At 41.9% G+C, this 57671-nt stretch carries 55 protein-coding genes and 1 pseudogene (2 of these 56 cut by a window edge); 34 read left to right on the plus strand and 22 right to left on the minus strand.

The window, feature by feature from the left end; genetic code table 11:
• The 4 genes from P4S58_RS21980 to P4S58_RS21995 form a co-directional block, all read left to right on the plus strand.
• Positions 1-653, plus strand: the 3' portion of a protein-coding gene (locus P4S58_RS21980; RefSeq protein ID WP_042481527.1) for an ABC transporter ATP-binding protein. Its footprint begins 478 nt before the window's first position; 653 of the gene's 1131 nt are visible here — the last part of the coding sequence; its start codon lies beyond the left edge, outside the window; its stop codon occupies positions 651-653.
• 38 nt (positions 654-691) lie between these two features.
• Positions 692-2662, plus strand: coding sequence for an alpha-amylase family glycosyl hydrolase (locus P4S58_RS21985; protein ID WP_337165750.1), 1971 nt, complete (start codon positions 692-694; stop codon positions 2660-2662).
• 232 nt (positions 2663-2894) lie between these two features.
• Positions 2895-3524 carry a type B chloramphenicol O-acetyltransferase gene (gene catB, locus P4S58_RS21990; RefSeq protein ID WP_112403422.1) on the plus strand — a complete coding sequence of 210 codons (630 nt, stop codon included), beginning with the start codon at positions 2895-2897 and terminating at the stop codon, positions 3522-3524.
• Positions 3525-3764: 240 nt separating this feature from the next.
• Positions 3765-5147, plus strand: a complete 1383-nt coding sequence (locus P4S58_RS21995; protein ID WP_337165752.1) for a class II fumarate hydratase — start codon at positions 3765-3767, stop codon at positions 5145-5147.
• A 100-nt stretch (positions 5148-5247) separates the two neighbouring features.
• Here the strand turns inward: P4S58_RS21995 and P4S58_RS22000 are convergent.
• A pseudogene (locus P4S58_RS22000) lies at positions 5248-5480 on the minus strand (DUF2789 family protein).
• 273 nt (positions 5481-5753) lie between these two features.
• Between P4S58_RS22000 and P4S58_RS22005 the strand changes: the two are divergent.
• The 9 genes from P4S58_RS22005 (at position 5754) to P4S58_RS22045 (ending at position 13251) form a co-directional block, all read left to right on the plus strand.
• A complete protein-coding gene (locus P4S58_RS22005; RefSeq protein WP_102940029.1) occupies positions 5754-6419 on the plus strand; it encodes an amino acid ABC transporter permease in 666 nt (221 codons plus the stop codon).
• Positions 6420-6421: 2 nt separating this feature from the next.
• Positions 6422-7093: an amino acid ABC transporter permease gene (locus tag P4S58_RS22010; protein ID WP_102939651.1), complete on the plus strand. Its 672-nt coding sequence runs from the start codon at positions 6422-6424 to the stop codon at positions 7091-7093.
• 9 nt (positions 7094-7102) lie between these two features.
• The gene (locus tag P4S58_RS22015) at positions 7103-7837 is read left to right on the plus strand and encodes an amino acid ABC transporter ATP-binding protein (RefSeq protein WP_102962161.1); all 735 of its coding nucleotides are present in this window, start codon (positions 7103-7105) and stop codon (positions 7835-7837) included.
• On the plus strand, positions 7837-8751 hold the full coding sequence (locus tag P4S58_RS22020) for a N(4)-(beta-N-acetylglucosaminyl)-L-asparaginase (protein WP_337165754.1): 915 nt from the start codon (positions 7837-7839) through the stop codon (positions 8749-8751). The genes P4S58_RS22015 and P4S58_RS22020 overlap by 1 nt, the downstream gene beginning before the upstream one ends.
• Positions 8752-8766: 15 nt before the next feature.
• Positions 8767-9561 (plus strand): transporter substrate-binding domain-containing protein, encoded by a 795-nt coding sequence (locus P4S58_RS22025; RefSeq protein ID WP_102962159.1) that lies wholly within the window; start codon positions 8767-8769, stop codon positions 9559-9561.
• A gap of 93 nt (positions 9562-9654) precedes the next feature.
• Positions 9655-10398: a copper homeostasis protein CutC gene (locus tag P4S58_RS22030; RefSeq protein ID WP_337165758.1), complete on the plus strand. Its 744-nt coding sequence runs from the start codon at positions 9655-9657 to the stop codon at positions 10396-10398.
• Positions 10388-11371, plus strand: a complete 984-nt coding sequence (locus P4S58_RS22035; protein WP_337165759.1) for a LacI family DNA-binding transcriptional regulator — start codon at positions 10388-10390, stop codon at positions 11369-11371. Before P4S58_RS22030 ends, P4S58_RS22035 begins: the two co-directional genes overlap by 11 nt.
• A 316-nt stretch (positions 11372-11687) precedes the next feature.
• The gene (locus tag P4S58_RS22040; protein WP_237292108.1) at positions 11688-12479 is read left to right on the plus strand and encodes a DUF3800 domain-containing protein; all 792 of its coding nucleotides are present in this window, start codon (positions 11688-11690) and stop codon (positions 12477-12479) included.
• A 145-nt stretch (positions 12480-12624) separates the two neighbouring features.
• Positions 12625-13251 carry a LysE family translocator gene (locus P4S58_RS22045; protein WP_237292107.1) on the plus strand — a complete coding sequence of 209 codons (627 nt, stop codon included), beginning with the start codon at positions 12625-12627 and terminating at the stop codon, positions 13249-13251.
• 121 nt (positions 13252-13372) lie between these two features.
• Here the strand turns inward: P4S58_RS22045 and P4S58_RS22050 are convergent, their stop codons facing one another.
• Entirely contained in the window at positions 13373-14422 is a 1050-nt protein-coding gene (locus tag P4S58_RS22050) for a glycoside hydrolase family 43 protein (protein WP_102962156.1), read from the minus strand.
• A gap of 98 nt (positions 14423-14520) precedes the next feature.
• Positions 14521-15840 carry a xylose isomerase gene (xylA, locus tag P4S58_RS22055; protein WP_042481506.1) on the minus strand — a complete coding sequence of 440 codons (1320 nt, stop codon included), beginning with the start codon at positions 15838-15840 and terminating at the stop codon, positions 14521-14523.
• Positions 15841-16160: 320 nt separating this feature from the next.
• On the opposite strand from xylA, the gene P4S58_RS22060 reads away from it, so the two are divergent.
• A complete protein-coding gene (locus P4S58_RS22060) occupies positions 16161-17558 on the plus strand; it encodes a glycoside-pentoside-hexuronide (GPH):cation symporter (protein ID WP_337165868.1) in 1398 nt (465 codons plus the stop codon).
• 94 nt (positions 17559-17652) lie between these two features.
• Here the strand turns inward: P4S58_RS22060 and P4S58_RS22065 are convergent, their stop codons facing one another.
• The 3 genes from P4S58_RS22065 to P4S58_RS22075 all read right to left on the minus strand — a co-directional run bounded on the left by P4S58_RS22065 (position 17653) and on the right by P4S58_RS22075 (position 22658).
• Positions 17653-19368: a S8 family serine peptidase gene (locus P4S58_RS22065; RefSeq protein ID WP_337165762.1), complete on the minus strand. Its 1716-nt coding sequence runs from the start codon at positions 19366-19368 to the stop codon at positions 17653-17655.
• 158 nt (positions 19369-19526) lie between these two features.
• Positions 19527-21701, minus strand: coding sequence for an esterase-like activity of phytase family protein (locus P4S58_RS22070; RefSeq protein WP_337165764.1), 2175 nt, complete (start codon positions 21699-21701; stop codon positions 19527-19529).
• 201 nt (positions 21702-21902) lie between these two features.
• Entirely contained in the window at positions 21903-22658 is a 756-nt protein-coding gene (locus P4S58_RS22075) for an SDR family NAD(P)-dependent oxidoreductase (RefSeq protein ID WP_337165765.1), read from the minus strand.
• 130 nt (positions 22659-22788) lie between these two features.
• Between P4S58_RS22075 and P4S58_RS22080 the strand changes: the two genes are divergently transcribed.
• Together P4S58_RS22080 and P4S58_RS22085 are read left to right on the plus strand one after the other, a co-directional pair.
• Entirely contained in the window at positions 22789-23709 is a 921-nt protein-coding gene (locus P4S58_RS22080) for a LysR family transcriptional regulator (RefSeq protein WP_337165767.1), read from the plus strand.
• Between the two features lie 89 nt (positions 23710-23798).
• Positions 23799-24923, plus strand: coding sequence for a M14 family metallopeptidase (locus tag P4S58_RS22085; protein WP_337165768.1), 1125 nt, complete (start codon positions 23799-23801; stop codon positions 24921-24923).
• Positions 24924-25012: 89 nt separating this feature from the next.
• Here the strand turns inward: P4S58_RS22085 and P4S58_RS22090 are convergent, their stop codons facing one another.
• Both P4S58_RS22090 and P4S58_RS22095 read right to left on the minus strand, forming a co-directional pair.
• The gene (locus P4S58_RS22090) at positions 25013-25936 is read right to left on the minus strand and encodes a diguanylate cyclase (protein WP_112403436.1); all 924 of its coding nucleotides are present in this window, start codon (positions 25934-25936) and stop codon (positions 25013-25015) included.
• Between the two features lie 117 nt (positions 25937-26053).
• A complete protein-coding gene (locus P4S58_RS22095) occupies positions 26054-26770 on the minus strand; it encodes a glutamine amidotransferase (RefSeq protein ID WP_337165769.1) in 717 nt (238 codons plus the stop codon).
• A 200-nt stretch (positions 26771-26970) separates the two neighbouring features.
• On the opposite strand from P4S58_RS22095, the gene P4S58_RS22100 reads away from it, so the two are divergent.
• Both P4S58_RS22100 and yghU read left to right on the plus strand, forming a co-directional pair.
• Complete coding sequence (locus P4S58_RS22100; protein ID WP_337165771.1) at positions 26971-27774, plus strand: MetQ/NlpA family ABC transporter substrate-binding protein; 804 nt, start codon at positions 26971-26973, stop codon at positions 27772-27774.
• Between the two features lie 205 nt (positions 27775-27979).
• Positions 27980-28840, plus strand: a complete 861-nt coding sequence (gene yghU / locus P4S58_RS22105; protein WP_102939636.1) for a glutathione-dependent disulfide-bond oxidoreductase — start codon at positions 27980-27982, stop codon at positions 28838-28840.
• Between the two features lie 182 nt (positions 28841-29022).
• Here the strand turns inward: yghU and P4S58_RS22110 are convergent, their stop codons facing one another.
• Together P4S58_RS22110 and alr are read right to left on the minus strand one after the other, a co-directional pair.
• Positions 29023-29274, minus strand: a complete 252-nt coding sequence (locus P4S58_RS22110) for a hypothetical protein (protein ID WP_042481480.1) — start codon at positions 29272-29274, stop codon at positions 29023-29025.
• Positions 29275-29456: 182 nt separating this feature from the next.
• Positions 29457-30536, minus strand: coding sequence for an alanine racemase (alr, locus tag P4S58_RS22115; RefSeq protein ID WP_337165774.1), 1080 nt, complete (start codon positions 30534-30536; stop codon positions 29457-29459).
• 897 nt (positions 30537-31433) lie between these two features.
• On the opposite strand from alr, the gene dgcN reads away from it, so the two are divergent.
• Genes dgcN through P4S58_RS22130 form a run of 3 tightly spaced genes read left to right on the plus strand, consistent with a single transcriptional unit; the run spans position 31434 to position 34278 of the window.
• Positions 31434-32438: an N-acetyltransferase DgcN gene (gene dgcN / locus P4S58_RS22120; protein WP_337165776.1), complete on the plus strand. Its 1005-nt coding sequence runs from the start codon at positions 31434-31436 to the stop codon at positions 32436-32438.
• On the plus strand, positions 32413-33411 hold the full coding sequence (gene dgcA, locus P4S58_RS22125; RefSeq protein WP_443089028.1) for an N-acetyl-D-Glu racemase DgcA: 999 nt from the start codon (positions 32413-32415) through the stop codon (positions 33409-33411). Before dgcN ends, dgcA begins: the two co-directional genes overlap by 26 nt.
• 9 nt (positions 33412-33420) lie before the next feature.
• Positions 33421-34278 (plus strand): D-amino-acid transaminase, encoded by an 858-nt coding sequence (locus P4S58_RS22130; RefSeq protein WP_337165777.1) that lies wholly within the window; start codon positions 33421-33423, stop codon positions 34276-34278.
• A 75-nt stretch (positions 34279-34353) separates the two neighbouring features.
• Here the strand turns inward: P4S58_RS22130 and P4S58_RS22135 are convergent, their stop codons facing one another.
• On the minus strand, positions 34354-34848 hold the full coding sequence (locus tag P4S58_RS22135) for an acyl-CoA thioesterase (protein ID WP_102953652.1): 495 nt from the start codon (positions 34846-34848) through the stop codon (positions 34354-34356).
• Between the two features lie 149 nt (positions 34849-34997).
• Between P4S58_RS22135 and P4S58_RS22140 the strand changes: the two genes are divergently transcribed.
• From P4S58_RS22140 to P4S58_RS22150, 3 genes are read left to right on the plus strand one after another with little or no spacing between them, the layout of a single operon-like run.
• Entirely contained in the window at positions 34998-35693 is a 696-nt protein-coding gene (locus P4S58_RS22140; protein WP_337165780.1) for a TnsA endonuclease N-terminal domain-containing protein, read from the plus strand.
• Positions 35686-37512 carry a Mu transposase C-terminal domain-containing protein gene (locus P4S58_RS22145; RefSeq protein WP_337165782.1) on the plus strand — a complete coding sequence of 609 codons (1827 nt, stop codon included), beginning with the start codon at positions 35686-35688 and terminating at the stop codon, positions 37510-37512. The genes P4S58_RS22140 and P4S58_RS22145 overlap by 8 nt, the downstream gene beginning before the upstream one ends.
• Positions 37513-37526: 14 nt before the next feature.
• Complete coding sequence (locus P4S58_RS22150) at positions 37527-38519, plus strand: TniB family NTP-binding protein (protein ID WP_337165783.1); 993 nt, start codon at positions 37527-37529, stop codon at positions 38517-38519.
• Between the two features lie 36 nt (positions 38520-38555).
• On the opposite strand, the gene P4S58_RS22155 is transcribed toward P4S58_RS22150, so the two are convergent.
• Positions 38556-39932: a DEAD/DEAH box helicase gene (locus P4S58_RS22155; RefSeq protein WP_337165784.1), complete on the minus strand. Its 1377-nt coding sequence runs from the start codon at positions 39930-39932 to the stop codon at positions 38556-38558.
• A 338-nt stretch (positions 39933-40270) separates the two neighbouring features.
• Here P4S58_RS22155 and istA point away from each other — a divergent pair, with 338 nt between their 5' ends.
• Both istA and istB read left to right on the plus strand, forming a co-directional pair.
• Positions 40271-41803: an IS21 family transposase gene (istA, locus tag P4S58_RS22160; RefSeq protein WP_337162938.1), complete on the plus strand. Its 1533-nt coding sequence runs from the start codon at positions 40271-40273 to the stop codon at positions 41801-41803.
• 10 nt (positions 41804-41813) lie between these two features.
• Entirely contained in the window at positions 41814-42554 is a 741-nt protein-coding gene (gene istB, locus P4S58_RS22165) for an IS21-like element ISVch3 family helper ATPase IstB (RefSeq protein ID WP_337162940.1), read from the plus strand.
• 27 nt (positions 42555-42581) lie between these two features.
• On the opposite strand, the gene P4S58_RS22170 is transcribed toward istB, so the two are convergent.
• A complete protein-coding gene (locus P4S58_RS22170; protein ID WP_337165785.1) occupies positions 42582-43067 on the minus strand; it encodes a hypothetical protein in 486 nt (161 codons plus the stop codon).
• A gap of 110 nt (positions 43068-43177) precedes the next feature.
• On the opposite strand from P4S58_RS22170, the gene P4S58_RS22175 reads away from it, so the two are divergent.
• A complete protein-coding gene (locus P4S58_RS22175; RefSeq protein WP_038887775.1) occupies positions 43178-43384 on the plus strand; it encodes a helix-turn-helix domain-containing protein in 207 nt (68 codons plus the stop codon).
• Between the two features lie 416 nt (positions 43385-43800).
• Here the strand turns inward: P4S58_RS22175 and cas6f are convergent, their stop codons facing one another.
• The 6 genes from cas6f to P4S58_RS22205 form a co-directional block, all read right to left on the minus strand.
• On the minus strand, positions 43801-44397 hold the full coding sequence (gene cas6f / locus P4S58_RS22180) for a type I-F CRISPR-associated endoribonuclease Cas6/Csy4 (protein WP_337165788.1): 597 nt from the start codon (positions 44395-44397) through the stop codon (positions 43801-43803).
• A 3-nt stretch (positions 44398-44400) separates the two neighbouring features.
• A complete protein-coding gene (gene csy3 / locus P4S58_RS22185) occupies positions 44401-45444 on the minus strand; it encodes a type I-F CRISPR-associated protein Csy3 (protein ID WP_337165789.1) in 1044 nt (347 codons plus the stop codon).
• On the minus strand, positions 45431-46459 hold the full coding sequence (locus tag P4S58_RS22190) for a type I-F CRISPR-associated protein Csy2 (protein WP_337165790.1): 1029 nt from the start codon (positions 46457-46459) through the stop codon (positions 45431-45433). Before P4S58_RS22190 ends, csy3 begins: the two co-directional genes overlap by 14 nt.
• Positions 46411-47352, minus strand: coding sequence for a hypothetical protein (locus tag P4S58_RS22195; RefSeq protein ID WP_337165791.1), 942 nt, complete (start codon positions 47350-47352; stop codon positions 46411-46413). Before P4S58_RS22195 ends, P4S58_RS22190 begins: the two co-directional genes overlap by 49 nt.
• A complete protein-coding gene (locus tag P4S58_RS22200) occupies positions 47353-48540 on the minus strand; it encodes a TniQ family protein (protein WP_337165792.1) in 1188 nt (395 codons plus the stop codon). It lies immediately after the preceding gene.
• 148 nt (positions 48541-48688) lie between these two features.
• Entirely contained in the window at positions 48689-49147 is a 459-nt protein-coding gene (locus P4S58_RS22205; protein ID WP_237292091.1) for a hypothetical protein, read from the minus strand.
• Positions 49148-49299: 152 nt separating this feature from the next.
• Here P4S58_RS22205 and P4S58_RS22210 point away from each other — a divergent pair, with 152 nt between their 5' ends.
• The 3 genes from P4S58_RS22210 to P4S58_RS22220 are packed head-to-tail and all read left to right on the plus strand — an operon-like array spanning position 49300 to position 50441.
• Positions 49300-49605, plus strand: a complete 306-nt coding sequence (locus tag P4S58_RS22210) for a hypothetical protein (RefSeq protein ID WP_237292090.1) — start codon at positions 49300-49302, stop codon at positions 49603-49605.
• A 19-nt stretch (positions 49606-49624) separates the two neighbouring features.
• Entirely contained in the window at positions 49625-50116 is a 492-nt protein-coding gene (locus P4S58_RS22215; protein WP_237292089.1) for a hypothetical protein, read from the plus strand.
• Positions 50117-50141: 25 nt separating this feature from the next.
• Positions 50142-50441, plus strand: a complete 300-nt coding sequence (locus P4S58_RS22220; RefSeq protein WP_237292088.1) for a hypothetical protein — start codon at positions 50142-50144, stop codon at positions 50439-50441.
• A gap of 22 nt (positions 50442-50463) precedes the next feature.
• Here the strand turns inward: P4S58_RS22220 and P4S58_RS22225 are convergent, their stop codons facing one another.
• Both P4S58_RS22225 and norR read right to left on the minus strand, forming a co-directional pair.
• On the minus strand, positions 50464-50760 hold the full coding sequence (locus P4S58_RS22225) for a cyclic-phosphate processing receiver domain-containing protein (RefSeq protein ID WP_237292087.1): 297 nt from the start codon (positions 50758-50760) through the stop codon (positions 50464-50466).
• Between the two features lie 577 nt (positions 50761-51337).
• Positions 51338-52870: a nitric oxide reductase transcriptional regulator NorR gene (gene norR / locus P4S58_RS22230; RefSeq protein WP_102968638.1), complete on the minus strand. Its 1533-nt coding sequence runs from the start codon at positions 52868-52870 to the stop codon at positions 51338-51340.
• A gap of 196 nt (positions 52871-53066) precedes the next feature.
• Here norR and norV point away from each other — a divergent pair, with 196 nt between their 5' ends.
• From norV to P4S58_RS22250, 4 genes are all read left to right on the plus strand, one after another.
• A complete protein-coding gene (norV, locus tag P4S58_RS22235; protein WP_237292086.1) occupies positions 53067-54548 on the plus strand; it encodes an anaerobic nitric oxide reductase flavorubredoxin in 1482 nt (493 codons plus the stop codon).
• 9 nt (positions 54549-54557) lie between these two features.
• A complete protein-coding gene (gene norW, locus P4S58_RS22240; RefSeq protein WP_237292085.1) occupies positions 54558-55706 on the plus strand; it encodes an NADH:flavorubredoxin reductase NorW in 1149 nt (382 codons plus the stop codon).
• 40 nt (positions 55707-55746) lie between these two features.
• On the plus strand, positions 55747-56079 hold the full coding sequence (locus P4S58_RS22245) for a DUF1971 domain-containing protein (RefSeq protein ID WP_102968635.1): 333 nt from the start codon (positions 55747-55749) through the stop codon (positions 56077-56079).
• Positions 56080-56173: 94 nt separating this feature from the next.
• Positions 56174-57340: a methyl-accepting chemotaxis protein gene (locus P4S58_RS22250; protein WP_102968634.1), complete on the plus strand. Its 1167-nt coding sequence runs from the start codon at positions 56174-56176 to the stop codon at positions 57338-57340.
• A 61-nt stretch (positions 57341-57401) separates the two neighbouring features.
• On the opposite strand, the gene P4S58_RS22255 is transcribed toward P4S58_RS22250, so the two are convergent.
• Positions 57402-57671, minus strand: partial view of an HPP family protein gene (locus tag P4S58_RS22255; protein WP_337165796.1) — the end only. Its footprint extends 813 nt past the window's final position; only the last 270 of its 1083 coding nucleotides appear in the window; its start codon lies beyond the right edge, outside the window; it ends in the stop codon at positions 57402-57404.

The raw sequence follows: 57671 nt of genomic DNA on the forward strand, positions 1-57671 counted from the left end.
AGCCGTTATCGAACCTTGATGCCAAATTGCGTGTGTCGATGCGAGTTAAAATTGCTCAGTTACACCAATCATTGAAAGAAGAAGGTACTCCCGCCACCATGATTTACGTCACGCACGATCAAACCGAGGCTTTGACGCTTGGCGATCGCATCTGCGTACTTAATCAAGGCAAAATCATGCAGGTGGATACGCCTACTAACCTCTACAACTACCCAGCCAACAAGTTTGTGGCGAGTTTTATCGGCTCACCCGCGATGAATTTGATTGATACCGTGATCCGAGAAGAAAACGGACAGCTTTACATCGAAATTGGCTCGGGTATTCGCATGTTTATTCCAGTGGAAAAACAGGAAGCATTGAGAGAATACGTGGATAAACCAGTGTGCTTCGGCATTCGCCCAGAACACATTGGTGTTGCTGACGCTGGCGACACCATTAACGCCTTTGAAGGTGTTTTGACGGTGGTGGAAAATATGGGGAATGAGAAGTACCTCTACTTCAAAGTAGGCGGGAAAGAAGTGATAGCGCGCGTTAATGATCAAACCATCACAACCGCAGATATTGGCAAGCCGATGCGCTTCAATCTCAACACTGCCTTCTGTCATATCTTCGATTTCTACAGTGAAAAGAACTTAACCAACAACCGGGAATGAATCCCGGTTAATTTTCACAAACCACGGGGGAGTCTCCAATGAAAAAACGCACTTTGCTTTGCAGTGCGCTGCTGGCTGCTATTGCTGCAAATGGACTGATGTTTAGCCCAACAACTTTCGCTGCGACCAGTGCTGATACGGAAACTGGCACTTATCTCGATTTTCGCAAAGAAACGATTTACTTTGTTTTTCTTGATCGTTTCAGCGATGGAGATGTAAGCAACAACACGGGCCACAATCCAGCAACTTACGATCCGAACAACTTGAAAAAGTATGTTGGGGGAGACCTTCGTGGCTTAATTGATAAACTGCCGTATTTAAAATCACTTGGTGTCACCGCGATTTGGATTACTCCGCCAGTGGATAACGCCGACAATATCGATGCCAATGGCGGGGCTGGTTATCACGGTTACTGGGGACGTGATTTCTTCCGTGTGGATGAGCACTTCGGCACCTTGGATGATTTCAAAGAACTGACCAGCAAAATGCACAGCGCAGAATACAACATGAAGCTGGTTCTCGACTATGCTCCTAACCATTCCAATGGGAACGATGAAAACGAATACGGCGCTTTATATCGTGATGGGCAGTTTATCACTGACTACAACAGCGATGTCGCGGCAGGCACTGACTGGTATCACCACAACGGTGGTGTGACCAACTGGAACGATTGGTATCAAGTACGCAATTTTAATTTGTTCAACCTTTCTGACTTCAACCAATCGAATACCAATGTGTATCAATACCTGCTCGATGGCTCTAAGTTTTGGATCGATGCAGGTGTCGATGCGATAAGAATTGATGCGATCAAGCATATGGATAAGTCGTTTATTCAGCAATGGACGACGGACATCTATGACTACAGTAAGAGCCTTGGTCGTGATGGCTTTTACTTTTTCGGAGAATGGTTTGGTGCCAGCGCCAATACCACCACGGGTATCGACGGTTACGCTATAGATTACGCTAACACTTCCGGTTCAGCGCTGCTTGACTTCGGTTTTCGCGATACTTTAGAGCGAGTGTTGGCTAACCGTGCTGGCAATAGTATGAAAACGCTAAATAGCTACTTGGAAACGCGCAAATCAGTTTTCACCAGTGACGATTGGCAAGTGGTGTTCATGGATAACCACGATATGGCGCGTATCTCAACTGCGTTGCGTTCTAGCGCTTCTACGTTTGGCCCCGGTAACAACGAGGCGGGCGGCAACCAGAGTGAAGCGTTTGCCCAGCAGCGTGTTAATTTAGGGCTAGTGGCGACTATGACAGTACGTGGTATCCCAGCCATTTACTACGGTACCGAACACTATTCGGCAGACTTTACCCAGAACGCTTTTGGTCAAGTAGGCAGTGACCCGTACAACCGTGAGAAAATGCCAAGCTTTAGCCAAGATACACAAGCGTTTAAGATCATCCAAGCACTGACTGATCTACGCCAAAATAGTCTAGCGATTCAACGCGGTAGCTACACGCAGCGATGGGTTGATGACGATGTGTTGGTCTATGAGCGCCAAGAAGGAGAAGATGTTGTGACTGTCGCACTCAATCGCGGCTCAGTAACATCAGTAACGGTAGGTAATTTGGCACTTAGTGATGGCAGCCACACCAGTTTAATTGGTGATGACATTGTAAGCGTGAGCGGTGGCGAAGCGACTTTCCATTTGGCCCAAAACCAAGCAGTAGTGCTGCATGGCAGTGGTGGCGGTAGCGTCGACCCGACATTGAAAACCGTCGCGTTCACATGCTACAACGGCTACACTAATCTTGGTCAAAGCGTTTATGCCGTTGGCAGTGTTGCACAGTTAGGCGGTTGGGCTCCGGCAGGCGCGGTTAAACTCGATCCTGCGCAGTATCCAACTTGGAGCGCAACCATTGATGTACCAGCAGCGCAAAACATCGAGTGGAAGTGTCTAAAAAGGGATGAAACCAACCCTGAGTTGAACGTAGTTTGGCAATCAGGGGGTAATAACCAACTTGATAGCAACGCCAATGCAACCCAAGGCTCTTTCTAATTTGAGTTCGAAGATATGAACTCAAATTGCGCGAATAGCTGCTGTTAAAACTAAACGTCCCCACGGTCTATGTATCTTGGGGACGTTTTCATTGCATTCATCGAGCTAGCCTTTCTTATCATCAGTTTTCCCAATTCATTGAAGTACGTTTATAAAGCTTGCATCATAGATGCACGATTTAAGGCTGATAACCGACCAATAAACGTAAAGTGATTTCAGGATAAGCTAGAATATGAACTATTTTTCATCCCCTTTTGCAGGTATTCCGCTCAAACAGCAAGTGACGAACCCGAATATCATTGTCGGCGAACATAGTTACTATTCCGGTTATTACCACAACCATAGCTTTGACGATTGCGCTCGCTATCTGAACCCAGATATCAACGATGTTGATAAGCTCATCATTGGTCGGTACTGCTCTATTGGTTCTGGCGCTGTTTTTATGATGGCTGGCAACCAAGGACATCGAAATGACTGGATCAGTACATTTCCATTTTTTTACATAGATAATGAGAATTTCGCCGACTCTGAAGATGGTTTCCAGCGAGCGGGTGACACTGTCGTGGGCAATGATGTATGGATCGGTTCTGAAGCGATGATTATGTCAGGTGTCAAAATCGGAGATGGTGCCATTATCGCTAGCAGGGCAGTAGTGACCAAAGATGTTGCGCCCTATGAGGTTGTCGGTTCAAACCCAGCCAAACATATAAAATTCCGCTTCTCAGAATCAGAAATAGACATGTTACTTGAAATGAAATGGTGGGATTGGTCTGAAAGTCGAATTAAAGGCGGCATGAAGCATCTTTGCTCCGGTCACGTGGTCAACCTTTATCAATACTGGCAGCAAGAAGTTCGTTCATAATCGGCATTTAAGAACTAAAAGCCTTTCCTATCCTGTCAGAAGCGGTTTGGAACAATAAATCTAAACCGTTTCTGTGCATCCACAACTAAGTCTCTTGTGATGGATGAAATAGCTACTTCCTGTTTACCTTTATCTACTTCATTGCTCTAGTCCAATTTCCCAAGTCGGCATCCGGCCCGATTTCAACGGTTATAATTAAGGTATACAAAAACCGATATCAGGTTAATTCAAGGATGTTTTATGAATAAGAAATATCGAATTGAGAAAGATAGTATGGGGGACGTTAACGTTCCTTCTGACGCTCTCTATCAGGCTCAAACACAAAGAGCCATCGATAACTTCAACATCAGTGAGCATAAAATGCCTAAAGACTTGATTGTGGCGTTAGCTTATATCAAACAGGCGGCAGCAAAGACAAACGCCAAGTTAGGCACATTAAACAGCCACATCGCTGATGCAATAATCAAAGCTGCGCAAAGCGTTATTGATGGTCAGTATCATGACCATTTTCCGATTGATGTCTTTCAGACTGGTTCTGGCACCAGTACAAATATGAATGCCAATGAAGTGCTGGCGACACTGGCGAGCCAAATATTGAACGAGAAAGTAAGCCCCAACGACCACGTTAACATGGGACAAAGCAGTAATGATGTGATTCCAACTGCCATTCAAGTGAGTGCTGTCATGACATGTGAGAAATTGTTGATTCCGGCACTCTCTCATTTAGCTGAAACACTCAGAAGCAAACAGAAGGAACTGGACGGGATTGTTAAAACGGGCAGAACGCATCTAATGGACGCGATGCCAATTACATTTAGTCAAGAACTAAGTGGCTGGGAAGCACAAATACAACATGCTTCTCAGTCAATTACCTCTGCTTTGGAATCGGTAAGAGCACTTGGGCAGGGAGGAACCGCAGTAGGAACGGGTATTAATGCTCATACAGGCTTTGCTGCAGATTTTTGTAATAACCTAAGTCAGATCAGTGATTTATCCTTTAAGCCAAGTGGCAACTTCTATTTTAATTTGAGCTGTCAGGATTCGATTGTTTCTCTATCCGGTCAGTTAAAGACGCTGGCTGTTGCCTTGATGAAAATATCCAATGATTTACGTTGGATGAATTCAGGTCCGCTTGCAGGGCTTGGTGAAATAGAGCTGGAAGCTTTACAACCGGGTTCATCAATCATGCCGGGCAAAGTAAACCCAGTGATCCCCGAAGCTGTGGCAATGGCTTCGGCACAGGTAATAGGCAACGATACCACCATTACGGTTGCTGGCCAGTCAGGAAACTTCCAGCTTAATGTTATGTTGCCTGTCATTGCTTACAACCTGCTTGAATCGATGCATTTACTCACCAATTCATGCATTTCACTGGCAGATAAAGCGATTAAGCCGTTCAAAGTGCGTCAGGAAAATATTGATAAGGCTCTTGCCAAAAATCCAATCCTTATTACCGCGTTAAATCCGGTGGTGGGTTATTTGAAAGCGGCCGAAATAGCGAAAAAAGCCTATAAGGAAGGCAGAGCTGTCATTGATGTCGCGGAAGAAGAAACCGATTTGAGCCGCGAAGAATTAGAGCACTATCTTGATCCTAAAACATTAACGCGTGGTGGACTTGTATAAACGAAGCTGCGGGACAAAATAACTGTGCCCGCAGCGTAGGAATAGTTCTCTGAATATTAATAAGATTTTGAATACATTGACGGATTTATTAAGGGTTCAGTTAGTCTCGCAACATAATGTCGAGCTGATCCACTACCTCTGCCCAGTCGGCATCTTGTTCGATAGCTTGTTTCAAAAATCCGATTGTGATCTTGTCCAAAAACTCGCTTTATGTATTGGAGCTGAATCTCGGGTATGCCGGTGGTTCTTCACGAACTCTTTGATTTCTTTAGGTGAATGCCCTAAACCAAGCTGCTTAAATAGCTCCGGCATACCGTGTTGATATATTTCCATTATCGACCTCCTCAATAGCGTTCACTTACCTCAAGTATATACGCTACTCAGAAATTGATGGTGCTAAGCCAAATGCGAGAGTTTTCTCTCGTCTACTCAACAGTTTTTAACCTTGACTGCCATTCAGATATTTCATTTCAATCAGCGAACAATTAACCAGACAAATTGATGCATAAATGTGAAATTTGTCACGATAGCGTAAATATTATTTGACGTTGCCATGTAAAGGAATAGAGTGAAATCGATTTCACTTTGCGAATGGATTGCGATTTTATGTTTGATTTGAGCATCATTTATAAGTACTTGGGTTCGTTTATTGATGGCTTCGAAATCACAGCTTCAGTAAGTGCTTTGTCGATTATTGGTAGTTTCCTTGTTGGGCTAATGGTTATGTTTGCTTGCGTTAGTAGCAACAAGCTGGTCAGCAACATTGGATACGCCTATATCAATTGTTTTCGAAATATCCCGTTTATCGTTCAGGTATTCTTTATTTTTTACGGACTTCCTGAGTTAGGGATTTTTATAGACCCATACACAACCGGAGTCTTAGCTTTATCCATAGCAGTCGGAGCATATTGTGCTGATGTGCTAAGAGCTAGCGTATTGCAAGTTGATAATGAAGTAATAGAAGCAGCACAGTCCTTTGGCTTATCAAGAAAGTTAATTTACCAAAAAATAGTTCTTCCTATTGCGTTACGAAATTCTATAAGACCATTAGGTTCAATTTTTATAAATTTAATATTGACGACTTCAATATTATCCACGGTTACATTGAATGAACTAACAGGTGCAGCAAAAATAATAGCGGCAGAGACATTTCGTCCATTTGAAGTCTATTTTTTCTTGCTGCTATTTTATTGTGTTTTAACATATATATTGTCATTTTTGATATCTAGAGTTCACGCAAGATTAAATAGACACTTTGTTACGGAGAACTGATTATGTCTAATAATGGATTTGTGCCATATGATTTGATTGTACTCCTAAAAGGGATAGGCGTATCCCTAGAAGTTTTTATAATATCAAGTGTTATTGGGGTCATATTGGGTTGTTTGCTTGGATTAGCACGGCATTATAGAGTCACTATTATCGGTTCTATATCAACGTTTATTAGTGAATTTTTAAAAAACTCACCAGTGATTGTGCAGTTATTTTTAATTTACTTTGGCCTTCCTATTTTTCTTGGTATTGATATGGATGCGCGACAGGCTGCAACGATCACACTCTCAGGAAATACAGCCGCGTTTATTTCCGTGATTGTAGTTTCAGCGCTCGCCTCTATAGATAAGGGGCAGATTGAAGCCGCTAGAGTGTTTGGCCTTTCAGAATGGAAAATTCTAACCAAAATTGTTACTCCTCAGGCCTTGTTGGTAGCAATAGCGCCACTAGTAGGATTGGCTGTTAACCAGTTACAAGTAACGTCATTAATTTCAGTCATTGGAGTTATGGATATTACTAAAGTAGGTCAAATACTAAATCAACGAACATGGCAGCCATTTTTGGTGTGGCCTGTTATTGGAATAACATATTTTATTTTGTCCTGGGTGTTATCTAAAGCTGGGTTGCTTCTAGAAAACCGTTTAAAGAAACATCAAAGTTGGGTCAGCATTTAAGGATAAGCAATGATTTCGATTAATAACGTTCAGAAGAGTTTCGGTAATACAGTAATACTTGATGGTGTGTCTCTAACTATTAATAAAGGCGATGTTGTCTCTATTCTTGGAGCAAGTGGTTCTGGGAAATCTACACTGATTCGTTGTATTAATGGATTAGAACGATTAAATGGTGGAGATATTAAAGTTGGTGAAAATTCTGTAAAAAACAAAGTTGAACTCAATGAAATAAGAAAAAAAGTTTCAACCGTATTTCAACACTTTAATTTATATCCACACCTTACTGTATTGGACAACATAACTTTAGCGCCTATTGAAGTCTTAGGGTGGGAAAAAAGCAAAGCAATAGCTAAAGCTACTGAATTGCTTAATTTGGTTGGCTTACAAGATAAATCTGATTCTTATCCATCACAATTATCTGGCGGGCAAAAGCAGCGTATTGGAATCTGTCGTGCTTTAGCTATGGAGCCTGAATGTTTGCTGCTGGATGAAGTAACAAGTGCTCTTGATCCAGAAATGACTTCTGAAGTTCTCGATGTATTGGCTGATCTAGCTAGAAGTGGCACAACTTTGATTTTTGTCACCCACGAAATAGCGTTTGCTCGAAAAATATCAAACCGAATTGTTTTCCTCGATGAGGGAAAAGTAAGAGCAGATATGGAGAAAGAGCAATTTTTCTCAAACGACGGCGGAAAGCAAGATCCCCGTATAAAAAGATTCTTAGACAAAATGGATAGTAAATAATGATTGTTCTCTCTAATTCTGAAGCTTGGCCTGGCATTCAAGATACAGCTGATATGTTGGATCGCGGCGAAAATGGCCTAGATGCAATTATTTACGGCATAGAAAAAGTAGAGGCTGAGCCCAAAGTCCGTAGCGTAGGTTTTGGTGGTTGGCCAAATCTATTAGGTGACATGGAATTCGACGGTGCAGTCATGGATGGGGACGATCTCAGGACTGGCGCAGTGGGTGCAGTTAAAGATCACTTCCATGTCACTCGCGTGGCGAGAAAAGTGATGGAAGAACTGAACCATGAAATCCTTGTCGGTGAAGGCGCTACTCGTTTTGCTTATGAGATGGGCTTTAAATGCAGTTCTCCATTGATGGAGGAATCGAAAGAGGTTTGGTTTAAAAAACTGCAGGAAATCACTAACGAGCAGAATCCAGACATGTCTACTCGACCTTTAGCAAAGTTAAACACATTAATCACGGACCCAGAAAAAGTTCGAGACACAACGGTTTTCCTTACCAAGGATAAAAACAACAGTATCTATTCGGCTACCAGTACATCTGGATGGGCATGGAAATACCCAGGTCGTTTAGGTGACTCTCCTATTGTTGGTGCTGGATTTTACGCCGACAGTCGTTTTGGTGCTGCGGCATGTACACATACCGGAGAGATGACTATCCGAGCTAATACTTCTTACTCAATTGTTATGGCAATGAGACTTGGATATTCGCTGCATGAAGCTGTTGATATGGCTATCGCTGAACTGAAATCGCTTAAAGGAGGATTCTTAGCAGGCGTTGTTATCCACGCAATTGATAAAGACGATAATTATCGAGTGGTTAATGTTGGATGCGAAGAAGAGATTAAATACTGGTTATACAAAACAGGAATGGAGCGTCCGCAACTTTGTGTGGCGGAAAAATGTTAACAATGGAGTAACTATATGAAATTCAGAAATATAGCATCTACAATTCTTTGTAGTGTTTTGGCACTTAGCACAGCAAACGCTGTGGCTGGCAAATTGGAAGATATCCAGGAGCGCGGATATATCAAAATAGGTGTTTCTTTAGGTGGTGAACCTATCGGGTTTCGCGATCTAAAGAATGAACCTGCTGGATATGATGTGGACTTGGCGTATCGCTTAGCTGAAAAGTTGGGCGTAGAACCACGATTTACTGATGTTCATGGCGATGCGCGAGTTTCAATGCTTTTCTCTGACCAATTGGACGCGGTTATCGGTAATATGTCTGCTACTTTAGCTCGTGCTAAATCTGTTAACTTTACCATCCCATATAACCGAGCGGGTTTGCGAATTGTTGCTCAAAAAAGATTGAATATTAAGTCTCTTGAAGATCTCAATGGGAAGAAAGTTGTTGTAGGCCGCGGCTCGACGGGCGAAGCATTTTTGAAGCGTGCGGTACCTGGAGCTGAACTGGTCTACACAGATAACTTTGCTCCTGATGGAGTATTGTTGTTACGTCAAGGCCGTGTTGACGCAGGTATTGAAGATAGCTCATTGGTTGATTACCTTGCCACGAAAGATGACAAGTTGGTAACGTTAGAAGGGCTTTACTCAAACGATCCTATCGCGATTGGTATTCGTAAAGGCGACCCTGAATTTTTACGTTGGATGGACATGTTTGTCTCTGACTACATTAACTCTGGTGACTATGAAAAAGCTTACCGTAAATGGTGGGGCGAAGATGCAAATGCTCCAACATTAACGGGTTCATGGTAATCCTTTAACCCTTTAGATATTTGCCCTTTCACACAATTCCTCCCCCTTTGTGGGAGGGGCAAATTTTTTATATCAACTTAGGATGAGTTAACGGTGAACGGAATTACGGTAGAAGTTTGTGTTGATAATCTACAGTCTTTAGAAACTACGATTGATGCTGGTGCTGATAGAATTGAGCTATGTAGCTCCTTATTACTGGGAGGTATAACACCAACGTATGGATTAACAACAATTTCGGTAAATGCGCAAATTCCCATTTATGCGATGGTACGTCCTAGAAGCGGAGACTTCCTATTTAGCAATAATGAAATTGCCATGATGTGCGATGAAATCCAGTTCTTCCGTGATGTGGGTGTTGAGGGCGTAGTGATTGGCGCTCTAACTCAGAATGCAGAGATAAATGTACAGGCTGTAAGAAAGTGGGTTAACAGTGCGGGTAACATGGGTATTACTTTTCACCGTGCATTCGATTTAGTTGAAGACCCGATAACGTCAATGGAAACACTCATTGACTTAGGTTGTCAGAGAATACTGACATCCGGAGGTTGTGCCACAGCGTTCGAAGGAATACCTCGTATAAAAGAACTCGTCAGTAAAGCTAATAACAGAATTTCTATCATGCCGGGGTGTGGCGTTAATAATACGAACGTAAAACATATAATTGAATCAACAGGCGCGACTGAGATACATTTGTCAGGTAAAAAGTCAGTGCCTAGTCTAATGAAACGTTCAAAACATTCTGCGACCATGGGAAGTGATTCGGAGAACGATAACTTCTTAGAGGTAACTGATTTCCACATAATTAAAGATGTAGTGACACAACTTAATGAGAACTAAACCTGCTGTACCAACTTTAGATGATGTTGCCAAGTTAGCTGGAGTGTCTAAATCTGCGGCTTCGCGAGCGCTTTCTGGTAAAAATCGCCCGATAGCCTCAGATAAAAAAGCCCGAATTTTACAAGCTGCTGAAGAGTTAGGATATGTAGCCAATCCATTTGCTCAAAGTTTAAGGGAAAGTTCAACAGGACTTGTCGCGATTGTTGTTAACCACATTGCAGACCTCAGTGACCTGACACTTTTTGATTCACTTATTCAAGCAATCCAAAGTTTGGGCAAGCAAGCACTATTTATACGTCTACGCTCAGAAGATGATATAGCGGAAATTAAGAGAAATCCGTTTGTACATAGAGTGGATGCGGCATTAATTTTTTCCGATTTAATTGAGCCTGAAGAAGCTCCGACGTTATTTTTCACTGACAAAGTGATCATGCTAAATGGGAAAAAAGCGGATACAGGTTTATCAGTAACTATCAATGAAGAATTGGGGATAGAAAAAGCCGTTGCTTGTGCCAGTCATCATCACGTTACTAAAGCCATATTATTATGTGGTCGTAAAACCTCAGTGACAGAACGGCAAAGAATCGAGAGTTATCATAAGTTCATGGAGTGCTTCAATATTGACTCCATTCATGTTGCATTTTGTGATTACTCTTATGAATCTGCATTTAATCATCTACAAAATCAGACGTACTCCGATACGAGTAATCTAGGAATTTTTTGTACTTCAGATGCAATGGCTATGGCGGCAGTAGATTTCTCCCGCTCTAAATACCCAGAGTTAATACAAAGAAAAGTTATTTATGGTTTTGATAACACTCCATTTTCTCAAATGGGGGGATATTGTTTTTCAACGATTGGGTATAGCAAAGATGAATTTATTGAAATGATCCTTAAGCTATTAAATAAAAAGACATTTAAACAAACTAGGTCAAGACATTTATCCGTAGATACTGAGTTCTATGAAAGATAATGGTTCTATTTGAGTCACCCCCTACCATTAAGACTAGTGTTTAGCATCTTGGTCTTGAAGTTCAGAAAAGACATAGGTCTAACATTTAGCTGTATGGCAATTTAGAAAGGCAGAGTCGTTGATTCTGCCTTTTGCCTATCTAGTCATTTCTAGCTAAAAAACACTGCCCATTGTGTTCTAGTCCACGCTTTACACCACACCTGTTTATCAATAATTGACCAACTTTTGTTAATGGATAAATATGTCCCTAGTTTGATATGGGATGCTATACCGAAGCTGGGATTTGCTTTCGAGTAATTAGTAAACGGGAGGTGAGATGCAAAACGGTAAGTTGATCTGGCATGTTGCGTGTGATGAATCGGGCGTGGATGGTCAGATATATTATGGTTTTGGTTCGCTATGGATGAAATACCAAAGACGAGGAGACTTCGTTCGAATTGTTCGAGAGTTGAGAGATAAGCATAACTATACCAACGAGATTAAGTGGCAAAAAGCTCATAAAAAGCACTATGCTGACTTTTATGAAGATCTAATCGAAATGTTCTTCAAGCATCAATGGTTAGCTTTTCACTGTATTGTTATCCGCAAGGGTATGGTTGATAAAAAGTATCATGATGGCGATTACGACCTAGCAATGCGTAAGCATTTCACCAAACTGATTCAAACCAAAATTGGCGCAGTTTATAAAGCCCACCCTCAGAGGCAATGCGAGTTTCGAATTGAAGTAGACCCTTTACCGTCACGCTATAAGAAAGCTGATGAAGCATTCCATAAAATTGCAAATAGTATGCTTAAGAATCAATTCGGTGGTGAAGTACCTATACGTTCAGTGGTAACTAAAGATTCTAAGGAGTCAGAACAAATACAAATTGCTGATTTTTTGCTCGGAGCTGTAATGAGTGCATTCCAAGGTAAAGCAAGTTCCCCTGCGAAACTGAAAGTTGCTGAGAACATTGCCAGCTATTTGGGGTGGGACTCTTTATTACACGATACCAAGCCACATGAAAGGAAGTTCAACATTTGGTATTTTCATGACCCCACTAAAGGTCCTCGTGAAATCGAAACCAAAGAGGTTAACCTTAAATACCCACTCCCCAAACGCACATAACAAGACGTTTAGGTTTGATTGAAAATGCTTAGCAACTAGTGTTCAAATCGGCTTACGTATTTGCGGTTGATATCTTGAGTTTAGTGGGGCGTATCCAACACCTTAAGGTGGCGTTATTCTAAAGCATTCAACATGGAGAAAATAAATGGAATTAAATTCACTGTTACTATTTGTGATCGCTTGTCTGGCTATCAATATGATACCTGGACCAGACGTAATCTACATCGTTTCCAATACAATGAAAGGTAAGTTGGCTTCAGGCTTTAAAGCTGCAATGGGGTTGGGTGTGGGCTACTTTGTTCATACACTCGCCGCGTGTTTAGGTTTATCTGCAATAATCCTCAGCTCTGCTGTCGCCTTTAGTGCGGTAAAATGGCTGGGCGCTGCTTACTTAGTCTATTTAGGTGTTCAGTCGCTAATTTCAATGTGGCGCGGTGAGAGCAAATTGGTGGTTAGTGAGAATGTTGAACGCAATAAAAATGTGTTTGTGCAGGGTGTTATTGTTAGTGTCTTGAACCCGAAGGTCGCGCTATTTTTCCTTTCATTCTTGCCTCAATTTATCGATACATCAGCAGGCGTTGCATCAATGCAATTACTAATGCTTGGTTCGTTGTTCAGTGCATTAGCTACGCTGTGTAACATTCTATACGCTTCCGTTGGTAGTTGGGTATTTAGTCGTCCAAACTCTCAGCGATATTCACGAGCACTTGAGGGAGTCTCTGGAGTTCTGCTTATTGGGTTAGCAAGTAAAGTGGCTATTAGTGATCGTTAGGTATTTTTGAACTAAACCCGAACCGATAACCCATAATAAAGCGAGCCTTGGTGGCTCGCTTTTTACTTCCAGCTTAACCAGTCACTCTGGAAAGTGGTGAAGGGTTATCACTAATAGTGAACTAATCCAGATAAGGTTTAATGGTTTGGATTGAGCCGTCTGCATTGTGATGAAGCTCGGTCATTTTGATGCTTCTTAAGTGAGTCTGACCGCCTGATAACGTGCTGTCATGGTAGAACAAGTACCATTTGCCTTGATACTGAACAATCGAGTGGTGAGTTGTCCAGCCTAGCACGGGTTCAAGAATCACGCCTTGATATATAAATGGTCCATATGGCGAATCACTTGTCGCGTAGACAATCTTGTGCGTATCTCCCGTGGAGTACGAGAGGTAGTAAACATTATTATGCTTATGAACCCAAGGGCCTTCAAAATAGCGACGTTCTGTATCACCTGCTTTTAGCGGCTCACCGTTTCCATCAACGATTAGCACGTCTCTTGGTTGCTCTTCTAAACTCACCATATCTTTGGCTAACTTTGCCATTTTAGGCATTAGAGAAGCTTGGTCATCTGCAGGGTAGTTGTCTTCACCATATTCACCTTGAGTCCAACGTTGTAGTTGTCCTCCCCAAATACCACCGAAGTACAAATAGTAATCTTGGTTGTCTTGGTATACCGCAGGGTCAATACTGAAGGTGCCTTCAATATGCGTTTCTTCTGCTTTGAAAGGACCTGCTGGAGAATCCGATACGGCTGCGCCTATATGAAAAACACCTTGCGCATTTTTAGCTGGGAAATATAGATAATATTTGCCATCTTTTTCAGCTGCATCGGGCGCCCACATTTGTCGTTCTGCCCACTTTACATCTTTCACATCCAAAGCAAGGCCGTGGTCTGTCACTTCTTCTAAAGATTCATCAAGAGAGAAGACGTGGTAGTCAGACATATCAAAATGATCGCCATCATCATTAAGTGGCTGATCGGTTTCAATGTCATGAGAAGGGTAGACGTAGATACGGTCATTAAACACATGGGCTGAAGGGTCTGCCGTGTACATGTGTTTTACCAGTGGAGGCGATATCGGCTTTAGCGAGTTAGCTCGGGCAAGGTCAAGTTGAGTAATGCGTTCAGCATCGCTCAGTTCAGGATGTTCTACTGTTTGGTCCGTCATGAATTGGTTTCTCTTATTGGAATTGATAAAAAATACCATGAGATGACGAATCTGAGCTGCAAAAATTCACCTCAGACCGTCTTAATCAGGCGTTACAGTTACTTATAAATGAAACCGTTAACGATGTTTTCTAAGTACTCTTGGCGGCCAGATACTTTTTCTGGAGCAATAGAGTTTTCAACAGCGTAGTTTGCCACCGCTTCTAAAGACATATCACCAGAAAGTATTTTCTTACCTAGATCCGTGTTCCAGCCTGCATAGCGTTGAGCGATGTTCTTAGATAAGAGATCATTTTCAATCATATCTGCCGCACGCTCTAGTGACAGAGCCATAGTATCCATGCCGCCAATATGACCGTGGAAGAAGTCTGCTAAATCTGTCGAAGGGCGACGTAGTCGGGCATCGAAATTGAAGCCACCGGTAGTGAAACCGCCAGCCTTTAAGATTTCATACATTACCAAAGTGTTTTCTTCGACACTGTTCGGGAACTGGTCTGTATCCCAACCAAGTTGTGGGTCGCCTCGGTTTGCATCAATAGAACCAAAGACGCCTAGCGATGTTGCAGTGGCAACTTCATGTTGGAAACTATGGCCAGCAAGGGTTGCGTGGTTTGCTTCAATGTTAACTTTGATTTCTTTCTCTAATCCAAATTGTTTCAGGAAGCCATAAACGGTAGCCGTGTCATAGTCATACTGATGCTTGGTTGGTTCTTGAGGTTTTGGTTCGATAAGAATAGAGCCTTTGAAGCCAATCTTGTGTTTGTGTTCAACCACCATCTGCATCAAGCGACCAAGTTGTTCGCGTTCTTGACGAAGGTCGGTGTTAAGAAGAGTTTCATAACCTTCTCGACCACCCCACAATACGTAGTTTTCACCACCTAGTCGCTGAGTTGCGCCCATTGCATTGAAGATTTGAGCCGCTGCATACGCGAATACTTTAGGATCAGGGTTTGAACCCGCGCCCGCCATATAGCGAGGGTTGGAGAATGCGTTAGCCGTTCCCCACAACAGTTTGATTCCTGTCTCTTCTTGTTTGCGTTCTAGTACGTCGACCATCGTTTGGAAGTTATTGACGTACTCTTTCAGTGAATTACCTTCAGGTGCTACGTCAACATCATGGAAGCAGTAGTATGGAGCGCCGAGTTTTGTGAAAAATTCAAATGCAGCGTCTGCTTTTACATAAGCAGCTTCCATTGAGTTTGAACTCTTTAACCATTCATGTTCAAAGGTTCCAGTACCAAAAACATCCGAGCCGCCCCAGCCAAAGTTGTGCCAGTAAGCCACAGCGAATCTTAGGTGTTCTTGCATGCTTTTTCCAAGAATCATCTTATTTGCATCATAATGGCGAAATGCTAGTGGGTTAGTCGAATCTTTTCCTTCGAACTGGATTTTATTTATACCTTTAAAGTATTCAGTCATTGTGTAATTCCAATAGTTTCATATGGGCTTTATTCTCTGACAAATTTAAAGGTTTTGTTTTTTCTATCAATTATGTTTTTTAATACTGGTATTCCTCTATTTTACAAGTGTGTTAAATATCTCAGAAATACTATTAATTCATCACTAATATGCATGTAACTCATTGATTTACTGATTTTGATTCATGGGTTTTTCAGTGCTGTTCACATAAGTGAAATATCGTAAAAGCATTACTAATTTGTGCAAGTTGATTATATTTTTGTGGATAAACAAAATATTTATCGGTGAAAATGTATCCTGGAGTAAATATAAAAATGAATATGGCCAATACCGATAAATTATCAATAAAGGAAAAGGTCGCCTACGGATTAGGCGACACGGGGTGTAACTTTGTATGGCAAACTGTCATGCTTTTTTTAGCTTACTTCTATACCGACATCTATGGTTTATCCCCAGCGCATATGGGAACCATGTTTTTGATCGTTCGTTTTATTGATGCCGTCACTGATCCTGTTATGGGTTCTATTGTTGATAGAACTCAGTCAAAACATGGGCGTTACAGACCCTATCTGTTATGGATGGCTGTGCCTTTTGGTGCTGCTTGTATGTTCGCTTTCTTCACGCCAAATGTTGGTGAAGTGGGTAAAATCGTATATGCGTATGCGTCCTACATCTTCCTGACGTTAATGTATACCGCTATCAACGTTCCTTACTGTGCAATGGCAAATGCTATGACGAATGACTCTGCAGAGCGTACGTCATTACAGTCTTACCGTTTTGCTTTAAGTACGGCTGGTGGCCTTGTTGTAGCTATGGTTGCTTTGCCGTTGGTAGAAATTATTGGTCAAGGGGATGAGCAAAAAGGCTACCTTGGTGCCATGGCAATTATGGGTGTTGGCGCAATTGCGTTGTTCTTCTTTAGCTTCTCAAACACCAAAGAGCGTTATGTGCCTCAAGAAGAAAAACAGTCCGTATTTAAAGATCTAAAATTGCTGGCGAAGAATAGCCAATGGAGAGTGTTGTTCGTTGTTAACGTAGTGCTGCTGACGGGCGTTGTACTTAAAGGTGCATCAACCATGTATTACGTAAAAATTGTGATGGGCAGAGCTGACTTGGCAACCACTTTCATGGTTTGTGGCATGCTGGCAAATATCGTTGGCGCTATCTTATCTGCTCCGCTGTTAGGTAAGTACGACAAGCCAACGGTCTACAAAATTCTTATTGTGATATCTGGTATTCTTTCTGCGATGATTTACTTGGTTGAACCATCAAACATCGTAGCGGTTTTCTCATTAGTGATTTTGCTCGGCATAGTACAGATGGCAACTACTCCAATTCTGTGGAGTATGATGTCTGACGTTGTTGATTACGAGAAAACACGCAGCAATCGTTCACTGAGTGGAATGGTGTTTTCAACCAACCTATTCGCTATCAAACTTGGTATTGCTATTGGTGGAGCAGGCGTGGGTTGGATTCTTGCTTGGGCTGGCTATCAAGGCGGAGCAGAAGTGCAAACTGATGAAGCGGTTAATGCCATCAATCTTCTGTTTACCGTGCTACCGGGTGTGTTCTTTGCGTCGCTAGCGGTGTTTATGTTGTTCTATAAACTCGACAACAAAAAGTTGGGTGAAATAAAACAAGAGTTGGTAAAACAGCAACAGAAAGAGCAACCAGCTAGTTTTGTCCCTGAAATTAAAGAGCAAGAAGCACTCGCATAATTCATCGGAGTTGCGCTCTTTTTACAACAAATAAGAAAGCCCCTAATTTCAGGGGCTTTCTCTTGTCATTGACCTTAATTATCCATCAAGAATATTAAGGCTTGTAGATGATCACTGACTCATTTTGATCACTGGTAAATACCACGCTGGCTTTCTTCTTAGCGAGTTCAATTTCACATTGTGTTTGTGTACATGAGCCTCCAGATTCAGACCATGTTCCTGAAATATTTGCACCGGAGCTATATGAGACTCTCGCAATCCAAGTTTTGCCCATACTAATACTTTCTGTCACGATTGCAGGAGATTCGCTGACATTGACAGTATTCTCATACACATCCACGGCTCCCTTATCATCAGTAACGGTGAGAGTCACGTAATAGGATGCGTAAGCACCGTAAACATGAACGACAATATCACCAGACCCAAATGAAGAATCGTCAAAATTCCACTCGTAAGAGACAATCGTACCGTCACTATCCGTTGAAGCAGAAGCATCAAAGGTACAGGTAAGATCGGTACAGTTTGCATTGAAATGAGCCGCTGGTGGAGCATTCTCATTACTACTATTCACATCAATTAATGTCGGTACAAAAGCGGCACTTTGAATATCGAGTAGTGGTTCTTTGACACCGTCGGGGCTGGTATCTACCCAGTTACTATTTCCCTTTGTTATAAGGATATTTTCGATTTGAGTTGGTTCATTTTCCTTGCTGGCTAATAGCGCTGCTGCTCCGGCAACATGGGGAGATGCCATTGATGTTCCGCTAATCGTACCGTAGCTTCCTTTTTCAATTGGGTAAGTTGAGGTAATACATACACCAGGGGCGGCGATGTCTACAGGTGTTCCCCAATTACTAAAATTGGCTAAAGTATCATCTTCGTCTGATCGACATGTAGCAGAGCCATAGCCGCCTACTAGTCCATCAAAATCAGCGAGAGCGGAAACTGTAAATGCAAACGGTGCGTTTGCTGGGGTAAAGCCGGCGCTATCGGCATTTGAGTTCCCGGCCGCTACGACAACAAATACACCTGCTTCAAAGGCTGCTTTAATGGCGCTATCCATTGCGTTGCTTTGTCCACTGCCGCCTAAACTCATATTAATAACGTCGATATTGCCCTGTTTTACCACCCAGTCGATACCGGCAATGATTCCAGCAAGCGAACCTGAACCCGCTGAATCCAAAACTTTAACCGCCCACAAACGTACTCCTGGCGCGACACCGACAACTCCAAAATCATTATCTAAGGCACCAATGGTTCCTGCGACGTGTGTACCGTGGTAGTGGTCGTCATCGTAGCCTTTGGTTTCATCGCAATAGTAAGTTCGATTCCATGGAGATTTCCCTGAGTAACTTAGACAGTTCGCACCGCCAACCACGTTGAGGTCTAGGTGGTCAATATCAATACCCGTATCAAGCACCGCAACATCTGCATCTACATGTTGATCATCGGTATTGTTGATGCTCAGAGTTACGTCGTTTGCGAAAATTCGCTCAACACCAGTAGGGAATGTTTGCAAAAATGCTGTTATCGGTAGGTCTTGTTCCACATACAGCACATTAGGGTTGTTTAGGATTCCTCTTAACGCTTTCTCTGGAATTGAAATAGAAAAACCTCGTATGGCATTTTCATAAATATAGCCAACACGACCATTTGCTTGCTGTGCAATGTCACTAGCCACTGCAGAAGGAATCGTACTTGGCTTGAGTACAACAATATATTTGTTTAAAACGTCGGCATTTTGAGCATAGCTCGTTGATATAAAGAAGGTTGTTAGCATTAAAAGCAAAACGTTGCGCATGATATTCATGACCGCTCACCTTAAACGTCTTTTAAATGTTACTGATAGTATAGTTAATAAGTGTGAGGTTGGTCTTAATACTAAAGTGTTGCTTTGGGAGTGAACGAATTAAAAAGCGAGCCGCTTAGGGCTCGCTTGGAGAGTAGTATTCTGACTCTGAAGTGAACTTAGAACTTGTCTACTTTGAAGAACAGCGTTTCACCATTGCTGTCGTCTACACCGTCATTGTCGGTGACTGCATAACCCTGACCGGATGCATCGATAGTGAAACCTTCGATTTTATCGACCACATAGCCTTTCGCTGCTTTTAGTTCAGGCAGGAAATCGTGAACCAAGGTTTTGCTTACCGTTGGTAACTGAGAGCCTAATGGCGCCGGTTTTAATTCCGAAAGTGCAACCTTATAAAGACGTTTTACTTTCGCATCGCTATCCAGCTGATTATCACGCTCAACAATGTATGCGTTGTCTCCGTAGATAGTGATTTCAGACAGACCAATCCAACCTTTTTGCGCGCTTTCTAATGGATATCTGACCGCGCCCCATTGCTTGGTTTTGGTGTTGTAGGAAAGCAGTTTGACGGTGTTTTTCTCATCATCTTTCCAAGGACGTTGAATTGCGACCCATAAAGAATCACCCTGAATAGCGATACCCTCAGCACCAAATCGTTCTTGATGTTGAAGTAATTCAGCAGGGAAAGGAACGGTTTGGTCAATTGCGCCGCTTTTGGTTACATGTAGCAGTTGATGCGGAACGGATTTTTCAGCGTTGCCCTCAGAAGCGAGCCAGAATCCGTCTTGTGGGTCAACGGCAATACCCTCTAAGTCGAGTTTTTCCGCGGCTCTGCCGCCATGAGTGATGATGATTTTGTCTTTAATCAGCGCAGGAGACTGTGTGGCATCAACAGTAAATATAGCGGGTTGAGCAGAGTAAAAACTGTCACTGATGGCATAAAGTGTGCTTGCTTGGTTTAGATCTGCCGCCAGCCCTGACAGTGCTCCCCAGCCAATAGGACGATTATTGTTGTCCATTGTGGATTGAATCATAGGGTAGGTCGGTGCTGCATTCGTCCATTGATAAATCATCACATGAGAGCGGGCACCTTTGTCTTTCACCATGTCTTCTTCGTTTGCAGTCGCAATCAGACCTCGTTTTGGAATCGCAATTGCGGATTCAGGTGCGATGCCAGAAGGCAGCATTTGAACAAGTTCTGGATCGGCTACAGTATCACGATAGACACCCATAATTGAGCCACGTTCAGACATAACAAAAATGTACGTATCGTTGCCGAATTTTGCTACTTCAATCCCTTCTGGCTCAGCGCCTTTTTTACCTGAACGTTTTTCTGGGTAATGACCCGCTTTGACCACTTCGTATTCAAAACTCGCTCCGCTTTCAAACAGAACTTCGCCTTGTTTATTGAAAATGGTAAAGCCACGGGCACCGCCTTTGTAATCGCCTTCGTTCGCTATGACGAAACGGTCATTGTCGAGCCATTTGACTGAATCGGGTTCTCTACGCACGTTCGTTAGCGATTGGTTGAAAGTCAGTGCGCCATCTTTCTTGGTATCAATATTGTTGAGATCAACTGTGCCTGCCGAAAAATGATGGATGATTTTTCCAGATTCCGCATCAATGATGGCGATGTGGTTGTTTTCCTGAAGTGTCAGCGCTATTTCATTGTTATCGTTGAAAGCGACAAATTCCGGCTCAGGATCGGTTGGTGCAATCTCGGTGATGCCCGTTAAATCCACTTTCTTGATGCTCGCGCAATCAAGTTTGTTGTTTGTGATCGGAACAATCGAAAGATAACCCGCAGGCATTTGTGGCAATTCGCCATCGTTAAGTTCTTCGTCACGCTCATTCTCTATCGCAACGGCAACAAAACGCCCATCTTTCGATACCGCCACAGAATCAGGCTGTCCTCCCAAATCACACTTTTGAATCAGCTTATGACTCGCGATAGAAACAGCGGCCAGATAACCTGAAGGTTCGGTGTAGCTTTTAGAAGTGTTTACACCCGCAACCACCATTTTGCCGATTGCTGCTACTGACGTTGGTTCACCTTGTAAATCAAGGAACCCTGCTGCTAAAGGCTGATTTGGGTTTTTAATGTCGATGAAACCAATACCACCCATCGGGCTGTCAGAATAGATCAAGGTATTGCCATCTTCCGATGCGGTTATGATCTCTGATGAAGTCACCGATGATTTCGCTTTACCTGCGGGAATGTTGTCCGCTACCGCAAATGTAGCAATACGTTGAAATGATTCTGCATGCGCAAAAGATGAAGCGGCTGCGATGGTTGCCGCAAGTAATGTGGTTTTTAAATATTTGACTTCCATGCCTTATTCCCAGTTATTTAAGACTTAGCCGATCACGCTAGTTGGGCTGTGTGTCAGTTGCATGAGAGTTTTATGTCGTTATGTTTACACCGTCTGGATCTGTTACGCCACGCTTACTTTTAAATTGCGCCCGAATGAGTTGGAATCTGTTTTCTCAAAAGAGAAAAGAGCACAGTCAAACTATGCCCTTCGTATCAGAAATTAAAGAATCATACCGCCTGAAGCCTCAATTCGTTGCCCTGTTACCCAGTCAAAACCTTCGCTAAACATAGATGAAATGATTTTTCCAATATCGTCAGCCTCACCGACACGTCCGAGAGCGGTAACCGATGACACCATCGCTTGTGCCTGTTGATTGTCACGGATTGCACCACCTCTAAAATCGGTTGCGATAGCCCCCGGAGCAAGGGTGTTCACTCGAATGTTTTTTGTCGCGAACTCTTTTGCCATATAGCGAGTCATTACTTCCACAGCACCTTTAGCCATGGCATAGGCCGCAGATCCGGGGAAAGAAAATCGCGTTAAACCAGAAGATACATTCACGATATGGCCGCCAGATTTGATTAGCGGAAGCATCTTTTGAGTGAAAACAAACGGGCCTTTCACATGGGTGTTAAACATCTCTTCGAGATCTTCAATACTCGTTTCTTCGATGGTGGCATGCAAACCGGTACCCGCATTGTTTAGCAAAAAATCGATATCAGAACGCGCAAACTGCTCTTGTAGGAGCTTAGAAAGGGAACGTTCAAATGCAGAGAACGATGTGGTATCACGTATATCGCATTGTAAGGCTACTGCTTTTTGTCCCAAGCGTTGGATTTCGGCTACGACATCCAGCGCTGCTTGTTGGTTACTGTGGTAGGTGAAAATGATATCGACCTTGTTCTCAGCCAATTTAAGCGCAGCGCTTTTGCCTAAACCACGGCTACCACCAGTTATCAGTGCAATTTTGTTCATGTTTTTACCTTTTGGGCTCAGTTGTTGGGTTTGTTTATACGTTACTCCTAAGTATTGGATTGAAAAATAGTGCCAATCAGACAACACTGTTCGTATCAAGTGAACAATAACCAGTAAGTAAACAAGGCTGATGGATAAGATAGAAACGATGAAGCGTTTTATTGCTGTTGCTCAAACTGGCAGCTTTACTCAGGCTTCCAATCAACTTGGCGTGCCGAAATCAGCGATTTCCATGTCGGTGAGCCGTTTGGAAGAGCATCTACAGACGAGGTTATTGAGACGAAGTACGAGGCAAGTTTCTTTAACAGAGGCTGGCGAACGCTATTTGTCTCAAAGTCAGAGACTGATTGACGAGCTAGAAGGGTTAGAGAATCAGTTTCAACGTGAAAGTAATGAACTGAGCGGTGTGATAAAAGTGGATATGCCAAGCCGTTTCTTTTCTACGGTCGTTGCTCCCAATCTTCATCAATGGTTCGAACTTCACCCTAAAACTCAGCTGAGATTAGTCGGTGCAGACTATCGAATTGATCTAATCAAAGAGCGTATCGACTGTGTGATTCGTGGTGGAGTATTGGAAGACAGCAATTTGATTGCGCGGCATTTGGGCGATATTGAAATGATTAACTGTGTTAGTCCTAGTTATGTTGAGAGATATGGGTTGCCAACTCAATTGAATCAGCTTGATCAGCATTTTGTTGTGGATTACGCACCTGAGCAGGGTGCACTACAGAGTGGTTTTGAGTACGTCAAAAATAACAAAACGCATTTTGTGTCAACCAAGAGCCATATCTCGGTAAGTACAACAGATGCCTATCTGTCTGCGTGTCTTAATGGTTTGGGCATTATTCAATTACCTAAATGGGGAGTTCAGGAGCAAATCGCCAAAGGAGAGTTGATTGAGGTACTGAGTGATTATGTCTGTATGCCGATGCCAATGTCGGTGCTCTACGAATCTCGACACCAGCAGCCAAGAAGAATACGAGAGTTTATTGAATGGATAAGCCATTTATTTGCGCGATTTAGCAACAATCAATCAGATACAAAGTTGTAATCTTTAGAACATTCTTTTAACTCATGGTTTATATTGATAAATTAGGCAAAACACCGAACAGCCAAGACACAGAGCAATATAGTGACTTTATGAAAATATTTAGTAATTTTGACGCGGGCAACATTGAAGTTATCAACGCTGAAAATCGTGAAGATATTCAATTGTCGATTAAACGTGATAACGAGACTGAAATTGCTCAATGGTTTTTCTTTCGAGTAGAAAGTGAAGCAAACACAGAGCATAAGTTCCGCATAATGAACCTTGCAAAATCGGCTTATCCAGAAGGCTGGGACGGTTACGATGTGGTGGCTTCTTACGATCGTGAAGAGTGGTTCCGTGTGCCTGCTTCTTATGACGGCGACAACCTGAGTTTCTCGATTCTGCCAGAGTACGATTCGATCTATTTCGCTTATTTTGCGCCGTACAGCTATGAGCGTCATTTGGACTTGTTGCATCAAGCTCAAATGCACCCGCAAACCAAACTTCAAACGCTAGGTCAAACTCTGGATAACCGTGACATCAGTCTGTTAACGATTGGTGAGCAAAGTCCTGAGAAGAAAAACATCTGGATTACTGCACGTCAGCATCCGGGTGAAACCATGGCTGAATGGTTTGTGGAAGGTTTGCTGCAACGTCTACTCGATAACACTGACACAGTCGCGAATGCTCTGCTTGAAAAAGCGGTGTTCTACATTGTGCCAAACATGAATCCAGATGGTAGCGTTCGTGGTCACCTCAGAACTAACGCGATTGGTATCAACCTTAACCGTGAATGGCAATCACCGTCATTAGAGAAAAGCCCAGAGGTTTACTACGTTCGTCAGCGAATGATAGAAACGGGTGTTGATCTGTTCCTCGATATTCACGGTGACGAAGCAATCCCTTATAACTTTGTGGCTGGTGCAGAAGGTGTTCCAAGTTACAACGAGAAAATGGCTAACCTTGAAGCTCTGTTTAAGCAAGCGTTAACCTTTATCACACCTGAGTTTCAGGATGAATTTGGTTACGATAAAGATGAACCGGGTAAAGCAAATCTGACCGTTGGTTCGAACTGGGTTGCCGAAGAATTTAAATGTCTGTCTTACACCTTAGAGATGCCGTTCAAAGATCATAACTGTCATCCTGATGAGCTTTACGGCTGGTCTCCTGAACGCAGTGTGGCCTTTGGTCAAGATGTACTGGCCGCTATTCCTGCGGTAATTGACCACCTGTAAGATACAAACCGTAATCGATAAAAGGCACGCCAGTTCTCTGACGTGCCTTTGTTGTATTGGGTCGAAATGCAGAAGTCGGATTAAGCCCATTAATTGATTTTGGTGGAGACTCGGTTTTTACCTCGGCGTTTTGCGTCGTAAAGTGCGAGGTCAGCGCGATGGTATATGTCTTCCATCCCTGTATCACTTTCAGCGAAATAACTTAAGCCGATACTAACGGAGACTCGCGTATCGGAAAGCTCTTCGTGTAACAGTGTGTTGGATACCGCATCTACCAGTCGCTCTGCAAACGCGACTGGAGAAATCTCGTCAGTATGCTTGAGAATAATGCCAAACTCATCGCCACCGAGCCGACCAATGGCGTCAGTTTTACGCACTTTGAGTTTACATATCTCTGCGACTTTACGGATCGCTTCATCACCTAGGCTGTGCCCGTAGGAGTCATTAATCCGTTTGAAATTATCGATATCGACGACTAGGAAGCAGTAGTTTTCATGATAACGCTTGAACGCATAAAACGCGTCGTTAAGCGTTTCAAACAGTTTTCTTCGATTGAGTGTTTTGGATAAATCATCCACTTCAGATTGATAGAGCAATTGCTGCTGAATATGGTATCGAGCGGTAATGTTACGAGCAACCCACACCACCGCTCTTTCGCCATAGCGTAATGATTTTAGAGGGCTGACACGTCCTTCAAAACGCAGTTCCCCAATCGGGCCCGTTGCTTCATCGACCGTATCTACATCATCAGCAGACAAGGAATATTCAAAAACTTTAATGCAATCGCAATCGAGCGTTTCTTTAATTCTATCTTTAAACCAAGTGGCCTTTTCTGCTGGAAGGACATTGTCGAGGGTTAGTCCCTTTAAAGATGATCCGTCATGGTAAAGATCGGAGTTTTCACCACCAAATATCGCCGCATAGCGACCAGATTCAGTGAGAACAAAAACCAAATCAGGCAGAGCTGAAATTACCGCAGCGTATTCTTCGCATTCATAACACTGTCTATCCATATGTTCTACTTTCACGTAGTTCCAACCCTTCCCAATAGGCCTAATCATAGGCTGAACCACTCACATTCATAACAAAAGTGGCTCAACTGTTGATATTTTAGCTCATGTTTTTAAAGTCTAAGGGTGATCAATACGTGATTTACACATACTGGCGAATCTAACCAGAATTTGTTTCGCCTGTTCTGTTTCAGCGACCTGTTCGAGCTTGCTTGTGTAGCTATCGGCAATCGCTTCTTTCAAACCTTCAACAGAATCTCGCATGATGTCGCTGGTAAACTCCGGATGGAATTGAACACCCCAAGTGCAACTGCCAGCCCGGAAGGCATGGTGTTCATCCAAATCGCTTCTGGCTAGACAAACAGCGTTCGGTGGAAGCTGCTGCACCGATTGGAAATGCACGGTTTGAGCTGCAAAGTTTGCTGGGAGTGACTCAAACAAAGGGTCATTACTCGCGCTCGGTAAACGCTCCAACTCTACCGTTCCAATTTCCAGACCTTTCGGGTTATATCCCACAGCACCACCAAGAGCTTGGGCGATTAATTGGTGACCAAAGCAAATGCCAAGAAGAGGAATTCTCTTTTCTGTGAGGGCAACGATGTCGTCTGATAATTTCAGCATCCAGTCTGTCTTTTCCGTCACCATAGAAAGTGAACCCATGATAATGACACCTGCCAAAGAATCATAAGCAGGTAAAGCGTTACGAGTACCATCTAGTAAGGTCACAGGGATATTGACCTCACTGATGACTCTTTCTGCCCAGTGTTCAAAATCACCGTATTTCTTGAGTTGTTGCTCAGGAGCCTGACCAACATTAATTATCAGTAACGTTTTCATAAATTCCTTTTTCTGACTTCCTGCTACTTTGGCTAATTTAGTGAAAACGAAATGTGAGTTCAATCGCTATTTACTGTGCTAAGTAAAAGGACTGCGGGAACTAACTTATAGCAAATTATTAGTTGCATATTACTTAGTCATCGATAATATAGCTGTTTAGACGGCTATACGTCTCTATGTTTAGGTAAGGAATAAATAAAATGAACGGATATAAAAAACTCTCTCAGTTGGGCTTAGTGGCATCTTTGGTTTTCGGTTTAGCAGCTTGTGGTCAGAAAGAGAGTGATGAAATCTCTGTTGGCGCAACAGTTGGCCCTCACGCGCAGGTAGTGGAAGCGGTTGCAAAAGAGGCAGCTAAGCAAGGTTTAAAAGTAAAAGTAGTCGAGTTTTCTGACTACATTACGCCAAACGCGGCGTTGGAAGATGGCAGCATTGATTTGAACAGCTATCAGCATCTTCCTTTCCTAAACAACTACAACAATAGTCAAGGTTCTCACCTTGTCTCTATTGGCGAATCTATCCTGATGCGTATGGGTATTTATTCTAATAAATACAAATCGTTAGAAGAGTTGCCAGAGAATGCGCGTATTGCCATTCCAAATGATCCAACCAACGGTGGTCGTGGCTTACTGCTGTTTGCTGACGCTGGTTTGATTACCTTGAAAGCGGATGCAGGCTTTAAAGCGACGCTAAACGATATCGTTGAAAACCAGAAAAACTTCGAGTTCTTGGAAGTGGATGCGGCGCAACTTCCACGTACTTTAGATGACGTTGATGCAGCGGCTATCACGATGAACTACGTAATGTCTGCAGGTCTTGATCCTAAGAAACAGGGCATCTACCTGGAATCGAAGCAAGCACCTCTAGCGGTGATGGTGATTGCAAGCCGTGAGAAAGACAAAGATAACGAAGCGTACAAAAAGTTCGTAGAAATCTACCAGTCACAAGCGATTCGTGACTTCATGCAACAAACCTTCAATGGCACTATTGAACCTGCGTTCTAATTGCCCAGATTCCCGTAGCAACGCCTGTTGCTGCGGGAAGTCAAACCTCCGCTTTGATTGTTCCTCTCTGCCTATATAATTTCTTCTCCCTTGCAATAATTTATTGTTATAACTAAAAATTCATAAAAGACTTTATCTGCAATAATTTGCCCCTATATCTTAAGAAGCTGTATATCGAATACGTAAACCAAGAGAAGGATCAACCATGGCAAGTGAATATATCCCACCAAGAGTCTGGACAATGGACAGCGAAAATGGTGGTCAATGGGCGAGTATCAACCGACCGGATTCAGGTGCTCGTTTTGAAAGAGAACTTCCAGTGGGCTCTCACCCAATTCAGCTTTACTCAATGGGTACGCCAAATGGCCAGAAGGTGACCATCATGCTTGAGGAGCTACTTGCTCTGGGTGTGAAAGAAGCTGAGTACGATGCATTTTTGATTCGAATTGGTGAAAGTGACCAGTTCAGTTCTGGCTTTGTTGCGGTAAACCCGAACTCAAAAATTCCTGCAATGGTTGATCGTTCCGGTGATGAACCTGTCAACGTGTTCGAATCCGGTAATATTCTGTTCTATCTTGCTGAGAAGTTCGGCCATTTCCTACCTAAAGAAGGAGCGGCACGTGCAGAAGTAATGAACTGGTTGTTCTGGCTTCAAGGCTCAGCACCTTATCTTGGTGGTGGTTTTGGTCACTTCTACGCGTATGCGCCAGAGAAATTTGAATACCCGATTAACCGCTTTGCAATGGAAGCGAAACGTCAGCTTGATGTGCTCGATAAGCAACTGGCAAAACATACCTTTATTGCTGGCGAAGAAATTAGTATTGCTGACATCGCGATCTGGCCTTGGTACGGCAACCTAGCACTAGGCAAAGCATACAATGCTGGCGAGTTTTTAGATGTTGAGTCTTATAAGCACGTTCAGCGTTGGGCTAAAATGATGTTAGAACGTCCTGCGGTTCAACGTGGCCGAATTGTAAACCGCACTTTTGGTGAAGAGTGGGAACAAGTCGCAGAGCGCCACAGCGCAGCAGACATTGACGCGGTATTGAGTAAGCAGCCTAAGTAACCATTTCATATTGATAAATAAAAGGGAGAGTCTGTAGAGGCTCTCCCTTTTTGTTTTATCTGCTACAACCGTTCCACTGAAATTTTTAGAGCCTTAATGACGCGTTAAGCCTAATGGAATGGCAAATTATCGGCCACACGAGCCCGTGTGGCTAAAAAGATGTGACACTTAGGTTGGAACGGCTAGAATTCTTTACTGGATGGTGCGCAACCAATGTACTGTAACAGCACATACAGGCTTTCTTGTTGCAGAGCGACTTTGCGGAATAGATCAGCGAATGTGTCATCACCGCCAAAGCAAGTACGAATATAGTGATTGATTTCAGAAGGTTGATAGCCTTCTACATACATAGTCCGAATCCAATGATATTCAACAGATTTTAAATCGGAGAGGGTGTTTTCACTTAAAGTAATATCACTGATGGGCAAGGCCATGTTTTTGTTCTCTAGGGAGGCTATTCAATTTTCTAGCATATTAAATCAGAGAAAAATGAAACTTCTATGACAAAAACTCAGGTATGACAAACATCTTAAAGCACTGAATTTAATTTTGAATTTAAACGATTGGTGCAAATAAAAAGAGCGTAATCATAATCACGCTCTTTTAACTCAATACACTACTTTTCGATGTAGGTTTTATGCACTCGTTTAGTCAGCTTGATGACGAGTTCATACGGAATCGTTCCAATGTGCTTTGATACCTGCTCAATCGGTAAATTCTCACCCCAGAATTCGACACAGTCACCCACTTTATCTTGTGAGTCAGGACCCAAATCAACGGTAATCATATCCATAGATACTCGGCCTGAAATTGGAACGATGCGACCATTAATATAAACAGGCGTGCCTTCTGGCGCAGATCTCGGATACCCATCACCATACCCCATAGCAACCACACCAATGTAGGTATCACGCTGTGACGTCCAAGTTTCACCATAACCAACAGGCTGATTGGCTTTGTGTTTGCGAACCGCGATAAGTTTGGAGGTTAACGTCATACCACAATGCAGGCCATAGGATTTACCTGTCTCGTTTTCATTCGGGCTGATGCCATACAGAGCAATGCCAGCACGCATGTAATCGAGATGAGAGTCTGACCAGTACAGAATGCCCGCCGAATTTGCCAAGGTTTTAGGGCCTGGGAAGCGAGAGGTTTGCGACAGAAACAGATCGATTTGCTTTTGTGTAGAGGCAGAAGAAAGATCATCGGCACAGCTAAAGTGGCTCATGAAGCCAACTGGACCAGATAGCTTACCTGTGGCTTCAATCTGCTCAACATAATCATTCAGTTCACACGGTTGAACACCCAGACGGTGCATACCGGTATCGAGCTTAAGCCACACCATGATTGGTTTCGCTAACGTAGCATTTTTCAGGTCGTTCAGCTGTTCTTGGCAATGAATCGCGGTTTGAAAGCCTTCACGTGAAGCGACTTCCAAATCGTTCTTACAAAAACACCCTTCAAGCAGCAGAATAGGCTGTTGAATGCCTGCATTTCTTAATTCTTGTGCTTCCTCAATACGAGAAACGGCAAATACATCCGCCTGAGCCAGCGCCTGTGCTGTTTTTACTGCGTTGTGGCCGTAAGCGTCACCTTTAATAACCGCTACAACAGGCTTGTTTCCACATTTCTTTTTTAGCAAATCGTAGTTATCACTAAGCGCTTTTAGATTGATAAGAGCTTCTGCTGTGATCATTGAATCCGTCCTAATTATTACCTTGTTTCCATTGCAGCTCAGAAATGGTGGCTTACTAAAGAGTAGCTATCATACTGAGTAATGTCTGTTTCTCCAACAGCGAGCCATCGCTCGCAGCAAAAGATTTTATACATTTATTGAATAATAAACAGACCATGCCAAGGTCTGCATGCATTTCAGTTATTACGCCTATTTTGGAGTTTTGTGTATGGATAAAACCACTGGCTGTTTTTTATTTCTAGCAAAGTGGTCTATTAGATAATCGGTAAGGATATTATTCTGTATATTTAAGTATTGTTAGTTTAATAAAATTATTGTTTTTGTAATAAAAAAGTATTGTCGATCACTATTTTTTGCAAAAGAATTTAACCTAAATACTCATTCTTATTAACTAATGACGGTCTGTATCGGTTGGAAATAGGTGGCTTATCGATTTTTTATTCGATTTCCATAAGAAAATGCAATGTTCTTACACTTCAAATTTATGGCTAGATTGTATACAAAATTGTTTATTGTTGCTCTGGATCACAAAACATGAAAATCTAAAAATATTGTTATATTTGGAGTTAAATGCCAGTGGGTTTTTTGGGCTGAATTTTAGATATAACAACTATTTGATTGGTCTGTAAGACAATCTTTCGATTAGGTACATGGATACTTTCATATATTGCTTAATTTTCTTTCACTTCCGATATTTTCTAAAAACTGCTTTGATTGAATTAAAATTCACTATTTACGCTTATTATGAATTTATAGTGCATAAAATTTTAATTTAATAAATTATTTTGAATATAAGTGAACAGTTGACCCTATTGTTGATGAGGATTTTAAACTGTAGGTTGTAAAAGAAGTCGAAATTAGTGTCTGGTCTAGATGACCAAAATGGAGTGAAAAAAGATGGAACTTAAGCAACCGTATCTATTATTTTTGGGTGATGCTGCAGATTCTCTGGCAGCTAAAGTTGCACAGGGTATTAAAACTTGGCGCCCTGAGTACTGTGTAGGACAACTGCGTCTTGAAGCGTGTAATGCTGACGTCGGTCTGCAAGACTTAACGGTGGCGCAAGCGAAAGCAGCAGGCGCACAAACACTCGTTATCGGCGTTGCTAATCGTGGCGGTGTGATCTCTAAAGAGTGGATTTCAGTTCTTATAGAAGCGCTTGAAGCTGGGATGGATATCGCAGCTGGTCTGCATAACAAATTAACAGACATTCCCGAACTTGTTGAGTGTGCGAAAAAGAACGGTTGCGCACTTTATGATGTTCGTTACCCCACACAAACTTATCCTGTTGCCAATGGTAAAAAGCGCTCAGGAAAACGTGTTCTGACAGTAGGAACAGACTGCTCTGTTGGCAAAATGTACACCTCACTTGCAATAGAAAAAGAGATGAAAGAGCGTGGTGTTGACGCTGATTTTCGCGCTACTGGTCAAACGGGTATTCTGATTACCGGAGCTGGTGTCAGTGCAGACTGTGTCGTTGCAGACTTTATTGCTGGAGCAATTGAAACCATTACACCAGAAAACGCTCCACAACACTGGGACGTTATTGAAGGTCAGGGCTCGCTATTCCATGCTTCATTTGCGGGGGTTACAACGGGTCTAATTCATGGTTCACAAGCTGACGCTCTGGTACTTTGTCATGAACCAACTCGCACACATATGCGTGGATTGCCTGACTATCAGTTACCAAACCTTAAAGTGTGTATGGAAGCGAATATTGCCACAGCTCGTTTAACTAACCCTGCGGTTAAGTTCGTAGGTGTATCCATCAATACCTCAGGTTTGAGCGAAAGTGATGCAGTGGCGTATATGGATGAGGTGGAATCAGAAATTGGTTTACCTGTTGTCGACCCGTTCCGCCAAGGTGTTGCACGTATTGTCGATAAGCTTCTGGAGCTGTAATGAAGGTAAAACTCTACACACAAAGTTGGCCAATTCGTGGCAGTTTTACTATCTCTCGGGGAGTAAAACTCAAGCTGAAACCATCATTGTTGAGATTGAACACCAAGGTCTGATTGGGCGAGGGGAATGCGTTCCTTATGCCCGCTATGGTGAATCCATCGCAAGTGTATTTCAGCAAATCAGCGAAGTTATTGCAGACATTGAAAGGGGTATCTCGCGTGAACAGTTACAACCACTTCTTCCTGCCGGTGCGGCGAGAAATGCGGTGGATTGCGCGATGTGGGATCTTGAATGCAAGCAAGACAAGCAATCGATATGGACGAAGGTCGGTTTAGCCGCCGAGCCACTCACCACAGCCTACACTCTGTCGTTAGATACTCCTGAGAATATGGAGAAAACGGCGATTGAAAATGCTGACCGACCACTGCTCAAACTCAAACTGGGTGGTCCAGAAGATTTAGCGCGTGTTCAAGCGGTTCGCCGTGGCGCACCCAACGCAAAAATTATTCTTGATGCGAATGAAGCGTGGACGGTAGAAGCCTACAATCAGCTTATTCCTGAATTGATAAAGCTGGATGTGGCGATGATAGAGCAGCCATTCCACGCCGATGAAGACTCTGTTTTGGCCTCGCTAGAGCGCCCAATTCCTATTTGTGCCGATGAATCTTGTCACGACAGAAATAGTTTGCAGAAAGTCGTTGGTTTGTATGACATGGTCAATATTAAGCTCGATAAAACCGGCGGTTTAACTGAAGCACTAAAGCTAAAAGATCAAGCGCAGTCATTAGGATTACGAGTCATGGTTGGTTGCATGGTTTCGTCTTCATTAAGCATGGCTCCCGCTTTTGTCGTGGCTCAAGGTGCTGAAGTGGTTGATCTCGATGGCCCGCTATTGCTTAGCGCAGATATCGAAAACGGATTTGAATTTGAAAACAATTCTATGTTGCCCTTTCAACAAAAGCTGTGGGGGTAGGGAGAGAAAATGGAACGAATCGTATATCTAAACGGCGAATTCGTTGCGGAAAGTGAAGCGAAAGTTTCGGTCTTTGATCGTGGTTTTCTCTTTGCCGATGCCGTTTACGAAGTTACCGCAGTACTGGGCGGTAAGCTCATCGATCATCAAGGGCATCTTGCGCGTTTAGAACGTTCTGCAAAAGAGCTCAACATCAAGCTGCCAGTGACGGGCGAGCAACTGATGGAAATTCAGCGAGAGCTGATAAAAAGAAACGCTTTGGTTGAAGGTGGCATTTATCTGCAACTGACGCGTGGCGATGAAGGTGACCGCGACTTTTCCTACAGTGATGACATCGAGCCAACTTTGGTACTGTTTACGCAGTCCCGAAGTCTGATCAACAGTCCTAAGATCCAAACTGGTATTAAAGTGATCTCGTTTGATGATATCCGTTGGCGACGTCGTGATATCAAAACAACCAGCCTATTGCCAGCCTGTTTGGCAAAACAAGCGGCTCATGCTGCTGGTGCTGAAGATGTCTGGTTAATCGAAGACGGCTTTGTGACTGAAGGTGGTTCAAGTAACGCTTATATCGTGACTCAGGAAAATGTTCTGGTAACACGTCCTTTGAGTAATGACATCTTGCATGGAATTACCCGCGCGTCTTTGATGAAGCTAGCTCAAGAGCTCAAGCTAACTATTGAAGAGCGTCTATTCACAATCGATGAAGCGTATCAGGCGAAAGAGGCGTTTATCAGCTCTGCAACAACGTTTGTCTGGCCTGTGGTCGCTATTGATGACAAGCCTGTTGGCAGTGGCAAACCGGGAGAAATAGCTCTAAAACTGCGTGATATCTACATAAAAACAGCGCAAGAGCTAGCGGAATAACATAAGCAATAATAATTACAGCGCAAGTTTGGCTAGGTACATAAGCAAAACACCCGACTTCAGTCGGGTGTTTTTTTATCCGTCAGCTTTAAGGTATTTCACATGCGCTTCCATCTCTTCACCGATTTCTGTTCGCATGTTCATCAGCCTAATTGCTGAGTTACGAAGAGCGATATCTTCTGGGGTTTCGGGTACCCACTCAGGAATTGCCGTTGGCTTACCATTTTCGTCAACAGCAACCATGATAACAATGCAATGGGTGGTTAATCGGTTTTTGAGTTCTTTTGGATCACTGGCTTGTACGTCAATTGCAATGTGCATAGAGGTTTTACCTGTGTAGATAACCTTCGCACTCACTTCTACGATATTTCCAACATGGATAGGAGCCACGAAGCGAATACCGCCAGCATAAGCTGTAATACAGTATTTACCGCTCCAAGCGGCAGAACAAGCGTATGCTGCTAAGTCGATCCATTTCATTACTGCGCCACCATGAACTTTACCGCCAAAGTTCACATCGCCAGGTTCTGCTAAAAAACGAAGGGTACTTTCTCTCTTGCCATTACTCATCGGCGATTCCTTTTACATTGCTGTTGATACAACCATAAAATGATATTTCCAACCATAAATTGATATTTGTCACAACCATAAATTGATATTGCCTATTCTTTGTCTAAACTTATGTAAGTTTACGACAATTTCATGAAAAGGTGATTTTTATGCCCTGTCAATATAATAGTTTTCCTGAAGATATTACATTCGCGTTAGAGAATGCTTTTCATAATCCAGCTCGAAAGTTGACCAAGTCTCGAGGTAAGAACATACATCGTTATGCTAGTGTCAAGATGGGGAAAAGAGTTACTGTTGAGTCAGCTTTAGAGTGTGATGCCTGTTATCACTTCGATTTTGAAAAAGATATTATTCGTTTTTGCTCTCAGCCAATTAGATATTCATATTATTATAATGACAAATGGCATACTTATGTACCTGACTTCCTTGTACAGTTTGATACGGGTGAATATGTTCTGTACGAAATAAAACCCGATTATAAAGTATCTTCACCCGATTTTCTCGATGAGTGGGACGCAAAGCAACAAGCAGCTGAGAAATTGGGATTGGAATTGGAACTGATTGGAGAGAAGCAGATAAGAGGCAACAAAACATTGTTAAAAAATCTCAAGTTGATGCATAGGTATGCGTCACGAGACCGCTTAACTGATACACAAAGTTTAGTATTAAATACTCTGAGGAACAATGGATCACAGCCGGTACAATATTTGATTCAAAAGGTTGGCATAGCAAGGAACGGAATTATGCCAGCACTGTGTAATTTGTTATCACGAAATTTGCTGGAAACCGATTTGGACTTTCCTTTATCTCTTCAATCTGAATTTGAATTAATTTCTTATGCCTAAGAAATCGTTTAGTAATTTTAATAGGAAGGCAAAACTAGATGTAGCCGCAAATCAAAAAGAAGCTGTTGATATCGATAGATCGCCAAATGATGTCTTAGCTGAAGATGCTACATATACTGATTTGACAGCATTTCCAGATCAGGTTGCGACTGAAATTACTTTTCGGCTAAAAATACTTCGATATTTAGGGAAAGTATGCGACAACATTACTGCTAAAACTATTGAACCACATCGAGTCGAATTGCAAAGGTGCAATGACAAAAAAATTCCCAGTGCTATTACAATTTACAGGTGGTGGCTAAATTTTAGTCAGTCAGATTATAATCCTACATGTCTAGCTCCCAACTTCAAAGGCCGAGGTAATCGAGAACCCAAAGTGTCAAAAATCGTTGATGCGTTGATGGAACAAGCTGTCGAGGGAGTTATCTCAGGTAAAAAAATTAATGTTAGTTCAGCTTATCGTCGCGTTCGTCGGAAAGTTCGACAGTACAATGTTAAGAACGGGACAAAACATAAGTATCCGAAATATGAGTCTCTAAGGAAAAGAGTCAACAAGAAGACCCCATTTGAAATTTTGTCTGCAAAAAAAGGGGTACGGGTAGCCAAACGAGAGTTTCGTAAGATGGGCAAAAAAATTCTTACGTCTTATGCCCTCGAAAGAGTTGAGGTGGATCATACTGTTTTGGATGTGTTCATTGTACATGAAGAATACCGAATCCCTCTAGGAAGACCTTATCTCACACAGTTGGTCGATTGCTATAGTAAAGCTGTGGTTGGCTTTTACCTAGGATTTGAGCCACCGAGTTATGTTTCAGTTTCTTTGGCCTTAAAAAATGCGATACAGCGGAAAGACTCATTGTTGTCATCATACCCTTCTGTCCAAAATGAATGGTTGTGCTACGGGATTATGGATTTATTAGTTACTGATAACGGCAAAGAGTTTTTGTCAAAAGCATTTGATGCAGCGTGTGAGACTTTATTGATAACCGTCCATCAAAATAAGGTGGAAACTCCAGATAACAAGCCACACGTCGAACGCAATTATGGAACCGTCAATACTAATGTGTTAGATGATTTACCAGGGAAAGCATTTAGTCACTACATCCATAGAGAAGGGTATGATTCAATTGGTGAGGCAACATTGACACTGAGTGAACTGAAAGAGATATATCTTATTTGGTTAGTAGATATATACCATAAACATCCAAACCAAAGAGGCACTAACTGCCCAAATGTGGCTTGGAAAAGAGGGTGTGAGGAATGGGAACCAGAAGAGTTTACTGGAACGACAGCCGAACTGGACTTCAAATTCGCAATTTTAGATAAAAAGAAACTGAGTAAGTCTGGAATAACAGTCTATGTTGACTTGACTTATAGTAGTGAACGTTTAGCTGAATATCGTGGAAATAAAGGAAATCATGTAGTTACATTTAAGTATAATCCCGAGTGTATGGGGCATATTTGGGTGTTAGATGAAGATGCCAATGAGTACTTTACAGTACCTGCTATTGACTACGAATACGCAAGTACTATTTCTTTATGGCAGCACAAATTTAATATCAAATATCAAAGAAACTTAAACTTAGCTGAATATGATGAAGATGCTGAAATTGATGCGGAAATACGAATGGAAGAAGTGGCAGAAGAATCTATAGTTAAAACCAAGAAAATAAGAAATAGGCGTCGTGGTGCCAGATATCAAGAGAATACTGAAAGAGCAAATTCTCAGAATCAAAAGTCACTTGAAAAAACAGAACAGGGGCATCATCAAGAAGAAGACGTTTATGACGAAAATGCTTGGGGTATTGATTACTTATAAGGAAGTAATTTTATATGGATGATAGTAGGGAGATTCGAATTGCTAGAGCAAAAAAAGCATTTGTTATAACTCCAAGCGTAGCTAAGGTTCTAAGGTATATGGATAGGTGCCGAGACTTTTCAGATATGGATTCAGAGCCTACTTGTATGATAGTTTATGGAGCATCAGGAGTAGGAAAAACAACAATAATTAAAAAATATTTGAAGAAAAATGAGGGGGATTCTGATATTGATGGGGATACTATTCCAGTAGTTCATATAGAGCTGCCGGATAATGCGAAACCAGTCGATGCTGCAAGAGAATTGTTGTTGAACATGGGGGACCCACTTGCCCTGTTCGATAAAGACCTAGCTCGGTTAACTAAAAGAATCGTTGAATTAATTCCAGCGTTAGGTGTTAAACTGATTATTATCGATGAGTTTCAGCATTTAGTTGAAGAATCATCAAATAAAATTCTTACACAAGTTGGAAATTGGCTGAAAGGAATATTAAACAAATCGAAGTGCCCAATCGTACTTTTCGGAATGCCATATTCTAAGCTTGTATTGCAAGCAAACTCCCAGCTTCATGGTCGGTTCTCAATTCAATTCGATTTGCGCCCCTTCAGTTATCAAGAAGGTGAGGGAACATTCAAAACATTCTTACAACACCTTGATGAAGCATTACCATTTGAAAAACAAGCTGGTTTGGCTAAAGAGGGGCTACAGAAAAAACTATATGCCTTTTCACAAGGCAATATGCGCTCTCTTCGGGACCTTATTTATCAAGCATCGATTGAAGCTATCGATAACCATCATGAGTCAATAACTAAGGATGATTTTCTTTTCGCGTCTCAGCTAACTTCTGGTAACAAGCCAACCTTTTGGAAGAATCCATTCATAGAAGGCGTCAAAGTCACCAAAGATATGTTACGGTCTCCACCAAGGAGTATTGGGTGGGAAGACTACTATCAGCAAAATAACAGCCGTAAAAAGAAAGGTAACGGTCGGCCGGATTTATTTGATTAATAATCGGTATCTATTAATTGGCTTCCGATTGTTATGCTAAATCCCAACAAACGCCTCAATAACCCGTTCTCTAAAATGCCCCAGAGTGAATGTCCTATAAGGAATAGACTCTTCGCTACCAATTTGTACACTGGTATCGCTGGTATTCCATTTGAGTTCCTCTGATTTCACTGTGATACTAACAGTGGCTGATGAGTTGTCCGTTTCAAGTGAATGTGCGTCTTCTGCCTCTTTGCCCTCTGGTTGTTTTATATAAAGACAAGACTCAGGAATATCCTGCTCAATTTCTTCAGCAAATTTCATAAGGTTCTCTTCGGCAAACGTATATAACCAAGCCTCTTGATTGTAGCCATCTGTGATTCTTAAAATACGTCCCAATACTTGGCGAAAATACAACTCAGTGCGGATATTACTCAAATGGCAACAGACTTGTAGCCTTGGTATGTCAGTTCCCTCACTGATCATTCCAATACTGATAATCCAAGGAGAGTGTCCATTTTTAAATTGTTCAATAATGCTTTGAGCATTCGGATCATGGTAAGAAACCATTATGCTAGATTGCTTTAATTCTTCGTTAAGAATTGTTTGAATTTGTTTTGCGTGTACTACGGACGAAGCAACGATAAGCCCAGCAGCATTGAGGTTTGTTGTTCTAATCGAATGTAGCTTATCTACCGAAAGCTTGAGAATATGAGCTAATGCATCACTATCTTCTAATATGCTGGAATAACTGATCTTTTGTTCTTTAAATAAGGCCTGAATAGAAGTGTAAGATTTACGTTCATCTGGGCTGGTATATTGCAGTTGTTCGTTATCAACTAACACCAGTTTCGGCTTACGACATACTTTGTCAGAGATGGCCTGCGCTAAGGTGTACTGAAAATCACAGATAATTTTTCCTTCGGGATCGCTATATGAGCTTAGAGATATTGGCAGGTTATCAGAGCGCCAAGGCGTGCCTGTAAGTGCTAATGTGTATGTGGCTGCTTTTTGAACTTTTAGAATGATCTGCTCACCCCAAGCATTGGCTTCAGATAGTGTCTCACCTGAACAATGGTGGATCTCATCGAATATCGCTAACACTCTATACTTTGAAACCGTTTCCCAAAACTGTTCATCAACATATTGAATAGCTTGATAAGTTAGTGAGGTTCCCAATGAACCTAGCTTGCCATTAAACGGACATTTTAAGATGCGGGAAAAGGTTTCTGTAAATCCGTTTGCAACATTTACTGAGGGTGAAAAGCAAATGATCAGATCAATCATATTCTCATCTAGCAATAGTTTGCTCACGTGGGCAGCCATTACAGTTTTACCAGCTCCGGGAGTAGCTTGAGTAAGATAGTGTTTGTTGCCTGATTTGTATTTTTCTAAGGCTTGTCTGATAGAGTTATGTTGCCACTTTCGAAGCATTAAGCTGCCTCCGATTGATATAGTGCTATTGTTTTCGTTATAGCGGTTATCTGCCCGGTTAAAGTTGCAGAATGCTGTGTTGACTCTTTATGCAGTTTTCTTACCTTTTGCATATTTCGGAGCATTCCGATCAGTCATTTCGGGGTTATCCGATCACCCATTTCGGTTTAAACCGATCACTGATTCCGCGATTATCCGACCACTTTTAGCCTAACTCCGAAATCGGTGATCGGAATAGCGAAAACTGCGTTCGGAATGCCCGAATCCCTTCCTTTTTCTCTTTTAAATCAATAGCTCGCTATCCTTTACTTCTTAAATTAGAAGGTAAGGAAGTGACCATGGCCAAAAAGAGAACTCCAATGAACAAAATCAAAGAGGTATTACGCCTAAAGTACGACTGCGGTCTCTCAAATCGCGATATTGCTTCGTGCCTGAAACTCGGCCCATCCACCATATCGGAACTCCTTACTCGCTTTAAACAAAGCCAACTTGGCTGGCCTCTACTCGAAAGTTGCAGCGACACAGAACTCACTCAAGCACTGTATCACGGTAAGAAAGCCAGTCGGGATAAAGTCATGCCAGACTTCACTCTATACGCTGTCGAACTTAGACGTAAAGGCATGACGAAGATGCTGCTCTGGCAGGAATATCATGAGCAATATCAAGAACAAGCTTACGCTTACACTCAGTTTTGCGAACACTTCACTCGTTGGTTCAAAACCCAAAAGCGCAGCATGCGCCAACTTCATGTGGCAGGTGATAAGCTATTTATCGACTACTGTGGGCCTCGGCTTCAGGTGGTCAACCCTGACACAGGAGAAGTGCGCGAAGCGGAAGTGTTCGTGGCGACTTTAGGTGCATCGAATTACACCTACGTTGAAGCCTTCCCTAGTCAAGGGAAGTCCTACTGGCTAGAGGCGCATGCTAATGCCTTCGAGCACTTTGGTGGTGTACCACAACTCTTGGTCCCCGATAATCTACGTAGCGCAGTTACCAAAGCTAACCGTTATGAGCCAAGGCTTAACGACAGCTATCAAAAGCTGGCGAATCACTATCAAACCGCAGTGATGCCAGCTCGCCCTTACAAACCGAAAGATAAAGCCAAGGCAGAGAATGCCGTGCTCCTCGTCGAGCGCTGGATCATGATGCGGCTGAGGCACCAAACCTTCTATACCTTCAAAGAACTGAACCTCGCCATCCGCGAGCTTATGAATGACTTAAACGACCGTGAGATGAAACAGTATGGCGCGAGTCGTAAAGCTCTGTTCGACAAACTCGATAAGCCTGCATTAAAGCCATTACCTAAGCAGCGTTACCTATATACCGAAACTAAACGAGCCAAAGTTGGCCCTGACTATCACATCGAATATCGTCGTCATTACTACTCGGTTCCTCATCAACTTGTTGGTCATCATGTCGAACTAGAAGCCTCTAATCGTCTGGTGCAGATCTACCATCAAGGTAACTTGGTCTCCCAGCACCCACGTAGCCAAAGAGAGCGCGGAAACAGCACCCAACCAGAGCACATGCCAAGCAACCATCAACATCAGAAGTGGTCGCCTGGACGCTTACTCAACTGGGGAGCCAATATCGGCCCAGCCACACGAGAAGTCGTCAATAAGATGCTGAACTCAAAACCTCATCCAGAGCAGGCATATCGTGCTTGTCTGGGACTACTCAGTCTAAGCAAATCCTATGGCGGGTCGCGCTTAGAGCAAGCCTGTAAAGACGCACTGATGCTGACAAAACCCAACTACACCTTCATCAACAATTTACTCAAGAACAATCGTGAAGGGCAACTGAGTAAAGATAAAGCGAGTACGCCGAACCTTGTTCACAGCAATGTTCGTGGCCCGAACTGTTATCACTAGGAGAAAGGATATGAACGCACTGAATGACCAACTTAAAACCCTTCGCTTGAGCCATGCGGCGAAAGCGTTAGAGCAGCAACAAGAACAACTGACCACTTACGCAGAGTTGAACTTCGAGGAACGGTTAAGCCTACTTCTGGAAAGCGAGATCTTGAATCGCAATCAGACCAAAATCCAACGCTTAAAACGACAAGCGAAGTTGAGAGTGGATGCTCAACCGAGCCAACTCATCTACAAGGAGGGGCGAAACCTCAATCGCAAACAGATGAGCGAACTTCTGACGGGTAGTTATCTGCACAAACACCAGAACATCTTGGTCACAGGCCCAACGGGCGCAGGCAAAACGTATCTTGGCTGCGCACTGGCCACCAGTGCCTGCGACCAACAACAAACGGTTAGGTACTATCGATTAACTCGCTTGCTTGATGACCTGACCGCAGGACGTTTAGATGGTAGCTATCAAAAGCAACTTCAATCGTTGGCTAAGAAAGTCTTACTGATCCTCGACGACTGGGGGATGGAAAAACTGACTCAAGAGCATGCGGGTCACTTATTAGAAGTGCTTGAAGATCGCTATCAAAACAGCAGTACAATCGTCATCAGTCAGTTACCAGTAAAGGAGTGGTACAACATGATCGGCAACGCCACCGTCGCGGACGCGCTAATGGATCGGCTGGTACACAATAGTCATCGAATAGAACTGGGAGGTGAGTCAATGAGAAAACTGGCACAATCCGATCACTTAGAGTAAAAATAAGAAGAGAGAAAAACGGCAGGATCAAGTGTTCGGAATAAACCGAAACGAGCGATCGCAATCACCGAAATACGCAACCTTTTCCTGAGTCTGTGGAAATTTTTCCATAATTGAACGATATTCGTCCATCTCCGCAATCAGTATTGCGAGCTCTGCATTAAGTCTGCTCCGTATTTTCTCTAGTTCACTTAGATAGAGAGTTGGTTTCAATATATTGGGAGTGCTAGCTTCATTTCCGTTTTGGTCTTCGTTCGTTTCAATATTGAATTGACCAAACAAGTGAGTCTTACGAAAGACTTTATTACGATGGGTTCCCGTGCTCGTTAATAGTCCTTGCTTAACCATTGCATTAAGCTGTCTAGATACAAGTGAACGTACATTGTCTTTGTTTTTAATTTGCATACTAGAAGCTAACAGTAGATCTCGAATTTCGGGAATTTGAAATTCCTCCATGTCAGGTTGAATTAGGATATCAATGATGTCTGGGTGAACAGTAAAGACTTTTGGCACGTATAAACTCTCAGCAATTGATAAGAATATTTAAAATTAAATGCGGATTATAATCCGTGGTAATGTATGCAGCAAGAACCGATAGTCTTTCTTTTTAATGTACGTTTGAAATGAAAGACTTAGCGAAAAAATTTGGTCACAATGTCCGCTCTATGCGGAAAGACAAAGGTATTTCACAGGATAAATTGGCTTTAACGGCTGACATTGATCGTAGCTATGTAGGACGAATTGAGCGAGGTGAAGTGAACATCACACTAGAAAAAGTCTATCAGATTGCAACTGTTCTTGGTTGTGATGTTCGAGAGCTTTTACCGTAAGAAAACTGGTAGAAGCTCTGAGATTGTTGATTTGATAGTCTACCTATTCGGCAGTATTCGTTTTTTGGCAGAGCCGGGAGATGTAAATTTATTATCAGCTACTTCGCAGTAGTATTGAGGATTATAATCCTCAATCTGCGCTAAAGCAAACAGCTAAAGGGTCAGCTGTTTGGAAATGATAATAGTATTGATTTTTCAAAGCTATCTACCTACTCGGCAGTACACTGCCCTGGATCACCAAATAAACCTTTTTAATAATTATCAGCTACCTACTCGGCAGTACACTATTACCGATTTAATATTAGTCCATAAATATCAGTTAGTTAATATTTATTATACTAATGTGCCCTTTTAAATTTAATGCAATGTTATAGGCACTAAAATCAATAGGTTATGAAGAGGATTTAGAAATAAGGTTAAATCAAAGGTACAAGCTGTAACGAATTATCTGTATTGCCTAGCCCATAGCTGCTAAACGTTCCTGTATCTATAGTATTTTCTAGTTGTTCCATTTGTATGTTTAGCCGGAATTTATTGCCACCGCTGCTATCTTCTTCAAGTGAGTGGTAGCTCTGGAATTCGTGAGTAGTGTTTTTGGAATAAGACGTTGGGTCAAATATCTCGCCACGTTCTAAGGCTCTTCTTTCAAGCCTTTTTAGTCCCCTAGCTTGGCCCGCAGGTGTGGATTTGTCTATAGATTGTTTACGTTTGAATAGAGCGTAGGAACAATCGTCTGGGACGATTTGAGCTGTGGATATACTAAAGTACCCAAGTTTTGTCATTTGTGTGAAATACCTTCGTGACAACAAAAAATCTAATTCCATTTTGTTGGTACTGACAAATGTTATTTTTTGTCCCACTGTTTCTTGGTTCCAGAGTGGGAATGAGATACCAATTGACCTAGTTTTGTATTCATAATTAAAAGAATGTAATTCCTTTAAGCACTTAGCAGCTATAGCTTCATTGTTTCTATATTCAGGCAAAAAGGTGATAGTTTTATAGTACCAATCCATGGTTTATTTTCCTTTTAGTTGAAGTAGCCCGCCTTTAATTAGGTTTGCTACAACAAAATGTAGGTCATTAATTGTTTCATCAGATAACACATGTCCGGCATCAAGTTGTTCGACATATTCATCAGCTCGCTGCAAAAGCGTAAATAAATCTTTTCCTGTATTTGGGTGGCGATAGCAATAAACATCTTCCTTGTGTGCTCCATAGTGACTGATACGTAATGGCTCTTCTGCATCTGGATACCAGTCATCAATAGTGGCTATTGCTGCTCCTGTTTTATAGCAACCGAGTATAGGGCTTTTCTCTCCATCTACTTCAGTTTTTTGGTAAATGCGATTTTTTTCGCCTTGGACGAACTCCTTGAACACTTGACTAGGATAAATAGGAGCGTTTTTGCCTAAACGAATTGTGGCGCTGACTTCGAAAATACAGAGTCCATTTGGTTGGGAAAAAGCGTCAGTGATTAACTTGATTAAAGCCTCCCAGTCTTTATGATCCCTGAACTTATTAATATCAGTATAGTTTCTTCGTATGTCATTGAATGAGATAATGGCTTCCTCGTCTTCCCATGGCCAAGGTTTTATGCTGATTGATGTAGAGTATGTGTGCTCGTTATTTCTCCAAAGCCATCTACCATTACAAATATTTTCGAGGAATCGGGTGGCTAGTTCCTCCCAACCAACTTTTTGCTCGTAGAGCTTAATTAAGTGAACAAGGGTTCGTTTTACTTCTGGATCGGAACATTTAAATGGTTTACGAAGACTTGAGGCAAATGAAACAGAAAATTCGCACTCAATACTCTCTGCACCGTAAGGCACACAACAATAGTCGACTTCGTGTGGGTTACCATGGGCTAAAGAATATTCGGTGACATCCTTATTAATTTCATCATCGTTTTTATATGCAGATGATGTACCTTCTTTCCTACCTAGTGCTGTTCGGCTGGAGTATGGGAGTGGTGTTCTCTTGCCGTCAGACCAGTTAACAAGAAATACGATATCAGAAGGATCGATAGATCTCATATAAGACAAGCTATTAGGAAGTTTCATCGGATATACTCCTAGGAAGTAAAATTGGGCCTTGCTTCGAATAGTGATATTTCCAAAAGTATTGGTCGGGAATTGTATGTTCACTAATTGCGAATAATTTCATGACACCAAGTATGGTTTCGGCGAAAGCGTGTTTATAGCTGCGAAGTGAGTAACGTTTTTCACTAGGAAGTTCTAACAGGTGATATCCAATGCAGTTGACTGTTTGCATTCGGTTTTCTTTCAATTCATCAATGATGTCTTGAATACTATTTAATACTGCTTCGTGATTCAGGCTGAGCCACCTGCCGGTATCAACTGGTATTGTTTTGATTGCTTCAGCTAAACTTAAACTCCTTCCCAAGCGGTCAATGGCTGAAATTGCGACCGTTACCTTTCCTCTGGCTAGTCTTCTAGGTAATAGGCGCATGAAATCACATGGTACTAGCGGAGAGTAATTGCTGCATTGAAGAATAAGACTTGCGTTAAGGTCAGATTGCCAATCATCTCGCGTTGCAGGAGCCTTAATTTCATCTTTGGTATTGAGAGCCCACTCTCTTGTTAATCCCCGGTTTTCTACGTGTAAGTTATGAATGCATACGGCAAAACTTTCTATTTTAACGTTGGGAATTACTGTTTGTAGATTTCTCTCAAAAGCGTGCACGAATCCATAAAATGCCGTCATAGAAGGTAACCCAATACTCACAGAAGTGTTCATGGCAGATGCGCCAGAGATTTTAAGATTCGGCAACAGTAAGTAATTTTCTTCGATTCCCTCAGGCTTTGGGACCTCTTGAGGCGGTGATTGAATGATTGAACCTATAGAGTTGTAGATTAACTGAGTTAACAGGGGATCATAAGCATAGCGACTTGCGAACTTTGTTTTCGCTAAATCGGCATTGAAGCGTTCAGTCAATTCTTTCCTATTTGAATATTCCCGTTCGCTAATTGTACTTAACCATTGAGTAAGCATTAGTCGAATGTTTTCTATGATTGATTTTCTTTTTTTGCTAGTTGATTTGGTGAAATTATCCAATGGGTAGATTCTGTATATTCTCGTAGTGCCTTTACCGATTTTTTCGTGAGCCATTGTTCTGTATCAGTTAAATGATGGTGTTTGTATTTTTCTATCGGAGGTAAAGAATGAAGCATTCTGAAGTTACCACCACAACTCATAGCCAGCGTTCCCATGTTTGTTGCTCGACTGAACCGCGTGATTGAAGAAAATCGGTAGTGTTCTTTCAGTGTCTCATAACAATTATTTTGTATTGATTGGGATGCCACAGGTGACAATGAAATATATGAATTATCATTATCCGGAAGAGATATCTGTGTCAGGTAGTTTCGTGCTAGCGGTGTGCTAATATCATGTGGAGGAATAAGTGCCAGTTTTCTAGAAATTTCTTTGGACGTTTTTACGTAACACCCGAGTTTTTTCAATATATTCCACAGAGGATGTTCAATATCAGTAAGTAGTTCTCCTAAGAAGTGAACACGGTTATGCCAGATAAACTCGCTGGTTAAAAATGAGGATTTATTAACCTGACTTGAATCATTAGCATAAGCCCAATTACATCTTGCTAACTTACTTGAAGAGAGCATAAAAGGTGGTATATCACCCATAGGGATAGCTCGGATGATTCCACTTGCTCTGATGTTGGGGAACTTGGGATTATGACTTTGACGATATTTAACGGTCTTTAAACAGCTTAGCCACCATTTTTCATCTCTGAGCTTTTCTTTACATTTACTTCGGTCAAGCAGATCTTTTTGTTCAATGACCTTATCTGTCAGGTTTACTAGTATGGTTAATGCTTCGGCAGGGGAGTCCGATATATCCACAGGAGGAGAAAGCGGTCGAAATGCTCTGCGTAAGTCTCGGTTGAGATTGTCCGTTTTGCTTTTTAGTATTTCTGCCAGTGTCCTCATTTACCACCTTGATACATAGAAATAGCGATTAAACTCATCGGTCTGACATTCTGAAAGCCAAAGACAATAAATATCACCGAAATAAAAGACATAATCTGTGTCGATTAAGATTTCCCGACTTTTAGGGTGTCGAGTTGGGATAAGAATCCGCTGTTTAACCATCGACGCTACCTGTTCTTTAGAACAGTTCAGTACGATACATATGTCGGACGTATTCAGTCTCAGATTTGCTAGCCTTCCGTCATTATCCCACAAGTGTGCTTCTAAATATTGAAAGAGCTCTTTCAAGATAATATTAGAGCGAAAGTTTCGGTCAGGAAGTTTAATCGAACTAAATAGTATTTTGCCCAGAACATCTTTTATTCGTAATTCGGCTTGACTAACGACGGCATATTCAAAGCCGGATTCGATTTCAGTTTCAATCATGTCGTGGAAGGAGTTTGGCCATTGTTCCCAAAAAGTCATAAATTTTTCAGAGTCACTGGTTTGAGTTGCCTCGAACATTTGAGACCACCAATGAATTAGCCCCCATCGGTAACTCTGGGGAATAATTGGCAACGGAGCTACATCGAATCCGGATAACCAAGACGCGATTTTTACGCCACTTGAATCATCACTAACTGGAGTCGAAGTAACGACTTCACCACACTCAGGACAGATTCCGGACAAACCCGCGTTACGATAATCATAAATTGCCCCACAGATACAGTGACTCGCTAATTTAACATTATGTTCGTGGCAATAATCGTAGCCTGAGAAATGCCATCGGTAATTCGCATATCCTTTTTCATTCAGACAAATTGGACAGCATGGAACTGAGTCTTTAAGTAAAAGTGAGCGTGGAATAACTTCGGCATTACGTATCAGGGCTGTCGTTGATGGCGAGAACTTCATTTGGTTTCTATTCAATGCCATACCCAATAAATTGGCTGGTTCGTTGAATGTCATATGGCTGAGCTCAAGGAGAGCATTTGTTCGTGAAATAGAATGATTTTTAGATGAGTACGGGTTGATTTTACAGATGTTAGTTGGAAATGTTTGGAACTGCCTAGGGTTTTTGTCTATCAGGAAACGCTTGAGTGCTTCTAAAAATCGTTGGATATCATCGTAGCCATTTTTGTTGGCTACACGGATAAAAAAGCTCTCAAGGCTTTCATCTGGATAAGGTTTAGGGCGTTGTAGGAGCATTAGATATATTGATTTACGGTGTTTTATTAACTGTAGTTCATAAAATAGTTGATGAAGGTTATATTTTTGAAAATTTGCTATATATCACAGTGGGTTAGCATGGACTTTAGCTATTAAGAAGTTCTGCGGTATAACAGTGCTCCTGTAATTAAGACAAATTTTCAAAACGGTACAATTGACTTTCTTTTATTTTTTCAATTAAATCAAATACTTCGTTATACAGTGCTATTAATAAATACGTTAACCGAAGTGTCTTTTTTAGCGCAAGATTATTTTTATATTTTTGGACATACAATTGATATGCATTTTCAAAAACTCTGGTTTGAGGCTTCACTAACTCTTTGCAAAATATAAGAAAATCACTCAATGTTTCTTTTTCATCTATACTTGTCGTTTTCTCAAATAGATCCCAACTATCCAGGCGTCCATGGGTGTACAGTTCACTAATAGCATTACTTTCTTCAGTTTTTATGATTGTAATCCAATCATTGAGCAATGAAGTGTCTTTATATTCTTCATAAATTATTCGAGCTTCTGTGCCAATTAAGGCTAGCCGAGAGAGCTCTGAGCTAACGTCTGAATATCTAAAGTAGTTCTGTCTAAGCATCGGTGTTTTTGTCAGAGGTTGTCATAAATGCATTATGGGGATTATAATCCTCAAAATGCATTGTTCAATATATTCTTCAGTTTGGAGAGGTATTGTACTAACTGTAGCTACTTAATGGGTTGATATGAAAGTTAATTTAGTTAGGAGCTGATATGTTTTATATCGGTGTTAGTCATTATTACGCGACGGGTGAAGGTGTCACGATTTATGTTGCTAGCGGTAGCAAAGACTCAATTCGGGCAGTCATTCCAGAGTATTTTCATCAAGGTCTCACTCTTTTAACTCCTTCTGAGTGGCTAAAGGCAGCCTCAGGAGAATGTGAAGATAAATACCATCAATCTGATGCGGAAGTTCTTAAGACCTATTTACCTATGCTGTGGAAGCAAATTGAGGAAAGAGCCTTAGAAAGAGGATGTCACCTGGATATTTTCATGAAGCTCCATTTTAACTATTCTTAATACGAATTAGAGGATTTCAATGAAGATTTTATATTTCGACATACTTAGTTTGTTCTATTCGAATGAATATTTTCACCGTAATGCAAGGGTACACGCCAAGTATAAAGAATGGTTCAATACTCGAACAAAGGCTCTTTTAGAAATGGTAGAACCGGATTCTCAAGCTATCGACAAGCTAAGAAGTGCAGCCTTAGAAGCAGGCCTACTACTTTACCCTTTGGGAACTTGTTATGACCGAGCATATCTTATTGAACATGGTGTATTTTCTAGCGATGAATTAGCACCGGAGACAGAGTTGCCCTTCAGGATGCAAATGTACGACAACAACCCAGTGCGTAGGATGATAGCTCACTCATATGGATTGAATGCTCAATGGTATGTTTGCGGAGAAATCGGTTCTGAGGAACTATTACAACCCTATCCAGAACGTTACTTACGTTCAGAGTTTGGAAAGGGCGTCACTTGTCAACTCATCTCTAAAATACGCGACTTAAGATCAGCAGACTATTAAATTTAACTTACGGGGCCGTGTGTCGATGTTTTTGAGAAAGAGACGAACTGTAGAGCAGATTTTAGCTTCCTCTGGAAGCGGAAATGCTGCTGATGATTTCCCTTCTCTTGAAAGACTAAGATTGTACGAACAATGGAAATCAGGAACTGCGCAAAAGATACTTGATGGGGTTTTATCGTACCAAGAACAGCGCTTGCTGGTAGAGCTACAAGAAGTTAAACAAGCGATTTATCATTCATCTAAAAGAAAATGGATATCGTTTTCGGTAAAAGTAGCAGCTATTTTTGCTGTAAACGTTGTTGTATATATATCAACGTTTACATAGAAGAAGCAGAGCACCTCCTAGTTCAATCTAACATACTTAATCGTTTAATATTTGTGATACCGAATTCCATTTTCTGTCTTGCCGATGAATTAGCACTATGAACGCGGATTAAAGGTGGTTGAAAGCCTTGAGTTGCAACCGCCTCTTCAATCCACAGGATCACGTCATAGCCCGTTCCATGTTCATCGTCTCCAAGATCATGATCGAGACCAATTTCAGTAACGATACCTTGCTTAAGTAAGTTAATGACTTCCTCGGGCCAGTAAACTCTATGCCATCCTTCTGGAGTTTGCCGTTCATCATCGAGGTAGACTTTCATTTTAGCTCCTTATTTTATGGCGTATTTGCTAAGATAAATTTGAATTTAGTACTTTTATAACAACCAGTTAGATTGATACACCATTAACTATCATAATTTCGATGAGCCATGAGTTACGTAGCAGTTTATAACGACTTAAAACAGTATTTGCACAAATAATCGCAGCCAACAACGTACCTCAATCGTCGATATTTGACATAAGAGAGTCTCAACATGAGTCGTTATGCAGGGTCCGTGGTGAAGAGCACACTGGTTATACTTTTGAATATGATGATTACTATAATGGTCCGTCCTTGTCGATAAGCCTCCCTGTGATTAAGAAAAATGAGGAACATTCTCTCGAAGCTTTGCTCCGGAAAGGGGGAACGCATTTCTCAAAGTATCAAAAGATTGATGAAAGAGATGCATTTCAAATGTTATGTAATAACGGCAATGACATGAGCGAGGCAGTTATATTTGAGCTAATGTGTACGAGAGGGCGGATAATTGAGGGAATCCTTGCTCATAGAGCACTAATGGTGATTACATAAGTTATTAATTAATTATCTGGCTCTCTGCTCTGGGGAAAAGTGCCTTACTACTTGATCCCTAAACGTTTAGCTAAACGGTGTAGGTTTCCACTATCCATTTCTAATTGACGAGCTGCTGCTGCCCAATTGCCTTGATTAAGATCGAGAGCTTGTAGAATGAGTTTTTTCTGGTATCTATCCGTTGCTTCTTTAAGTCCGACATTTGGTTGATTAATCGACGAAATATCTGGTGTGTTCGTTCCATGTGAAATTGCAGACGGTGACGTATAGATATCAAAGTCTGCTACCATCAGTTCGATGTCCACTGAGTGTGCGCGTGCTTTGGACAATACACCTGCACGTTTGATCATATGCTCCAGTTCTCGTACGTTCCCTGGCCACGAGTATTTTTTTAATGCTTGAATAAGATCTGATGAAAAGCGGATGCTACTTAGTCCCAATTTGCTTCGTAGCTGTTCTGCGAAGAAACCTGCTAATAATATTACGTCCTCCTCACGTTCACGCAGTGGAGGAACACGAATCGGGAAGACGCTTAAACGATGATATAAATCGGCTCTAAAACGTCCTGCTGTCACTTCTTCATGTAAAACTCGGTTGGTGGCTGCCACAATACGAGTATTAACACGAATGTGCCGATCATCCCCGACGCGCTGAATGTCCCCATACTGCAAAGCTCGCAACAGCTTTGCTTGTAATTCAAGTGACAGCTCACCAATCTCATCTAAAAATAAAGTACCACCGTCGGCCTGCTCGAATTTACCTTTGCGATTACTGATCGCTCCAGTGAACGCTCCTTTTATATGCCCAAACAATTCACTTTCTGCTACAGATTCAGGTAACGCTGCACAATTTAGGTAGACCAATGTTTTATCTGCGCGATTAGAACGATGATGAATAGCGTTGGCGACCAACTCTTTCCCTACTCCAGTTTCGCCCATGACTAATACGGACAGTTCAGTGTCAGCGACCGCATTAATTTGTTGTTGCAATGACTTCATTTCTGGTGACTCACCAATAATGTCGTCATTCAATGTACGTTTTTCAGTATACGATTCTCTCGGCAAGCTAGTTTGTGTTTCCAATTGTTCGAGAAGCAATGCGGTATGAAGCCCGCCAGCGGCCAACGCACTGATAAAACGTAGCTCATGATTTAGAAGTGAATCAAACTGGAAGGGATCAAAAGCATCAATGGTGATAGCGCCGATGAGATAATCGTCTATTAATAACGGTAACCCGATGCATGAATGGATGTGCAATTTGTCTTCATGATTAGGGATCAAGCCGTCGTAGGGGTCGGGCAAGTTACTATCCGATGGAAAACGTACAATATCACCCGCGCGGGCAATCGCTTCTAATCTTGGATGTTCATTGATAGAGAAACGGCGGCCCAATACTTCTTTTGCTAAACCGTTGATGGCTAGCGGTTTAAAGTGCTGATCTTCGTAAAGAAGCAGGGCAGAAGAATCGCACTTTAAGACTTCTCGTATTGTGGTGAGCAAGGTGTCAAAACGAGCTTGTCGAGTAAGAGCTGAATTCAGATCTTGTGTAATGTGAAGCCATTGGGCGATTAGTGTAGTCATATTGAATATCCACAACTGTCAATATGACAATTATAATGTCTTAATGACAGCTGTCAACAATGTCATAAAGACATCGTTTGTGTGACGAGTTTGTGGTAAATGTTTGATAAATAACAATATGTGTTTTTGGCATGCCTTGTGCAATAACTAATGTATCAGAGATAAATTAATTTAAATCCACGTTAAGGTAGTGACAATGACAATTCATGTTAAAAACAATATTCACTGGGTAGGTCAACGCGATTGGGAAGTGCAAGATTTTCATGGTACAGAATACAAAATGACTAAAGGTACCAGCTACAACAGTTACCTCATTCGAGAAGAAAAAACGGTATTGATTGATACTGTTGATCATCGATTCAGCCATCAGTTTCTTCAAAACCTTGAGATGGAAATTGATCTTAAGTCCATTGATTTTATCGTTGTGAACCATGCGGAAGAAGATCACTCAGGCGCTTTATCCGCATTAATGGAGAAAATTCCTAACACCCCCATATATTGTACCGAAGCCGCGATAGATTCAATTGTTGGACATCACCATCATCCTGAGTGGAAATTCAAAACGGTAAAAACAGGTGACAGCATTGATATTGGTAACGGAAAACAGCTCGTTTTTGTTGAAGCGCCAATGCTTCACTGGCCTGACAGTATGATGACTTATCTGACGGGTGATGCGGTGTTATTTAGTAATGATGCATTCGGCCAACATTATTGCGATGAACGATTATTCAATGATGAAGTCGATCAAAATGAGTTGATGGAGCAATGCTTACGTTACTATTCCAATATCTTAACGCCATTCAGCAGCCTAGTAACGGCAAAGATTAAAGAGGTGCTCAGTTTTAATCTGCCTGTCGATTTGATTGCTACATCACATGGTATTGTGTGGAGAGATAATCCTGCTCAAATTATTGAGCAATATTTAGAGTGGGCGGATAATTATCAAGAAGATCGCATTACGATTTTCTACGACTCGATGTCAAATAATACTCGAATGATGGCGGATGCGATTGCACAGGGCATTCATGATGTTGATTCTGGCGTTGCCGTTAAGGTTTTCAACGTCTCTAAGCATGATAAGAATGAAATTCTCGCTAACGTATTCCGCTCCAAAGGGATTTTGGTCGGGTCCTCAACCATGAACAACGTCATGATGCCAAAAATTGCAGGAATGCTAGAGGAAATTACAGGTCTTCGTTTTAAAGCGAAAAAAGCGGCCGCCTTTGGTAGCTACGGTTGGAATGGTGGCGCGGTTGATCGTATACATGCGCGGTTAACCGATGCAGGATTCGAAACTGCAATCAGCTTGAAAACCAAATGGCGACCAGACGGAAAAGCGATGCGCGAATGTCGTGAACATGGTCAGGCTATTGCTAAATTATGGGCCAACAACTTGCTATTAAGACCTATTGAACTCCGTTCGCAAGCTTTAGAGCAAACACCACAAGTGAATCCGCGAAAAGTCGAAGAAGTTCAGCTTGGTGTCCAACAGGAGCCGCCACATCCTGAAGGGTGTCAGTGCATGATATGTACTGTGTGTAACTGGGTATATGATCCTTCAAAAGGTGAGCCAAACCAAGGCATTGAGCCTGGAACAGTATGGTCTGACATACCCGATTACTTCTTATGTCCAGAATGTCACTTAGGCAAAGATGTCTTTGTTGAATATAAAGCGTAAGGAGGCAGTATGCAGACACCTATAGTGATTATTGGTAGTGGTTTTGCTGCTTACCAGTTAATTAAAACAGTGCGTCGTATGGACGCACATATTCCAATTCAGGTCTTTACTGCTGAAGATGGTGCCGAATACAACAAACCAGATTTGAGTCATGTCTTTAGTAGAAAACAAACCGCCTCGGATTTAGTTGTCAAATCTGGCGACGTGTTTGCTAAAGAACATAACATCGAGTTGTTTGCAAACACCAAGGTTGAAAAGGTGGATGTTTACACGCAGCAGGTGACAGCAAATGGGCAAGTTTACCCCTATGGAAAGCTGGTGTTTGCTACGGGAGCAAAAGCATTCGTACCACCAATGAATGGTGATGGAGTAAGAGACGTATTGACGTTGAACTCGCTACAAGAGTACCAGGCGGCTGAGACGCATATTAGCCGAGCAAAACGGGTTTTGATAATCGGTGGTGGGTTAATTGGTGTTGAAATTGCTATGGATCTTGCAACCAGTGGTAAAAACGTAACCGTTATCGAGCCAAATACTCGCTTATTGGCAAACTTAATTCCTGAGTTCATTGCTTTGCCAATAGAAAGACAGCTTAAGCAGCAAGGCGTTCAGCTGGCGTTAGAAACTAGCGTAGTAGCAGTAGACCGTTCAGAAAGTGGATCAACGGCAACATTAAGCTCTGGGCGCACAGTTGAAACCGATATCGTGATATCAGCGGCTGGCTTATGTGCCAATACACAGTTGGCTAAAGAAGCGGCTATTAGGGTTAACAAAGGGATTGTCGTTGATAGTCGCTTGCAGACTTCAACTCACAATGTCTTTGCGTTGGGAGATTGCGTAGAAATCCAAGAGCGAATGATGCCATACCTACAACCCATTGTTTTAAGCGCCAACGTACTAGGCAAACAACTATTGGGGCAAGACGCCGAGCTGGTGTTACCTCCTATGATGGTTAAGGTCAAAACACCTAGTTACCCAATCCAACTCGCGGGGACCGTAAACGGTGTTGAGAATTGGGAGGTGAGTATATCTGCTCCTGGTATTGTGGCGAAAGCGACAGATGATAACGGCCATCTCGTTGGTTTTGTCGTTACAAGCGAACAAGTCACGCAGGCATTCCCACTGCTTCGCGAATTGTCAAAACTATCTGGTCAATAGAAACATCGAATTTCAATAAAAGTTAAACAAAGAGGGTATTATGTCGCACCTACGTATTCCAAAAGAGTGGACGATTCAACGCTCAACACCATTTTTCACAAATGATAACGTGCCGCAAGCGCTACTATCTCACCATAACACAGCGGAAGGAGTGTTCGGTCAATTGTGTGTGATGGAGGGGCAAGTGACTTATTATGGTTTTGCCGATGCGAATTCCACAGAACCTGAAGTGGTTGTTGTCATTAATGCGGGTCAATTTGCGACAAGTCCACCGGAATATTGGCATCGTATTGAGTTGAGTGATGATGCCCAATTCAATATTAATTTTTGGTCCAATTCAACTAAAACCAATCAGCCAATGTATCATTCATAGCCTAAATAGTTTTATCTATATATCTTGGGGCAACATTTGTTGCCTCAAATGTTAATAAAATACCTATGGTTAGTCCTAAAAATAAGGAAAGTCGATGCGTTCACTATTTATTCGTATGCGGTTTGTGCATTGGTTAGGTGTTATTATTCTTTTAATGAATGCATTATTTCTTACTGAAAATATGATTTCTCAGATACTTCAAAGCATCGTTGTTATTTTTTTAATTATACACGATATAGATGAAAAAATTTGGGGCGTTGATTCTCTAAAGAATGTAACCATGTATATGAAAAACTTTGAAAGAAAAGATTTATCAATACCTTGCAACGTTAACAGCCAATATAACAGTGAAATTACTAATGTATTGAATGTAATCAACACATTCAGACGCAATGTGAAGCTGGCGCTTGAAGAAATTCAGCAACAAGCGATGGCATCAGATGAGATTTCTGCGCAATTGAAATACAAATCGACAAATATCTCAGATCGAATTTTAAGACAGAATGCCAGTGTTAGTTCACTAAATGAACAGCTTGAAAAGCTTGATAACACTTCAATCGCTCTTAAAGTGAAGGCTGAAGAAACCCAGATGCAAGTAAAGAGCACACACGCGAAGCTTGAGCATTCTGTTGGGATGATGGACAACCTTGTCCAAGGTCTCGATCAATATTTAGAAAGTAACCACCAGTTACAGAAGAGCTTCAATCAGCTTTCCGCGCAAACACTATCGATAGAAAATGTCGTTTCAGTTATTGCAAAATTAGCGGACCAAACGAATTTGCTAGCATTGAATGCTGCAATTGAAGCGGCTCGTGCTGGAAATCAAGGTCGAGGTTTTGCAGTTGTAGCAGATGAAGTCAGAAGATTGGCGCAATCAACGCAAGAGAGCTTGCATGAAATTAACTCGATAGTTTCTGATATATCAACGACTGTAAAAATGGCTGGATCGCAAATGTCGTCGCAAACTTCGACGATAACTCTTCTATCTGAAAATACGATTAAAAGCCAAACTGAAATTCGCATCGCCAATGAAAGCATTGGATCTGTACTGTCATTTATTGAACATAATGAAAGCGAACAAGAAGTTAACATTCATACGGTAAGTCAACTAGTTGGTGAAGCAAATGCTAAAGTTGATGAGTTGAAACATTTGTCTAGTTCGAACGCTATTGACTGTGAGGCCCTTATAAAACAGGGTATTAATTTAACAAAGGTAACAGAAAATGTTGTTGAAAAACTGAGTATGTTCAAAACTGCTTGAGTGAATTTGGTTGGTTGTAAACTATTAAAATCAACCAACCTTTTCATAGGAAATAAATCTATTAATCGTTTAGTTTATTGTTTAAGTTGTACAAGAATTCGATTAGATCTGACTGTGTGACCATCCCGACTAACTGGTTATGATCATTTGTAATCGGAATATGGTGAAATCCTGAGGTTAAATAAGGAATAAGACGAGCAACATGTTGATCTTTATGCATAGAAATCGGATTTCTTTTCATATATTGGTCAATAGTCTTAGACGTTTTTTTCTTCGCTAAGAGGTATAAACCTACAAACGAATTTATTTTTCTTTTTTCAACATAAAGTAA

This window comes from Vibrio sp. Hal054 (assembly GCF_037162405.1).
Classification (GTDB): domain Bacteria; phylum Pseudomonadota; class Gammaproteobacteria; order Enterobacterales; family Vibrionaceae; genus Vibrio; species Vibrio diazotrophicus.

Bases quoted from the DNA above. Each gene is read 5' to 3' on its own strand.
- P4S58_RS22145 (WP_337165782.1), top strand. From the start codon at position 35,686: ATGCCTAAGAAATCGTTTAGTAATTTTAATAGGAAGGCAAAACTAGAT.
- P4S58_RS22065 (WP_337165762.1), bottom strand. From the start codon at position 19,368: ATGAATATCATGCGCAACGTTTTGCTTTTAATGCTAACAACCTTCTTT.
- P4S58_RS22225 (WP_237292087.1), bottom strand. From the start codon at position 50,760: ATGAAAGTCTACCTCGATGATGAACGGCAAACTCCAGAAGGATGGCAT.
- P4S58_RS22135 (WP_102953652.1), bottom strand. From the start codon at position 34,848: ATGAGTAATGGCAAGAGAGAAAGTACCCTTCGTTTTTTAGCAGAACCT.
- yghU (WP_102939636.1), top strand. From the start codon at position 27,980: ATGGCAAGTGAATATATCCCACCAAGAGTCTGGACAATGGACAGCGAA.
- P4S58_RS22245 (WP_102968635.1), top strand. From the start codon at position 55,747: ATGTCGCACCTACGTATTCCAAAAGAGTGGACGATTCAACGCTCAACA.
- P4S58_RS22140 (WP_337165780.1), top strand. From the start codon at position 34,998: ATGCCCTGTCAATATAATAGTTTTCCTGAAGATATTACATTCGCGTTA.
- P4S58_RS22045 (WP_237292107.1), top strand. From the start codon at position 12,625: ATGGAATTAAATTCACTGTTACTATTTGTGATCGCTTGTCTGGCTATC.
- P4S58_RS22090 (WP_112403436.1), bottom strand. From the start codon at position 25,936: ATGGATAGACAGTGTTATGAATGCGAAGAATACGCTGCGGTAATTTCA.
- P4S58_RS22155 (WP_337165784.1), bottom strand. From the start codon at position 39,932: ATGCTTCGAAAGTGGCAACATAACTCTATCAGACAAGCCTTAGAAAAA.
- P4S58_RS22100 (WP_337165771.1), top strand. From the start codon at position 26,971: ATGAACGGATATAAAAAACTCTCTCAGTTGGGCTTAGTGGCATCTTTG.
- istA (WP_337162938.1), top strand. From the start codon at position 40,271: ATGGCCAAAAAGAGAACTCCAATGAACAAAATCAAAGAGGTATTACGC.
- P4S58_RS22130 (WP_337165777.1), top strand. From the start codon at position 33,421: ATGGAACGAATCGTATATCTAAACGGCGAATTCGTTGCGGAAAGTGAA.
- norV (WP_237292086.1), top strand. From the start codon at position 53,067: ATGACAATTCATGTTAAAAACAATATTCACTGGGTAGGTCAACGCGAT.
- istB (WP_337162940.1), top strand. From the start codon at position 41,814: ATGAACGCACTGAATGACCAACTTAAAACCCTTCGCTTGAGCCATGCG.
- P4S58_RS22015 (WP_102962161.1), top strand. From the start codon at position 7,103: ATGATTTCGATTAATAACGTTCAGAAGAGTTTCGGTAATACAGTAATA.
- csy3 (WP_337165789.1), bottom strand. From the start codon at position 45,444: ATGAAACTTCCTAATAGCTTGTCTTATATGAGATCTATCGATCCTTCT.
- P4S58_RS22210 (WP_237292090.1), top strand. From the start codon at position 49,300: ATGTTTTATATCGGTGTTAGTCATTATTACGCGACGGGTGAAGGTGTC.
- P4S58_RS21995 (WP_337165752.1), top strand. From the start codon at position 3,765: ATGAATAAGAAATATCGAATTGAGAAAGATAGTATGGGGGACGTTAAC.
- P4S58_RS22040 (WP_237292108.1), top strand. From the start codon at position 11,688: ATGCAAAACGGTAAGTTGATCTGGCATGTTGCGTGTGATGAATCGGGC.
- P4S58_RS22215 (WP_237292089.1), top strand. From the start codon at position 49,625: ATGAAGATTTTATATTTCGACATACTTAGTTTGTTCTATTCGAATGAA.
- P4S58_RS22195 (WP_337165791.1), bottom strand. From the start codon at position 47,352: ATGAGGACACTGGCAGAAATACTAAAAAGCAAAACGGACAATCTCAAC.
- P4S58_RS22070 (WP_337165764.1), bottom strand. From the start codon at position 21,701: ATGGAAGTCAAATATTTAAAAACCACATTACTTGCGGCAACCATCGCA.
- alr (WP_337165774.1), bottom strand. From the start codon at position 30,536: ATGATCACAGCAGAAGCTCTTATCAATCTAAAAGCGCTTAGTGATAAC.
- P4S58_RS21985 (WP_337165750.1), top strand. From the start codon at position 692: ATGAAAAAACGCACTTTGCTTTGCAGTGCGCTGCTGGCTGCTATTGCT.
- P4S58_RS22250 (WP_102968634.1), top strand. From the start codon at position 56,174: ATGCGTTCACTATTTATTCGTATGCGGTTTGTGCATTGGTTAGGTGTT.
- P4S58_RS22060 (WP_337165868.1), top strand. From the start codon at position 16,161: ATGGCCAATACCGATAAATTATCAATAAAGGAAAAGGTCGCCTACGGA.
- P4S58_RS22205 (WP_237292091.1), bottom strand. From the start codon at position 49,147: ATGCTTAGACAGAACTACTTTAGATATTCAGACGTTAGCTCAGAGCTC.
- P4S58_RS22010 (WP_102939651.1), top strand. From the start codon at position 6,422: ATGTCTAATAATGGATTTGTGCCATATGATTTGATTGTACTCCTAAAA.
- P4S58_RS22095 (WP_337165769.1), bottom strand. From the start codon at position 26,770: ATGAAAACGTTACTGATAATTAATGTTGGTCAGGCTCCTGAGCAACAA.
- P4S58_RS22020 (WP_337165754.1), top strand. From the start codon at position 7,837: ATGATTGTTCTCTCTAATTCTGAAGCTTGGCCTGGCATTCAAGATACA.
- P4S58_RS22085 (WP_337165768.1), top strand. From the start codon at position 23,799: ATGAAAATATTTAGTAATTTTGACGCGGGCAACATTGAAGTTATCAAC.
- cas6f (WP_337165788.1), bottom strand. From the start codon at position 44,397: ATGGATTGGTACTATAAAACTATCACCTTTTTGCCTGAATATAGAAAC.
- P4S58_RS22220 (WP_237292088.1), top strand. From the start codon at position 50,142: ATGTTTTTGAGAAAGAGACGAACTGTAGAGCAGATTTTAGCTTCCTCT.
- P4S58_RS22005 (WP_102940029.1), top strand. From the start codon at position 5,754: ATGTTTGATTTGAGCATCATTTATAAGTACTTGGGTTCGTTTATTGAT.
- norW (WP_237292085.1), top strand. From the start codon at position 54,558: ATGCAGACACCTATAGTGATTATTGGTAGTGGTTTTGCTGCTTACCAG.
- catB (WP_112403422.1), top strand. From the start codon at position 2,895: ATGAACTATTTTTCATCCCCTTTTGCAGGTATTCCGCTCAAACAGCAA.
- P4S58_RS22025 (WP_102962159.1), top strand. From the start codon at position 8,767: ATGAAATTCAGAAATATAGCATCTACAATTCTTTGTAGTGTTTTGGCA.
- P4S58_RS22110 (WP_042481480.1), bottom strand. From the start codon at position 29,274: ATGGCCTTGCCCATCAGTGATATTACTTTAAGTGAAAACACCCTCTCC.
- P4S58_RS22050 (WP_102962156.1), bottom strand. From the start codon at position 14,422: ATGACGGACCAAACAGTAGAACATCCTGAACTGAGCGATGCTGAACGC.
- xylA (WP_042481506.1), bottom strand. From the start codon at position 15,840: ATGACTGAATACTTTAAAGGTATAAATAAAATCCAGTTCGAAGGAAAA.
- P4S58_RS22200 (WP_337165792.1), bottom strand. From the start codon at position 48,540: ATGCTCCTACAACGCCCTAAACCTTATCCAGATGAAAGCCTTGAGAGC.
- P4S58_RS22035 (WP_337165759.1), top strand. From the start codon at position 10,388: ATGAGAACTAAACCTGCTGTACCAACTTTAGATGATGTTGCCAAGTTA.
- norR (WP_102968638.1), bottom strand. From the start codon at position 52,870: ATGACTACACTAATCGCCCAATGGCTTCACATTACACAAGATCTGAAT.
- dgcN (WP_337165776.1), top strand. From the start codon at position 31,434: ATGGAACTTAAGCAACCGTATCTATTATTTTTGGGTGATGCTGCAGAT.
- P4S58_RS22075 (WP_337165765.1), bottom strand. From the start codon at position 22,658: ATGAACAAAATTGCACTGATAACTGGTGGTAGCCGTGGTTTAGGCAAA.
- P4S58_RS22175 (WP_038887775.1), top strand. From the start codon at position 43,178: ATGAAAGACTTAGCGAAAAAATTTGGTCACAATGTCCGCTCTATGCGG.
- P4S58_RS22150 (WP_337165783.1), top strand. From the start codon at position 37,527: ATGGATGATAGTAGGGAGATTCGAATTGCTAGAGCAAAAAAAGCATTT.
- P4S58_RS22080 (WP_337165767.1), top strand. From the start codon at position 22,789: ATGGATAAGATAGAAACGATGAAGCGTTTTATTGCTGTTGCTCAAACT.